Genomic DNA, 57,671 nt, shown 5'->3' with positions numbered 1-57,671 from the left:
GAGGTGCCGTTGCCGCCGACCGGCACATAGTTGAACCCGGTTGGCCGGCCGGTCGTCGGCGAGAAGGTCGGGCGACCGATGAGCGTGCCGGTATCGACGACGTCGCCCTTGGGCAGGATCGCGCTTGCGCTCAGCGTCGCGCTGCCGTCACGGATGCCGGCGATCGCGGCGGGATTCCACCACAGCGAGTCAGGGCCGGTATCGGCGCCTTCACCCGAGAATGCGCGACCGGCGCCACGCGCGGACTGCGCCTGGAGATAGAAGGCGTCGGCGTAGGCTGTGCTGGCGAAACCGAAGGCGGACACGAGCGCGGATACCGCGAGAAGCGGAGCTTTGGTGCGAAACGTCATGGATAAGATCCTGAAAGCTATACTGATAATAAGGAGGTGGAAGCCGCGCCTCAGCGCACGCGCGTCCAGGTCTGGGTCTTGCAAAGCGGGAAGAAGACGCAGCCGCGCAAGTTCAACTGGTTCGCACCGAGCGGCGTGATCTTGCCGCTATAGGTCTTGCCGTCCTCGGCATTGTAGACTTGGCCACTGCTCCAGACACCGTCCGAGTCCGACTTGAAGCCGCTGAGCATCTGCAGGCCCTGGATCGGGCGATTGCGCAGCGCGGTGTTGGAATTGTTCGCGTCCTTCATCGAAGGATTGGCGCGCAGCGCGTCGGAGGTGAGGATCTTGCCGCAGATCGAAGGGCCGCAATGAGCGATCTCGACGATGGCGTTGTGAGTCTCGGTCTTCCAGCGGCCGATGACGGTCTCGGGCGTGGCGGACGCGCCGGCGAGCAGGGCGGTGGCGATCAACAGGGACATCTTCTATCCTCTCCTAGTGTCGTTGGGCGCGCCGTATGCGTACGGTCGCTAAAATCTCGTAAAGTCGGCGACGTTACCGCGACCTTGTTGCCGTATACGGCAGTTATTGGTCCCGACTAGAATTGTACGAAGACAAGTCAAGTCTTCTTACTGATTTCCGGCGGTGAAAAAGTGTTCACATGCACGGTGTGCCCCCGCGCAGGCGGGGGCCCAGGATCACGAACGCAGCGCTGCTTGAGCCTGGGCCCCCGCTTGCGCGGGGGAACAGTCTTAGTTCCGCAGTGGCTTGCCGGTCTGCAGCATGTGCACGACTCGCGCTTGCGTCCGCTGATCCTTCACGCTCGCCATGAACGCCGCGCGCTCCAGGTCGAGCAACTGGTCCTCGGTCACGGTGTCGACCAGATCGGCCTCGCCACCGGTCAGCACCTCGGCGAGGCGATCCGCGACGACGAGGTCGTAGTCGGTCGCCATGCCCTTCTTGTGGAAGTCCGAGACCGCCATGTTGAGCCCCGTCCGCCCGCTCGCGCCTGCTAGGCGGAAGGTCGGCTTCTCAGGCGGCGCATAGCCCTCGACCAGCGACAGCGCCTTAGCCTTCGCATCCGCGAGCAATCGGTCGCGGTTCATCGTGATGCCGTCGGCCTTGCGCAGGATCATCATCTCCTTCGCCTCCGCCGCCGACTTGGCGACCTGCGCGGTGGAGACCGCCTGGAACACCTTGGTCAGCACCGGCATCGGTCCGTTCGGCAGCGTGCGCGACTTGGTCCAGCGATCGAGCATCTCGCCATTGCCGCCCCAGCCCGGAACCAGCCCAACGCCGCACTCGACGAGCCCTGCATAGGTCTCGGCATGCGCCTGCACCGCGTCCGAGTGGAGCAGTATCTCACACCCGCCACCTAGCGCGAGCCCGGCGGGTGCGCTGACGACCGGGAAGGGCGCGTATTTGAGCGCCTTGTACGCCTGCTGCCCGCCTGCGACGCTGGCCTCGACCATGTCCCACAGGCCCGCGCCGACCGCGAACATCGCCGCGCCGAGGTTCGCGCCCGCCGAGAAGTTCGACGCCTCATTATACACCACCAGCGCCTTGAAGCGCTCGCGGACGACTGGGATCGCCTCGTTGATCAGCGCCACGACCTGATCGTCGAGCGCGTTCATCTTGGTGTGGAATTCGAGTGCCGCGACGCCGTCGCCGACATCCCAGAGCGACGCCGACAGGTTCGTGAGGATCGGCTGCGAACGGAGCTTGATGTCCTCCAGCAGCTCGACACCGTCCGCGCGCGGCACGTCGGCATACTCACCGGTCGCGGTAAGATACTGACGCTGGCCGTTCTCGACGCGGTAGAATGGACGATCGCCCGCGGTCGTCAGGATAGCAGGAACGTCGCGACCTTCCTCGGCGAGGCGCGCGGCGAGCACGCCGGGACCCATCCGGTCGATCAGCTCGAACGGACCGTATTTCCAGTTGTAGCCGAGCTTCATCGCGTCATCGATCGCGACGACATCGTCCGCCGCCTCGCCGACGAGCATCGCCGCGTAGGACAGCACACTGCCGAGAATCGTCCACGCATAGGTACCGATCTTGCCCGGCTCCGCGATCAGCGCGGCGAGGTCCTTGCCGGTCTTGCCGGGCAACTCAGTCGGCTTGGCTTCCGCACGATATTCACCAGTTGCGAGGTCCAGCGACAGCTTGGTGCGTGTTGCCTTGTCGAAGCGGTAGAACCCGCCCTTGCCCTTGCGGCCGGTGAACCCTTCCGCAATCATCTTGTCGACCAGCGGCAGCGGGCGGACCGTATCGAAATACGGATCGCCAGCGGGCAGCGTGGACGACAGGCTCTTCGACAGCAGCGGCATCAGATCGACGCCGACGAGGTCGACCAGCCCGAAGATCCCGGTCTTCGGCACGCCCATCGGACGGCCACCGATCTGGTCGGCTTCCTCGACGGTCAGCCCCTGGTCCATCGCCGCGTTGATCGCGATCGCCAGCCAGTATGTGCCGATGCGGTTGGCGATAAAGCCCGGCGTGTCCTTCGCGCGGACGATCCGTTTGCCCATGAAGCGATCGACGAAATCTTCGACTTTCTCGGCGACCGCGACGTCGGTTGCCACGCCGCGGACGATCTCGACCAGCCGCATGTAGCGCGGCGGGTTGAAGAAGTGCGTGATCAGGAAGTCGGCCTTGAATTGGTCCGAGCGCCCCTCGACGAGGTTGCCGAGCGGGATCGTCGAGGTGTTCGACGACACCGCGGTGCCGGGACGCTTGAGCGCCTCGAGCTTGGCGTAGAGCGCCTGCTTGATGTCGAGCCGTTCGACGATCGCCTCGACGATCCAGTCGCACTCGGCGACGCGACCCAGATGATCGTCAATGTTGCCCGTCTCGACCAGCTTGGCCGCGCGCGTCGACATGAAGGGGGCAGGGTCGGTCTTGAGCATCTTGGCGACCGCGCCCTTGGCCACCGCATCGCGGTCGCCGCCCTCGGGCAGGTCGCGCGGCACGATGTCGAGCAGCAGCACCGGGATGCCGGCATTGGCGATCTGCGCGGCGATGCCCGCACCCATCACGCCCGCGCCGATGACGCAGACCTTATTCACAGCGTCGACCATCATGCGCGCTCCAGCACCGTAGCGATGCCCTGACCGCCGCCGATGCACTGGGTCGCCAGCGCATAGCGGCCGCCCTCGCGCGCCAGCAGCGCGGCCGCCTTGCCGACGATCCGCGCGCCGGTCGCGCCGAGCGGATGACCGATCGCGATCGCACCGCCATCGAGGTTGATCGTCTCGTCCTTCAGGCCGAGGTCGCGGATGCAGGCGATCGCCTGGCTCGCGAACGCCTCGTTGATCTCGACCACGTCGAGGTCCGCGACGGTGATTCCGGCCCGCTCCAGCGCCTTCTTCGACGCACCGATCGGGCCGAGCCCCATCGTCTCGGGCGCGCAACCCGACACGCCGATCGACTTGATCCGCGCGAGGATCGTCAGGCCGTGCTTCTTCGCGAATTCCTCGGAAGTCACCAGCACCGCAGACGCGCCATCGGTCAGCGGCGACGAGGTGCCCGCGGTCACCGAGCCATCCGCGCTGAACGCGGGCTTCAGGCCGGCGAGCGCTTCGGTGGTCGTGCCGGCGCGGATCGTGCCGTCCTGGCTGACCGGGCCTGCCTTGGTCTGGATCGTCACGATCTCGTCCGACAGCCGGCCATCGGCGCGCGCCGCGGCGGCCTTGTCCTGGCTCTTCACCGCGAACGCGTCCTGTTCGGCGCGCGTGATCTGATAGTTGCGCGCGACGTTCTCGGCGGTCTCGCCCATGCCCATGTACGCGCCGGCGCTCTTCTTCGCGAGCTCGGGGTTGGGGAGGGGGTTATAGCCGCCCATCGGCACGCGGCTCATCGATTCGAGGCCGGCGCAGATGAACGCCTCGCCTGCGCCCACCGCGATCTGGCCGTAGGCGATGTGGATCGCGCTCATCGACGAGCCGCAAAAGCGGTTGACCGTCATACCGCCGACCGAGATCGGCAGGTCGGCGATCTGTGCGATCAGCTTGGCGACGTTGAGACCCTGCTCGCCTTCGGGGAACGCGCATCCGAGGATGATGTCCTCGATCTCGGCCGGATCCACGCCGGTCTTGTCGAGCAACCCGCGAATCGTCTGCGCGGCGAGATCGTCCGGACGGACACGGGCGAGTTCGCCCTTGCCGGCGAGGTGGAACGGCGAACGGGCGTACCCGGCGATGACGACGTTGGTCACGATGATCCTCTCATATTGCGGTCGACCCGGTTAACGCTTGCGGGTTACCCTTAAGGTGCGATACCTCACCTTTACGTCAAGGTGAAGCGGCCGACAATATGGCTTACGCACACTGAGCAATGGAGAGCGAGATGCAGGACACTTTCGGGGGCAAGGCGATCGGCGTCCCGTTGCTGGGCGAGCCGCGGCTGCTGGGCGACATGCTCGACCTGTCGGTGCGGCGGTTCGGATCACGCAACGTGCTCGATTTCATGGGCCGGACGCTGACATATGCCGAGCTCGGCGAGTCGGTAGGTCGGGCGGCGCGGGGACTCCAGGACATGGGCGTCGTGAAGGGGACGCGCGTCGCGCTGTGCCTGCCGAACACGCCCTACTATCCGATCCTGTTCTTCGCGATCCTCAAGGCGGGCGGCGTCGTCGTCAACGTCAACCCGCTCTATGTCGAGCGCGAGCTTGCGCATCTGCTCGAGGATTCGGGCGCGACGATCATCGCCACCTGCGACATCACCGAGATCCACGCGCGCGTGCTGAAGGTCGCGGGGCAGATGGGCGTGAAGCACGTCATCACCTGCCCGATCGCCGGTGCCCTGCCGACGCTGAAGTCGATTGCTTACCGCATTTTCAAGCGCGCCGAGATCGGTCGGGCACCGACTGACGCACGCCATTCCACGTTCGACGCGCTGCTCAAGGCGAAGGGTGGGCCGTCCCCCGTTACCGTTTCCCCTGACGAGGTTGCGGTACTGCAGTATACCGGCGGGACGACCGGCGAGCCCAAGGCGGCGATGCTCAGCCACGCCAACCTCGTCGCGAACGCGGATGCGATGGTCGTGTTCGTCGGGGGCGAACAGCCGCACCAGGACCGCGTGCTCGGCGCGCTGCCGCTGTTCCACGTCTTCGCACTGACCACCGTGCTGACCTACTCGATCCGCACCGGCGCAGAAATGATCCTGCTGCCGCGCTTCGAATTGCAGCAACTGCTCAAGACGATCGACCGGACCAAGCCGAGTTATTTCCCCGCGGTGCCGACGATCTACGCGGCGATCACCACGGCGGCGGAGACGCAGAAGATCGACCTGTCCTCGATCCACGCCTGCATCTCGGGTGGCGCACCGCTGCCAGCGGAAGTGCGGATCGCGTTCGAGGCCGCTACGGGCTCCAAGCTGGTCGAAGGCTATGGCCTGTCAGAAGCCTCGCCAATCATCACCTGCAACCCGATCGACGGGCTGATCAAGCCGGGTTCGGCGGGCTTGCCGTTCCCAGGCACCACGATCGAGATCCGCGACCGCGAGGACCCGACCCGGCTGTTGCCGGTCGGTGAGAATGGCGAAATATGCGCGCGGGGGCCGCAGATCACACAGGGCTATTGGCACAAGCCTGCCGCCACCGCTGACCTGTTCGCGGATGGTGCGCTGCGCACCGGTGACGTCGGGCATCTCGACGCGGACGGCTATTTGTTCATCGTCGACCGGATCAAGGACCTGATCCTCGCCGGCGGCTACAACGTCTATCCGCGCGTGATCGAGGAGGCCTTGTACGAACACCCCTCCGTGCTCGAAGCCGTCGTCATCGGCGTACCCGACAAATACCGCGGCCAGGCGCCGAAAGCGTTCGTCGTGCTGGCCGAAGGTACGGTCGCTACCCCGCTCGAACTGCGCGATTTTCTCCGCGACAAGATCAGCAAAATCGAGCTTCCCCGCGAGGTCGAAATCCGCGACAGTCTCCCCAAGACGCTGATCGGCAAGCTATCCAAAAAGGAACTTGTCGCTGAAGAGACCGCAAAGGCGGCGGCGTTGGAGGCGAGGGGAGTGGACGCGTGAACGACCGACAGGACGATCTTACCGGCATACAGGAAGTCTCGCGCATGCTCGGCGTGAGCGCGCGAACGTTGCGGTTCTACGAGGACAAGGGGCTGATCGAGCCCTGCCGGATCGGTACGACACGGGTCTACACGCGGCGCGAAGTCGCCCGGATGCAGTTGATCTTGCGGGGGAAACGGTTGGGTTTCACGCTGCGCGACATCGAGGAGTTCCTCGACCTCTACGACGCCGACCCGCAGCATGTGGAACAGATGCGCGCGCTGGCCGAACGGTGCCGACAGCGGATCGACCTGCTCGACGCGCAACGCGAGGCGATTGTCCAGACCCGCGACGAGCTGGAGAAGATCGAGCAGGAGGCGCTGGCGCGCATCCCGGCTGGGACCGTCTAAGGCTCGCGACTGCTCGTTAGAGACACGTGGCATGCGTTTGAAGACGACGCCATTTGACGAGAATGCGCCACCCCGGCGAAGGCCGGGGCCCAATTGGGAAAGCCGAGGTAACGAAGCACAGCGCTAATGAGCGACGTTCCCCAACTGGACCCCGGCCTCCGCCGGGGCGGTGCACAAATACAGGCCGAAATCATTTACAATCCTCCCCCTTGCGGGGGAGGATCGGAAGTTCGCCTGGCTTAAAGCCCCACGACACCCCCATCGGTCTTGGTGATCACGATCGTCGCGGACCGCGGCCGTGACGGCGTCGTCACCGCACCAGTCTGGTTGGCTGGCCAGCTGCTCGTGATGTTCGTCGGCCCGCCATTCTCGCCCGGATGCTGGATATTCACGAACAGCGACCGGCCGTCCGGCGTCGTATGGATACCGGTGATCTCGCACTCCTTCGGCCCGACCAGGAAGCGGCGCAGTGCCGCGCCCGGTGCCTTGCCGACCCGCGTCGTTACCGAACCGGTTGCCGCACCGATCGTGTTGGTCACCGTCCGCGTGCCGCCGTCGTTGACGATCCCCGGTACCGAGGCGAGCAGCATGCAGTTGGTGACGTCCGTGAATGCGCCGTCATCCGTCTCGATCCACATCACCGGTGCGATCGTCCCCGAAGCATTGCTCGGCAGGCCGAACCACAGGCCGTCGGGCGACGAGAAGTCGTTGGTCGCATCGAGACCCGACAGGTTGATGTTGGTTGCATCCAGATCGGAGCCGGCCCCGAACGCATAGATGTCCCAAGCGAACGTCGTTGCCTCGGATGTGTCACCGGTCTCGCGCAGGCGGATGATGTGGCCGTTGGCGTTACCCGTGGTCTGGCCGCCCGTGGTCTTGGGATCGACATAGGCGCGCGGGTTGGAGGCGTCCGCGGTAGCCACCGTCCGCGACGAGTTGTTGGTGAGCGTGCAATACATCTCGCCGGTTGCCGGGTTCACCGCCGTCCACTCCGGCCGATCCATGCGCGTCGCACCCAGCGCATCCGCTGCCAGTCGCGTGTTGATCAGCACATCGACTTGGCTCGAGAACGGATAGGCTCCGTTTGCGGAGGTGAGGGGGCCCTGGCCGAACACCAGTGGGAGCCACTGACCGCTGCCATCCGCCGCGAGCTTCGCGACGTAAAGCGTTCCCGCATCGAGATACTTGTCGCCGATCGCGAGACGGTTCGCAGCCGTTGCATCCGCTGCCGACCACGGCGTGGCCGATACGAACTTGTAGATGTACTCGTTCTGCGCGTCGTCGCCCATGTAGAAGGCCGGCTTCACGCCCGCGATCGTACGGCCGATCTGGCAGCCTTCGTGGTTCATACGACCGAGTGCGGTTCGCTTGCGCGGCGTCGAGGCTGCGTCGAACGGGTCGATCTCGACAACCCAGCCGTACTGGAAGATCTCGTTGCGGAAATCGCCCGTGCCGTCGGCCGGCGCGCTGGCCTGTGCGGTTATGTTCCAGCGCGAATAGATCGTGCTGGTCGCGTCGGCTGGCGTGACCGTCGACCAGCCATAGTTACCGCCGGTGTTGCTCTCGCCCTTGCCGTAGCGCGTCAGCGAGGTGTTCGCCTTTACGCCCACGGGGCCAGTTGCCGCGCGCCGCGCCGCGTCGCCGACCTCACGCTTGAAATAGCCGACCCAGTTCTCTTCGTTCGTCAGGTACGTGTGCCAAGGCATTGTACCATTTGCGCAATTGTTGATCGTGCCGCGGCCCGTGGTGGCATCCGGCGAGTAGCGCGTCTTGAGGCTGTCGGCACCGCGCACAGGGCCCGAGAAGCTCATCGGCGTCAGCGGGGTAATACGGCGGTTGAAGGACGACGCGGTTGTGTAGCTCCAGGCGGCGGCGCGGTTGACCTCGATCACCGATACGCCGTGGCACTCCATCTCCTTCAGCACTTCGGCTTCGGGACGGGCGCCTGCGGTCGTGGTCGGGCCGTTCGGATGCAGATAGGCCTGGGTGATGTTCTCGTGGTTGAGCACGAGCAGGCCGCGCGTGTTGCCGTTCGCGTCGGGCGTTCCAGTGGCGGACATGCCGAAATAGCTCATGCCGTCATGATGATCGCCCGCGCGCTTCGAGAAGGTCGCGTCGGTACCGTCATTGGCATACGCGCCGACGCCGCTGCCGATCGGATCGCCGAGCCGGTACAAGACTGTCACCGCATAACCCGCAGGCACTGCAACGACATCCGCGAGGCTCTTCGCAACGGCCGTGAAGCCGAGCGATGCCGCGCCGACGGTCACGCTGGTCGTCGCGCTGACCGAACCGCTGGCCGAAACTGCGGTAAACTGGAAGCTGAGGACGGTCCCGGCAGCAGCACCCGGTACGACGAAGGTCGCGGTGGCGGTCGAGGCACCGGCGAGCGTGACGGCGGGGCCGGCGGTCTGGGTCCAGGTCACGCTGTCGACCTGGCCGATCGCTGCGCCGGTCAGCGTCGCGACGCGGCCCGCGGTCGAGCTCCCGCCGGCTGTCGCCGTCACCGTGACGGGGCTCGAGCCGTTGCCGTCATTGTCGTCGTCGCACCCGGTCAGCAACATGCCGCCGAACACCGCCGCGGCGGTCGCGGACATGCCGCCCATCAAGGTCTGGCGACGCGAGTACCGCGATTCGATCAGGTCGTTGATATGCGGGTTGGCGGTCGGATTGGTGTCGATATCGCCGTCGGTATAGATGGTCTCGAACGTCATGCTTGGTCCCCCCGGGGATGGTTGCGTGGTGTGTAACGATGCGTGAGAGTTAGAATTTTGCGCCCAGCTCGACGCCGTAGAAGCGCGGCTCGCCGGCGATGTAGGTCGGGATGCCGAAGCCGCCGCCGGTGTTGCCCGCGTCGATCAGGTAGCGCTTGTTGGTCGCGTTCCGGACGAACCCGCCGACGCTGTAGCGACCCTGTGCGAACTCGACCCCGGCGCGAGCGTTGACCAGCGTGTAGCCGGGCGTGCTGATGGCCGGGTTGTTCGGCAGTTCGAAAAACGCCTTGGTGCGGTAGGTGACGCTCGGCGTGGCGTAGACCGTCGCGCCGCCGACCGGCAGGCGGAGGATCACACCGCCCGACGCGGTCGTGTCCGGCTGAAGGCGGAAGCGGTTGCCGGCGAATACGCCGTTCGCCGCTTCGTCGCCGATGCCGCCGTCGATGTACGCAAACGTCCCGAACACCGAGAGATACGAGGCGAGCTTCAGATTACCTTCGAGCTCTACGCCAAGGTTCTTGGCCGATCCGGCGCTCTGTGTCGTCGTCACGCCGTTGTTCGTCACCGACACCTGGAAGCCGTCATAGGTCTGGTAGAAGACCGATGCCGCGCCGCTGAACGGGCCGACGCGACCCTTGATGCCGCCTTCGTAGTTCCAGACGTTCTCCTGCGGTACGACCTGCAGGTTGGGACCGACGCCGAACGCGGTGCGCTGAGCGGCTAGCTGGACCACCGGCGAACGGCGCCCCTTGCTGATCGTCGCGTAGAGATTGACCGCGTCGTTGAGCTTCAACAGCGCGTTGAAGCGCGGCAGGATCGCCGTGAAGCTCTTCTCCGCGACGAACTTGTTGCCGTTGGTGTTGGCCGTGCCGAGCAGACTCGACTGGATGCCGAGTGCCGCCAGGATCACCGAGTTCGGCTGGACCGACGAATAGCCCGACTGGCGATCCTCGATCAGGATCCGCGCACCCACGGTCAGTTCGAGTGCCGGCACCGGGATGTACGTCGCATCGGCGAACACCGAGTAGGTGTCGTTGTTGCCGTAGTTCGTGAATTCCGCGGCGTAAGGTATTGCCGTTGCACGACCACCTGTGAGCGCTGCGGTCGCGCGCGTCGCCGGAACCGTGCCGTTCGGTGCGACGCATCCGGTGCCCGTCGGGATGCCCGCGCCGTTCAGTGCCGCGCGGATCGGCGCATAGGCAGCGGCGACCGAGCAAGCGAGATACGTGCCCTCTTCGGTCGCGAACGGAACGCGCTGGAAGCCGTTCTCGAAGAACGCGTTCCAGCCCACCGAGGCGCGATACTTGGGCCCTTCGAAGGCAAAGCGGCTTTCATGGCTCCACTGGTCGCCCTTCGCGTCTTCGGCGAACTCGAGATACGCGGCGGGCCCACCATCGGCGTCGAACACTTCGAGCGCGTCGAACTTGCGATACCCGTTGACGGTGGTGAAAGTGATCCCCGGCGACAGGTCCGCGGTGATCGTCAGGTTCGCGTCGTAGACGTTGCGGTCGAGACCAAGCTTGCGCGCGCCGAGTGCAGTCGCGCTGTACGGCGAGCCCGAAAGTTCCGCGTAGCCATAGTCGCCGGTCTGGCCGCCGGTCGGGGCGTGCGCGCGGCTCTTGAACGCGGTGCCGGGGTTGCGCTGTCCGTCATAGGTCAGGACGAGATCGGCGGTGATGCTGTCGCTCGGGCGATAGCGGAGCGAGCCGCGGATGCCGCGCTGGTCCTGCCCGTTCAGATCGTCCTGGTCGACGCCGCCTTGGTTCTGGTTCGGCACGTTCGCGTCGCCGGCAATGTTGCGGACGTAGCCCTTGCGATATTTATACGCGAAGGCGATGCGACCGGCGAGCACGTCGTTGCCCGCATTCAGGAAGCCAGACACCTGCGTGCGGTCGAAATTGCCGTACGTGCCGTTGATCGCGCCCGATACGCCGGGCTCCGGCTTGGCAGAGACGAGGCTGATCGCGCCAACCGCGGCGGCGGTGCCGAACAAGGTCGCCTGCGGACCCTTCACGACTTCGATCCGTGAGAGGTCGAACAGGTCCTGATATGCGCCGCGCGAACGGCTGATGTCGATACCGTTGTAATAGAGCGTGACGCGCGCGCCCTGCTGCGACGAGCCGTTATCCGAGGTGATGCCGCGGATCACGAAGCCGGGGTTGTTGGCGCTCTGCTCCTGGATCTGGAGGCCGGGAATATAGGCGGCGACTTCGCTCAACGAGTTGACGCCGATCGACGCCATGCGGGCGCCGGTGAGCGCGGTGACGGTGATGGGGACGTCTTCGATCCGCTGTTCGCGCTTCTGCGCGGTGACGACGATCTCGTCGTCCGACGTTGCGGCCTCGGTTTCGGCTTGGGCAGTGGCTGGCGTGCCGGCTTGTGCGAGCGCCATGGTCGAGCAGGTCGTGGCGAGCGTCGCAACTGCGAGCCGCGTGAAGATACGTGTCATTAAGTCCCCCGTGTCGTTGCCGCCGCACTAGGGGGACGAGGTGACGTTTCGATGGCGTCTTCATGAAAGCAAAATGACTATTCCGTAACGGCGCTGTCACATCGTTGCCGCCGGGGTGTCTTCGATCGTGGCTAGCAGGCGGGCAACACCCGTTACGAAAGCCTGAGACGATGACGATCAACCGCCGCGATGCGCTTAAGAATGCCCTTAAACTCGCTGGCTCCGGCGCGACGCTCGCGCTTCCCGCGGTAGCGACACAAGCGGCAGGTACGGCGAAAGCGCGCTTCGATCACGGGGTGGCGAGTGGTGATCCTTCGGTCGACGGCGCCATTCTCTGGACACGGGCGACACCGGTCGATGCGACGCAGGCCGGCGACATCGCGCTGACCTGGCACGTCGCGGAGACCGAAGGCGGCAAGCCGATCCGCTCGGGCACGATCAAGGCCCGCGCCGCGCGTGACTTCACCGCCAAGGTGGAGGCGACCGGGCTCCAGCCGGGCCGCGAATATCGCTACTGGTTCGACGCCGCGGACGGCACGCGATCGCCGGTCGGCCGGCTCCGGACGCTGCCGAAGGGCAAGGTCGCCAATGTCGTGATGGCCGTCGTCTCGTGCCAGCTTTACGCGGGCGGGCTGTTCAATGCGTATGACGCGATCGCCAAGCTCGACCGGCTCGACGCCGTGCTTCACCTCGGCGACTATATCTACGAATACGGCGTCGACGGGTACGGCGCCGACATCGCCAAGAAGATCGGCCGGCTGGTCGAGCCGCGGCACGAGATCGTCAGCCTCGCCGACTACCGGATGCGCCACGCGCAGGTGAAGCGCGACGTCGACATGCAGGCCGCGCACGCCCGCGCCGCGTTCATCTGCGTGTGGGACGATCACGAGGTCGCCAATGACGACTGGATGCACGGTGCCGAAAACCACGATCCAAAGACCGAGGGCGACTGGGACGCGCGCAAGGCGGCGGCGATGCAGGCGTATTTCGAATGGATGCCGATCCGCGACCCCAAGCCCGGCCAGCCCTGGGCGGCAATCAACCGCAGCTTCGATTTCGGCGATCTCGCGACGCTGGTGATGGTCGAGACCCGGTTGCTCGCGCGCAGTCATCAGGTCGTGTCGAAGGGCGAGGCGATCACACCCGCAGAATACGCGCCGATGCTGGCGGAACGCGCGCGGCCTGACCGCGAACTGCTCGGGCCGGCACAGCTCGCCTGGGTCGAGAAGACGATGGCAACGTCCGTGTCGGCGGGGAAACCGTGGCAGGTGCTGGGCAACCAGATCGTGATGGCGAAGGTCACGGGGCCCGACATGGAGCGTCAACTCGGGCCGGTTAAATTCGGCGAGACGATGGCGAAACTGCCGGCGATGTGGCGCGAGCGACTGGCGGCGGGCATCGCTTCGTACCGAGCCGGCATGCCGTTCGGTCTCGACAGTTGGGATGGCTATCCGCCCGCCCGCGAGCGTCTGTACGCGGCGTTCCGGCGGGCGAAGTCGCGGCCGATCGTGCTGTCGGGTGACAGTCATGCCGCCTGGGCGAACGATCTGCACGACGACGCGGGCAAGCTGGTCGCAGTAGAATTCGGCTGCACCGCGATCACCAGTCCGTCCTACGGATCGCTGTTGCCGGGGATTGGAACGTTGATCGCAGACGCGAACAAGGGTGAGGTCCGGTTCTGCGACCAGGACGCCAAGGGCTTCACGCTGCTGACGCTCACGCCTGAGCAGGCGACCGCCGATTTCGTGACCGTGTCGACGGTGCTTGCCAAGCCGTACACCCAAGCGACCGTGAAGCGGTTTCGTGCACAGGCTGCTCGGCCCGAACTGCCGCTGGAAGAGATCGCCTAAAACGATCCTCCGTTCGAATAGGATTGGAAACCGGTCGCCGATCGCTCGGGCTAGCGCCTGACAATCAAAGTTTTTCCGCCGCAAAGTTCAATCGACTTTCAATTCCCATTCAGCGAGGGGATATTCATCTCATCGGACGGAGATGGGAATGCAGCGAGAGGCTTCGAGTTCGACGGTAGGATGGCCGACCGTCCTTCTGGCAGGTATTGTGTACGGCGGATGGATGGTCGCGACGGCGTGGCATACGGTCATTTCGACGCCGTTGCTGGTGCTGATCGGCGGGTGGTTGCTCGCCTGGCAGGGATCGCTGCAGCACGAGGTCATTCACGGGCATCCCACGCGGATCCGATGGATCAACGACGCGATCGGGTTTGCGCCGCTGTCGTTGTGGCTGCCCTATCGCCTTTATCGCCGCAGCCATGTCGCGCATCACCGCGCGGAGGTCATCACCGATCCTCGGCATGACCCAGAGTCCCGCTACCGCGTGCAGGCGCGTGGTTTCGCCGCAGTCCTCGGCCGGCTTCAATCCACGCTTCTCGGTCAGATGGTCTTCGGACCTGCGATCTCGGTCGGCCGGCTCTTCCTGCAAGAGTCCCGCCGACTGGCGCGCGAACCGGCGTGCGTAGCGCGCGACTGGGCGCCACACCTCGTCGCGGTCGCGCTGGTGCTCTGGTGGCTCGACCATGTCGGTCTTGGCGTCGTCCGTTACGTGCTCTGCTTCGTTTATCCGGGCATGGCGCTGACCATGGTGCGCTCCTACGCCGAGCACCGCGCCGATCTCGTGAGCCCCGGTCGTGCCGCCAGCGTCGAGCATGGCGGGCTGCTCGGGCTGCTGTATCTCAACAACAATTTGCATGCCGCACATCACGAGCGGCCGTCGCTCGCCTGGTACGACCTGCCAGCGTACCATCGCCGTAACCGAGCGCGGTTCGCGGAGGCGGGGGCGCCGATCTATCAGGGGTATGGCGAGATCGTCCGGCGGTTCGCATTCAGCGCGCATGACGACATGGTCCACCCCCTCCACCGCGAGCCCGTGTCTTGACGGGCCGGATCGCCTCGCTCGGGATGTACGATCACCCCGCGCAGCATGATGCGAACGACCGGCTGTGGTCGGCGATCGCTGCCGTCCTGCGTGAGCGCGGTGTCGCGGATGTACCCGATCGGCTCGATCGAACGCGCGACGTCCATGCGATCTGGTGCGATCCGGCGTTGCTGTTCGGCCAGGCCTGTGGCTATCCGTTGATAGCCGGTCCGACGCTGGATCTGCGCGTGATCGCGTTCCCGATCTATGCCGAGCAAGAAAGTGGCAGCGTGATCGTGGCGAGAGCGGACGATCCCCGCGGTTCGGTCGCGACGTTTCGCGGTAGCCGCGCGGCCATCAACGACCGCCAGTCGAACACGGGCATGAACCTGTTCCGCGCGACGGTAGCGCCGTTTGCGGGGCAGGGGGCGTTCTTTGCCGAGGTGATCGAAACCGGCGCGCATCGGGCCAGCATCGTCGCGGTCGCGGCGGGCAAGGCGGATCTCGCGGCGATCGACCGCGTGACCTATGCGGCGATCGCGCGGTTCGAGCCGGCTTTGGTTGCGGGCTTCAAGATCGTCGCACCGAGCCCCGCATCGCCGAGCCTGCCCTTCGTGACCGCGGCCGGGACCGACGCCGAGACGGTGGCGGCATTGCGAAGCGCGCTCGATCATGTCGCCGCCGATCCCGATCTGGCGGCGGTGCGCGAGACCCTGTTTCTTGCCGGGATCATACCCGCCGAGCCAGACGCGCTGACCCCAATATCGACGCTGGAAGCCGAGGCCGTCCGGGCCGGCTATCCCACGCTCCGCTGACATGAAGGACAACGCCGTGTCATCAGCATCCGACCCGATCGACCTCTCCACGACGATCGACGAACTGCGCAGCGCGCGTGGTGCTTGGCGGCAGGAACAGGACGGCCGGCATAGCGTCGCGCGCTTCCCGTCGCTGGACGAGACCGGCCGCGCGCTCGACGATCTCGTCGCGGCGCTGTTTCCCGGGCGGCTCGGCATGTTCGCCGGACCGGTCGATCGCGAGGATGCGTTCGTCGAGACGCGGCTGCGACAGGCGCTGGAACGGCTGCAACGGCAGGTCGAACGCGAGTTCGCCTATTGGCAGGAAGAGGCGGTGCTGTCGTTCGACGTCAGCCATGCGAGCATGATCATCGGCCTGTTCTGTGCGGAACTCGGACCGATCCGCGAACTGGTCGACGACGACGTCCGCGCCGCGTTTCTCGGCGATCCGGCGGCCCGAAGCGCGGACGAGATCCTGATCTGCTACCCCGGCATCGTCGCGATCCTGTTCCACCGGATCGCGCACGCACTCTACGGGCTCGGCGCGCCGATCGTCGCGCGGATCATCTCCGAACTCGCCAACAACCGAACCGGCATCGACATCCACCCCGGCGCGACGATCGGCCGCAGCTTTTTCATCGATCACGGCACCGGCGTCGTGATCGGCGAGACCGCGATCATCGGCGACCGCGTACAGATCTACCAGCACGTCACGCTCGGCGCGCGCAGTCCGCTCGGCGTGACCGACGTGTCAGCGCGCGAACGGCTCGCGCGGCATCCGATCGTCGAGGACGACGTGGTGATCTATGCCGGCGCGACGATCCTCGGCCGCGTGACGATCGGGCAGGGCGCGACGATCGGCGGCAATGTCTGGCTGCTGGAGGATGTGCCTGCGGGGAGTGTCGTCGCGCAACCGACCGCGGTGATCCTGGCAGGCGATGCCGCCGACCAGTTGCACGAGACGCTGCGGGGTCGAGCCGCATGATGCGCTTTGCCTGCTGTCGTCGGGAGGACGGGCCGCCCAAGCCCGTGATCGGGGTGTTGTGCTGCAACGAAGTGGTCGATCGGCCGATCCAGGCGGTCGCTACCCGCTTCGTCGAGCCGTTGGTGCGCTATGCCGGCGCGACCGTCCTGCTGGTGCCGGCGGTGGCGGATGCGATGGACACGCGCGCACTGGCATCGCGGCTCGACGGGTTGTTGTTGACCGGGTCGCGGTCGAACGTCGCGGGGGCACGCTACGGCAAGTCGGACGCGGCCGACGACGCTCTCGATCTGGACCGTGATGCGGTGGCGCTCGAACTTGCGGGCCGGATGATCGAGGCGGGGCGGCCGGTGTTCGGTATCTGCCGCGGGTTGCAGGAGCTGAACGTGCTGTTCGGCGGCACGCTGACCGATGCGCTGGACGATGGCCATCACCGGTCGACCGACGACGCGACCGCGTACGAGACGCTGTTCGACCATGTCCACGACGTTAGACTGCGATCGGGCGGGATGCTCGCGGCCGCGATCGCCGAGCGCAGCATCTCGGTCACGTCGGTCCACCGGCAGGGTATCGATCGGTTGGGGAAGGGCCTCAGCGTCGAGGCGCATGCGGTTTCGGACGGGCTGGTCGAGGCGTTCTCGGCGCGCCCGTGCGGCGGCGACGTGCTCGCGGTGCAATGGCATCCCGAATGGGACGTTGCAGCCAGCGCATCCAGCCGCGCATTCTTTTCACTTATCGGCCAGTCGCTTGGGACCTATCGGGACCGATGACTGCGACCGCTCGTTTGGTTCGCACGGAGATCGTCGCAGAGCGATCCACTAACAGGGACACTATCATGACTGCTTATCGTACCGCGTTGACGCTCGCCGCCTCGACCCTCGCCTTCGCCAGCGCGCAGGTAGCCCATGCGCAGGACGTGCCCGCGCAAACCGCGACCGCGCCTAGCGCCGACCCTGCTGCGGCGCCCGATATGGGAGACGATATCATCGTCACGGGCACACGCGCGGTCGGTCGGTCGCGTCTCGACAGCGCGTCGCCGGTCGACGTGCTGAGTTCGGCCGCGATCCAGCGCCAGGGGACGACCGAACTGGGCGCGGCGCTGTCGGCGATCGCCCCCTCGATCGATTTCCCACGGCCGTCGGCGGTCGATGGCACCGACGCGATCCGCCCGGCGACGTTGCGCGGCCTGTCGCCCGACCAGACGCTGGTGCTGGTCAACGGCGTGCGCGGCCATACCGCGGCACTGCTGAACGTCGGTGGGTCGGTCGGGCGCGGCTCGGCTGCGGTCGACCTGAACACGATCCCGACAGTGGCGCTCGACCGTATCGAAGTGCTGCGCGACGGGGCGTCCGCACAATATGGCTCTGATGCGATCGCCGGTGTCGTCAACCTGCGGCTGCGCGAAGCCCGGTCGGGCGGCGGCATGACCGTCAACTACGGCATCTACAACACCGATATCGACACCGCGCGCGGCAGCCGCAGCACGAATGGCGAGCATGCGCTGACCGTGTCCGGCTGGCAGGGCATCGGCTTTGGCGAGGACGGCTTCCTGACCGTTTCGGGCGAGTATCTGGATCGCCAGGCGACCAACCGCGCTGACTTCGACACGCGCGCGCTGGTCAAAATCCCTGGGACGCCGGGTCGTGTGACCGGCCTCTTCGGCGATCCGAAGGTCGAGCAATACAGCATCTTCGCCAACGCCGGCACGACGCTGACCGGCACGTGGAAGCTGTACGGCTGGCTCGGCTATCAGGACCGCGACACGCGCAGCGCGGCTTTCCCACGGTTGCCGCTCGCGTCGGACCAAGTCGCCGTCGACCGACTGACCTTGGCAGGACTTTCCGATGGTTTCTTGCCGCTGATCAATACCAAGTCGCGCGACATAAACTCGGCGATCGGCATCAAAGGCGTGGTCGCCGACTGGAACGTCGACCTGAACGCAAGCTATGGCCGCAACAAGATCGGGTTCCGCACGCTGGATTCCGCGAACTATGCCTATGGCCGCACCACGCAGCGCGACTTCTCCGACGGCGCGCTGATCTATGACCAGTACATCGTCGGGCTTGATGTTGATCGCAAGTTCGACGTGTTGCAGGGCGTCAACGTCGCGTTCGGGCTCGAAGGGCGCCGCGAAGGGTTCAAGATCCAGTCCGGCGAACTCGCATCCTATGGCTATCCCGCCGCTGGGACAGTGACCGGCGCACTGCCGACCGCACCCCCAGGCGCGCAGGGCTTTGGCGGTTTCTCGCCGGACAACGCGATCGAGCGGAGCCGTCGCAACGGCAGCGTCTATCTCGACGTAGAGGCGCAGGTGACGGACAAGTTGCTGCTCGGGCTCGCCGGACGCGGTGAGGATTATTCCGATTTCGGCTCGACCGGCACCGGTAAGGTCTCCGCGCGCTATGACTTCGCGCGCTGGTTTGCATTGCGTGGAACGGCATCGACAGGCTTCCGCGCGCCGGCTCTGCAGCAACAGTATTTCACGTCGGTCGCAACCGTCATTCAAAACGGAAACCCAGTTCAGACCGGAACCTACCCATCGGTAAGCCCCATTGCGGCTAGGCTCGGAGGCCTTCCTCTCGAGCCTGAGAAGTCGACCAATTTTTCGGTCGGTACCGTCATTCGCTTCGGCGGGTTCGACCTGACCGTCGATGCGTACCACATCCGCATCCGCAATCAGATCGGTCTTTCGGAGAACATCACCACGTCGTCGACCCAATCTGCCGCGGTCAATGCGCAGATCCTCAACTTGCTCGCAGGATCAGGGGCAACGGCAGCGCGGTTCTTCGTCAACGGCATCGCCTCGACCACAAAGGGCATCGACGCCGTGGCGCATTACCGGCTGCCGACCGATGCTGCCGGGACGTTCGACCTGACGATCGCCGGCAACGTCAACGACGTGAACGTCACCCGCGTGCCGACATCGACCTCGACGCTCAACCCCGCACCGACGCTGTTCGCCCGCAACCGCATCGAATCGTTGGAGAACGGTACGCCGGGCGAGAAGGTCACCGGCTCGATCGACTGGTCGCTCGACCAGCTCGGGGCGCTCGCCCGCGTCACCTATTATGGCGACGTGACTCAACCCGGCACGACCCCGGCCGGCGACGTGCACAGCGGCAAGCACCTGATCACCGATCTCGAACTCCGCTACCAGGCGAAGAAGGGCGCACAGATCGGGCTCGGCGTCAGCAACCTGTTCGACGTCTATCCCGACGCGACGAGCATCGCGAACAACCCGACCGGTGTGATCGGCTATCCGTATTACTCGCCGTTCGGGTTCAACGGCCGCTACGTCTACGCACGCGCCGGCCTGAGCTGGTGATTAAATCATAGTGGTACGATAGGGTATTGCGTTCGACCGCATCGCTGGGTAGCTTTCGGTTCCAGGATCGATTTTGCGCATTGCGATCGTAATTCTGCACTAGTCATCACGGAGACCATTCGATGAAGAAGATCACGATCGTGCCAATCATTGTAGTCCTGGCACTTGGCCTCGCCGCCTGCACGAAGCCCGCAGCGACCGAGAACGTTACCGACATTCAGTCGAACACGGTCGTCGAAGAGTCGGACGCGAATCTTTCCGCTGTCGATGGTATCGAGACGAGCAACTCGGCCGATCTCGAGAACTCGGTCGATTCGAATTCGAGCGGCAACGCGCTCTGATCAACGACCTGAAATTGTAACAGGTGGCTTGGTTCGGCAATCGACCCATCTGTTCGAAGACTCGAAAGGCGACGTACTTTCCGTTCTGGGGAAGTCGTCGCCTTTTGTATTTCTGATCGATCGAAGTACGTTTTAAAGCCGATGCATTTCGGCGCACTTTATACTCTACTCACCGAGGATAGTGAATAACTCTATTCCTATTTGATAAGTGGGTATTACAACGGGGTAACGTCAAGGCGAAGTGAAGCTCCCTAGACGGAACCTAGTGGTCCAGTGGAGCCCTTCTGCTGGGCCACCATTTTTGAGCGCGAGCTCTGGAAAAGTTCGCGGCCTGCCGGCATCTGACAGGGGCCGTATTCTCGAGTATTCGCTATTAGTCAGCTGGTCTTCGGTACCGCGTTGGATCGACGTCCGCGCCAATAACGGATCGCGGTCATCACCACCGCAACAACGACGGCGAGGATCGCAACGCCGGCCAACTTGTGCTTCGGCATGATACTGTGGACCGCGTCGAGCAGCGTATCCCCGAACAGATAGCCGATGCCGGTGAACATCACGCCCCAGACCACCGCGGAGATCGCGTTGAGCAACATGAACGTGCGTGCGGGGACATGCGACGTGCCGATCGCAATGGGACTGATCGTCCGCAGGCCGTAGAGAAAGCGAAAGCCGAGGATGAAGACCGTCGGGTGACGTTCCAGCGTATCGAGTGCCTTGGCGAAGGCCGGCTTGGCGGCGATCTTTCGGACGCGGGCGGTGTCGCGGTAGCGGCGCCCGGTGAGGAAGAAGAGCTGGTCCGCGGCGAACGATCCCGCGACTGCCGCAGCGGCGCTGCCCCAGAGCGGCAGCAAATGCTGGTGCGCCAGCACGCCGCCGGTCACAACCGCGGTTTCGCCTTCGAGCCCCGCACCCAGGAATATCGCGGCGAGGCCGTATTGGGCGATGAGCGTTTCGATCGACATCGCTTGCCCTTGCCGCAGCGCGAAGTTCTCCGCCAGCATCATTTACCCGCCTCGCTACAGGCGGTTATCGACCAATTGGCGGGCTGCTACCGGCCGAGATAGTCCATCTTGCCGATCGGTACGCCGCGCATCCGCAACAGCGCGTAGGCGGTCGTGATGTGGAAATAGAAGTTGGGCAGCACGAACCCGAGCACATAGCTCTGTCCCGTAAAGTCCAACGTCCGGCTGGGCGTGACGATCGTGACGACAGCATCTTCCTTGCCGTCGATCGCGTCGCGCGGCACGCCATCAAGGAACGCGAGCGTTGCGACGATGCGCTGCTGGAGCGCTGCGAAACTCGTCTCGTCGTCGGCCATCGCGATCGTCGGGACGCCGCCAAGCCGGACCATCGCGCCCTTCGCCGTATCGCTGGCGCGCTGGATCTGCGCGGTCAGTGGCGCCATGTCGGCGATCAGTCGCGTGCCGAGCATGTCCGCCTCGGCGATGCCGTGCTCCTGTGCATAGGCTTCGCCCGATTTCAGGATCGCCGAAAGACTGGCGAAACCGCGGCGAAAGGCGGGGACGGTGAGGTCATAGAGCTGGGTCATGGACGCAGGCGTAGGCGCGCGATCACGTCCGGTCGAGGAGGAACGCGGCGAGCTGGTTCCAGGCGGGCTGCTTTGCCGCGACGCCGATCGTGTGCAGCGGGCTGCTGGAGGGAAGCGCGACGACGCTCGGTCCAGCATAGTTTGATCCGAGCAGCTTCAGGCCCTGCTTGAGCGCGGTACCGCCGTTGAAGGCGACGGCGCGAAGCTTCGGTAGTTGGCCGATGAGCGCGACGATGTCGTTGCCTTCGGCGTCGAGGATCGCCGCGTCGTTGCTTCCACTCCGCCGCGCCGACCCGATCACGTCCCACAGCGCCACGCCGCTCGCCCGCAACGCCGCCAGCCGATCCTCATAGTCGAGCGTAACGAGATCGCAGCCGACGACCGGCGACATCAGCTGCCAGAACTGGTTCTGCGGATGCGCATAATAGCGCTGCGCGGCAAGCGACCGGTCGCCCGGCAGGCTGCCCAGAACCAGAACACGCGCTTCAAAATCGAAAATTGGCGGAAACGAGTGCTTGAGCGACATTAAGTTCCTCGGACTGTCACGACCGTAAGACTATGCGATACGCCGGTTATAACCTAGGGTCGGCACATATGGTCGCACCACGCGCGGTACGATCACAGGAAGGACTGCCACTTGGCACTGAACGGACAACTACCGGCGCTCGCACGAACCGGTATCGACGGGCTCGACGACATTCTCAATGGGGGGCTGACACCGGACCGGATGTACCTCGTCGAGGGTACGCCCGGCACGGGCAAGACGACGCTCGGACTCGGCTTCCTGCTCGCCGGCGCTTCGGTCGGCGAGGCGGGTCTGTATATCACGCTGGCCGAGACCGAAGTCGAGTTGCGCGCGGTGGCGCAGACGCATGGCTGGTCGCTGGACCCGCTGACGCTGTTCGAGATGGTGCCGGCCGATGGCCTCGGCGAAGACCATGAACAGACGTTGCTGCATCCGAGCGAAGTCGAACTCGGCGAGACGATCCGCGACGTGATGGCGAAGGTCGACGAGCTTCGGCCGAAGCGCGTGGTGATCGACAGCCTGTCCGAACTGCGCCTGCTCGCGCAAAGCCCGATCCGCTATCGTCGCCAGATTCTCGCGCTCAAGCACTTCTTCTCGACGCGCGCCTGTACCGTGCTGTTCCTCGACGACAAGAGCGGCTCGGGCAGTGATCTCCAGTTGCACAGCATCGCGCACGGTGTGATTTCGCTCGAACAAACCTTGTCGGGATTCGGTGCGCAACGTCGTCGCATGCATGTCGTGAAGATGCGCGGCGTGCGGTATCGCGGTGGCTATCACGACTTCGAGATCGAACGTGGCGGGCTTTGCGTGTATCCACGCCTGATCGCGTCCGAACACGTCATGAAATATTCGGACGATGCCGTGTCGACCGGGTCGACCGAGCTCGACACGCTGCTGGGCGGTGGCCTCATTCCCGGCACCGCGACGTTGCTGACTGGGCCGGCCGGTGTCGGGAAGACGACGGCATCGGTGCAGTCGATGATCGCAGCGTTGAAACGTGGCGAGCGGGCTGCGTATTTCCTGTTCGACGAGCGATTGCCGACGTTGCTGAAGCGTAGTGCGTCGCTCGGCATGGACCTGATGCCGTTCGTCGAGAACGGGCAGCTCGAGTTGCGGGCGATCGATCCCGCCGAAATGTCGCCGGGCGAGTTCTCTGGGGCGGTGCGGGCTGCGGTCGAACAACACGGCGCGAAGATCGTCGTGATTGACAGCCTAAACGCCTACCTCCAGGCGATGCCGAACGAACAGTTCCTGATCCTGCAGATGCACGAGATGCTGACGTATCTCGGCCAGAAGGGGATCGTCAGCCTGCTGATCCTCGGCCTGCACGGGATTACCGGCGACGTTCGATCCGACGTCGACCTCAGCTATCTGTCCGATACGATCGTCCAGCTCCGCTATTTCGAGGCGCATGGCGAGGTGCGGCAGGCGATTTCGGTGATCAAGACGCGCACCGCACGGCACGAACGCACGATCCGGGAGTTTCAGATCGGTAGCAACGGATTGCTGGTCGGCGAGCCCCTTCGCGAATTCCAGGGCGTGCTGACGGGTGTTCCGACATTCTCGGGCGAAGGAAAGACGTTGATGGCCAGCCGAATGGGGATGCAGGACTCGCGCGTCTGACATGGACGATCGCGTCCTGATCCTGGCGCCCCGTGGGCGCGATGCGGCAATCGCGTCGGACCTGCTCGGGCGGAATGACATCGTCGCTTACGTGTGCCGCGACCAGATGGACCTGATCGCCGAACTCGCCAAGGGCGCGGGCGCGGTGATGCTGACCGAGGAAGCACTCGCGACCGAAGAAGTCGTCCCGCTGGCGGAATGGGTCGCGGCGCAACCCAATTGGGCGGATATCCAGTTCGTCGTGCTGGCAAACGGTACGCGGACGCCGCGGACGGCGCGCGCGACGCAGCGGCTTACCGATCTCGGCAACGTCCTGCTGCTGGAACGGCCTCTGCATGCGGAGGCGATGCTAGGCGCGATCCGGTCGGCGCTGACGGCGCGGCGGCGGCAATATGAGTTGCGCGACGTCGCAGTGACGCTCGAACGCGCGGTGCTCGACCGCACCAGCGAGTTGCGAACCGCGCGCGAAAGCTTGGAGATCGCGCTCGAAGCCGCCGGCATGGGAAGCTGGGACATCGACCTGACGACCGGCGAATCCCGGCGTACGCTGCGGCACGACGCGATCTATGGCTATCCGGAGGGTCGGCCCGACTGGACGATGGAAACCTTCCTTAGCCATATCGACGTGAAGCAACGCGGTATCGTCACGCGCGCGATGACCGAGGCGACGCGAACCGGCGTGATCGACGTCGAATATCGCATCGATGCGGCCGACGGCGCTTCGCGGTGGCTCGTCGCCAAGGGGCGCGTCCAGTATGACGATGCCGGCAAGGCGGCGCGAATGACCGGCGTGGTCTCCGACGTCACCGATCGCAAGGAGGCCGACGCGCAACTCGCGCAGGCGCAGAAGATGGACGCGATCGGCCAGCTGACTGGCGGCGTCGCGCACGATTTCAACAATCTGCTGACGCCGATCGTCGGCAGCCTCGACCTGCTCCGCCGGCGGCACAAGGACGACGAGCGTACGCAGCGGATGATCGGCGGCGCGTTGCAGGCGGCGGAGCGGGCGGCAACGTTGACCCAGCGGCTGTTGGCGTTCGCCCGGCGGCAGGCTCTCCAGCCGCGCGCCGTCGATATCGGCGCGCTGATCGACGGATTGGTCGACCTGATGCGGCGCTCGCTCGGGCCGTCGATCGCAGTGACGCTTGAGATTCCGGGGCATTTGTCCTCGGCGCGCGTCGATCCCAACCAGCTCGAACTCGCATTGCTCAATCTGGCGATCAACGCGCGCGACGCCATGCCTGGCGGTGGCAAACTGACGCTGACCGTCAGTGAGGTCGTCGTCGACGATCGCAACATGGTCGGCCTTGCCCCGGATCGCTACGTACGGATCGCTGCGATCGATACCGGCGTTGGCATGGACCGCGCCACGCTCGCCCGCGCGACCGAGCCGTTCTTCTCTACCAAGGGGGTCGGCAAGGGCACCGGGCTGGGGCTCTCGATGGTCCACGGGCTCGCCGCGCAGTCGGGCGGCACGCTCCGCCTGACGAGCGAACCGGGTTCCGGCACGACCGTCGAGCTCTGGCTGCCGGCAACCGAGGAAGCGGCGACCGAGACGGTCGAGAACACCGCGGAGCCGGTCATCGCGCGGCGTGCGGCCAAGGTGTTGCTGGTCGACGACGAGGACCTTGTACGCGCCGCGACCGCCGACATGCTGCGCGACATCGGCTATGTCGTAGTCGAGGTCCCCTCCGCCAGCCAGGCGCTGTCGGCCATCCGATCCGGCGTGGATGCGGACATACTCGTCAGCGATTATCTTATGCCGGGCATGACAGGTGGGCAGCTCATCACCGAACTCTGGTCGTCGGGCAACCGCATCCCGGCGTTGCTGGTGACTGGCTATGCTGCGGCGGGCGAGGACGTGCCCGAGGGGGTCACCCGTTTGTCGAAGCCGTTCCGCCAGACCGATCTCGCCGCGCGGGTCGACGAACTGCTGCGTCAGTCGCCGCCGGGCCGCCCGAAGCTGCGCGCGGTAGAGTGAGATCGGACCGGGCGGATACCGCCCGGCCCGATTTCCTTCCGGGTTTTAGAAGCCCTTCTTCAACGACACGAAGAACTGCCGTGGCGCGCCGGCGAGCAACGTCTGGTTGTCACCGCTGGCGGCGAAACCATTCGACCCGATCGTCGAAATATACTTCTTGTTGGTAAGGTTGGTGACGTTGCCTTCGATCGCGACGCCGTGCAGCGCGCCATCGCCTTCGAAGCGGTAGCCGATGCTGGCGTCGACCAGCACGCGGCTCGGCACCGACTGGTCGTTGAGATAGGTGAAGTAGCGCTTGCTCATGTAATCCGCGCCGACCCGGCCGGTGAAGCCCGACTGTTCGAGGACGATCTCGCCCTTGACCATGTGCTTGGGGGTATCGACGACGGTGTCGCCCTTGCGGACCTGGACCGAACCGGACGCGTCGGTGACCGTGTCCTGATATTCCGCGTTGGTGTAGGAATAGCTGGCGAACAGCGAGAGCGGCCGGAACACGCGGTAGTTGGCGGAGACTTCGGCGCCGTAAGTGCGCACGCTGCCCGCGTTGTTGAGCGTCGGTGCGTTGCCGAGAATGCCGACGCCGTTCGCAAAGGCGAGCAGGCGGTTCGAGAAGTCGACATAATAGCCGACTGCCGAAGCCTGGAACGGCCCGCTGTGCAAACGGACGCCGCCCTCAGCGGTCTTCGAGCGCTCGGGCTTGAGGCGCCCGCGGACGGCGTTGAAGCCGGCCTGCGTCGCCGCGAACGGCCCGGTGGTCGCCGACGAGACGAACGCACGCATGTTCTCGGTATAGTCCGCGAACACTTCCGCCGCCGGGGTCAGCTTGAACAATATGCCGGCCTGAGGCTGGAACCAGTCCTTGGCGGAGATACGGCCGACCGAGAGCGGCGAGCTCGTATCGGGCAGCATCGTCGCGCTGTTGACGACATACGCGCCCTTCCACCCGGCGTTGACGATCAAGCGGTCGTTGATGAGTTTCAGCGTGTCCTCGACATGATACTGCATCGTGTCGGTGCCGTATTTGCCGTCCCACTGCGTCGCGTAGGAATTCTTCTGGAATTTCAGCACGTCGCGGTTGGGCTCTGCGCTGTCGGTCATGCCGTAGAAGCGCCGCGCCTGGGTGAAGGTGTTGGTCTCGAGCCAGCCACCGATCTCGAAGGTGTTCGCGCCGGTCTCATAGGCGATGTTGCTGAGCGCTCCGCCGCGCTTGATGCTGTATTCCGTCGTGCGGAAGCCGAGTGGGCTCGGCGCGGTGATCGCGCTGCCGTCCTGGTTCAGTGCGCCGGCCGGGGTCGGCGAATAGGGCGTGATCCACGACCCCTGACCCTTGTTGTTGTGATAGTAACCGGTCGTGGTCATCGTCAGCTCGGGCGTCAGGTTAGCGTCGAGCGTGACGCCGCCGAGGTAATCCCGCCGGACGCCACCTGCATCGAAATACGCATCGTCGACCGTGCCGAACCCGGTCGGGAAGGTCGTGCCGGTGCCGGCCCATGGCGCGACGAAGCCGACCGACGACCCGTTGTTCGCCTTCGTATACGTCGCGAGCGAACCCTGGTTCTGGTAGGTCTTCGCGATCTGGAGCGCGAGCGGATAGTTGTCGGCAATGTTGTCGTTGCGCAGGCCGCGACGACGGATGATGTCGTAGCTGAGATCCTGGTAATCCTGCTCGCGACGATCGGAGAAGTTCACGAACGCGGACAGGCTGCCGAACGCGCCGAGGTCCTTGACGATCTTGCCGTTCGCCTGATGCTGGCGCTGGACGCCGTCGCCTTTCCACTTGTCGGTGGTGAGGTAGCCATAGCTCAGATAGCCCTTCAGCCCGCCACCAAGATCGCCGCTGTCGATACGCGCATAGCCGCGGTACGTGTTGTCCGAGCCATAGGTGCCGCCGCCGGTGACGTTGGCGGTATCGCGGGGCTTGTCGCTGAAGAACTGGATCGTGCCGCCGAGGTTGCTAGTCGAGGCGGTGCCGAGCGCGCCCGCGCCCTGTGCGACTTCGGTGCGGGCGACGTTCTCGGAGATGATCGCGCGGCTGATGTGCAGGCCGTTGACGTTGCCGTAGCTCATGTCGCCGAGCGGCACGCCGTCGAGCGTGAAGCCGAGCTGGTTCTGGTTGAACCCGCGCAGCGAGATGCGGACCGCCCATTCATACGCGCCGAACGGGTCGGACGCCTGGAAATTGACGCCAGGAAGCTTCTCGATCGCCTTCAGTGGGCTCGAACCGGGGGTGAGGCGTGCGAGGTCGACGGCGCTGACGCTCTGCACCTGGCGGCTCTGCCCGAAGCCGAGCACGACGATGTCGGACGACGTCTCGGATGCCGGATCGGCTTGGACTTCTGCCGGCGCAGCTACCGGGGTTTCCGGTGCGGCCTGGGCAAACGCGGCAGGCGTGGCGAGCGCCGCGAGTGCGACACCGGCGAAAAGCGACGATATGGTCTGCATGATGTCCCCTGAAGCGCGACGGCGCTCAGCGGCCCTTTGCCGATCGACGTGACGCGTCGGCGACAGATCGAAGACGAATTCGAGACGGTCGGCGATATTGTTACGGTAGTGACCCGAATGCCTCGCTCAACGGGACGACCGACCTCCCTCTCTCAACGGGGAGAGGGAAGGGGCCCGCGGCTACTTTGCCGTGGGAAGGGTGAGGGCACGTGTGCCAGTCACGATAGCCATCACCCCCGCATCATACGCGCGATCGTCTTCGCCGCCGCCGCACCATAAGGCGCCTTGAGCCCGGCAATCTTGGCGACGTCCAACTTCGACTGCTTGTAGACCGCCCGCGCATGGCTGAACGTACGGAAGCCGTCGATCCCGTGATACGCGCCCATCCCCGACGGTCCGCTGCCGCCGAACGGGAGGTCCTCCATCGAGACGTGGAAGATCACGTCGTCGAGCGTCACGCCGCCCGAGATCGTCCGGTCCATCACCCGACGGCGCTCGGTGTCGTCGGTGCCGAAATAATAGAGCGCGAGCGGCCGATCGCGGCGGTTCACCTGCGCGATCGCGTCGTCGATGCCGTCGTAGCGGCGGATCGGCAGCACCGGGCCGAAGATCTCTTCCTGCATGACGATCATGTCGTCGGTCGCGTCGCGGACGATGTGGAGCGGCATTTTCCGCGAGTTGGCAGCGCCGAAATCCTCATTGGCGGGGTTCACGACCTCGACCGTTGCGCCCTTTGCACGGGCGTCGGCGATCCAGTCGGTGAGGCGCTGGTGGTGGCGATCGTTCACGACCGACGTGTAGTCTGCGTTGGCGAGCAGGGTGGGGTACATCGCGCTGGCTGCCGCCTTGATGCCGTCGACGACCTGCGCCTCGTTTGCGGAGGGCACGAGCAGGTAATCGGGTGCGAGGCAGATCTGTCCCGCGTTCATCATCTTGCCGAGCGCCACGCGTTCGGTCGCCCGCGCGATATCCGCCGAGGCGCCAAGAATGACGGGCGACTTGCCGCCGAGTTCGAGCGTGACCGGCGTCAGGTTATCGGCGGCGGCGTGAAGGATGTGGCGACCGATCGCAGTCGCGCCGGTGAAGATCAGATGGTCGAACGGCAATGCGGCAAACGCCTTCCCGACATCCGCACCGCCCGAGATGACGGCGAATTCGTCCTGCGCGAAATATTTCGGCACGACGTCCTCGAACAGCGCGGCCGTCGCGGGCGTGTACTCACTGGTCTTCGCCATCGCGCGATTGCCCGCGGCGAGCACGCCTGCGAGCGGCGCCATCAGGAGGTTAACCGGGAAATTCCACGGAGCGATGATGCCGATGACACCCTTTGGCTGGTATTCGACCCACGCCCTCGCCCCGAGCAGTCCGAGTGGAAACTGGACCGCGCGCCGCTCCCGCCGCATCCACCGATCGAGATGCTTGGCGGCATGCGCGATCGGCGCGAGCGAGGCGCCGATATCGGTGATCATCGTCTGCTCGCGGCTACGGTGCCCGAAATCCTCCGATACCGCGTCGCAGAACGCCGCAGCATTATCCCGCACCATCGCCGCCGCGCGCTTGAGCCGGTCGAGGCGGACCGTCTTGGTGACGGGAAGCTCGGCCATGAACGCATCACGCTGGGCTGTGAGGATGGTTTGCAGGTCAGTCATCAGAGCGTTCCTGTGGATAGTGGTCGGCGATCAATACGATGTTGAATTGTAGTAAAATCTCGGGCCTCTATCGATGTTTAGGATAATGCTTTTATTCTCATAAAAATACGAAAATTGGCGATATACTATTGAACGGGCCATACTGGTCGTTGTAATTCCTTACCCGTAATCAGATCCTCAATTAGTTTGAGCTGACCAAAAACTAAGGCTCTAATATGTTCTCGTTCTTCTGGCGTTCCCTCTCGGCCGACCAAATCTATGGCTATCGATTCGAGAAAAAGGTTCAGTAATTTGAGAGAGCTTCCCGAAGCGACCAAATTGCGGGCAGCCGAGCGGGGTCCCTGGTTTCTAAGTTCAAATATAGGAAATCGGTCTATTTCGCTTGCGACCGAGATCATGCTCAATCCCGCAGCGCGCACTGATAGGGCGGTAGGCAAGAAGTTGGCTGATGTCCGATGGTAGCTCTCGATAACCTCGTAACTGTTTTGTAAAAGGCGACCTGCTGCATTTTTCAACTGCTTACGCCTTTGCCAATGTGGCGCGAAGGCGGTGAAGTAGGTTATCGCTAAGGCAATTATGGCGCCAGCAAACTGTGCCCATCCTGACAAGGCTTGGTGAGTTTCTAACCATGTAATGAGATTAGCCACCCCACCTCCGTCATCGGCTGAAATTAGCCCTAATAGTAAGTGCTAAGCACATTTACCCCGTAAACGCGTATCATATACGTAACCGATCAAATGTTTACGCCCCCACCGGCAAATCCCGGAACGGCTGGTCCTTGTCGACGCGAATTTCACCAGGCAGGCCGAGCACGCGTTCGGCGATGATGTTCTTGAGGATCTCGTCGGTGCCGCCGGCGATGCGCAGGCCCGGCGCCCACATCGTCGCGGCGTGGAACGCGCCCTTCAACGGCGTCAGCGCGGGGTCGGATATGATGCCGTATTGATCGCCGGCCTCGACCGCGGTGTTGCCGATCGCCTGCAACTGGTTGGCGGCGACGATCTTGCCGATCGAGCTTTCGGGGCCGGGCACCTGTCCCTTCGACAGCGCGGTGATCGTCCGCATGCGAGTGTTGCGCAGGCCTTCGGATTGCACCCACCAGTCGGCGAGCGTCTGGCGGAACGCGGCGTCCTTCAGCAGCGGCCCGTCTGCGCCGTTGGCCTGGGCGGCGAAGGCGAGGATGTCTTCGGGCCCGACACCGCCACTCGTGCCGATCGCGAGGCGCTCGTTCATCAGCGTGAACAGCGCGACCTTCCAGCCGCCGTCTACGGGACCAAGACGCTGCGCGTCGGAAATCCGGACGTCCTCGAACCACACTTCGTTGAAGCTCGACCCGCCGGACATCTGGTGGATCGGACGGATTTCGATGCCCGGCGCCTTCAGGTCGAGCCAGAACATCGTCAGGCCCTGGTGCTTGGGCACGTCGGGGTTGGTACGGACCAGGACGATGCCATAGTCGCTGTAATGCGCGCCCGAGGTCCAGACCTTCTGGCCGTTGATCACCCAGTCGTCGCCGTCCCTGACCGCGCGCGTGCGGATTGCGGCGACGTCGGAGCCGCCGGCGGGTTCGGAGAAGAGCTGCGACCAGATCTCGTCGCCGCGCACTGCGGAACCGACGAAGCGGTGCTTGGTCGCGTCATCGGCATAGGCCATCACGGTCGGCACGCACATGCCGAGGCCGATCGTGAAATAGCTGCCGTCGACCGCGTGTTTTGCCTCTTCCTGTCCGAAGATGACGCTTTCGATCGGGGTGCCGCCGCCGCCGCCCCATTCCTGCGGCCAGGTGATGCACGCATAGCCGCCGGCCGCTTTCCTTGCCTGCCATGCCTTCGCCTTGGCCATGTCGTCGGGGTAGTGGCTGGAGTCATGTTCGGCGATGTTCGCGTCGAGCCAGTCGCGTGCGGCGGCGCGATACGTGGCTTCGGCGTCGCTGTCCTTGAAGTCCATGATCGTCCTTTCGAGCGGCCCGGCTAGGCGGCGTTGCGCATTTCGAGTTGGCCGACGAGGCGTTCGCGCCACGCGGCGGGGCTGCCGGCGACGAGTGCGAGCTGGCGCGAGCGGCGGTAATAAAGGTGGCAGTCGGACTCCCAGGTGAAGCCCATCCCGCCATGCGTCTGGATGTTCTCCTTCGACGCGAACCAGTACGCGTCGGACGCGGCAACGCGCGCCGTGGCGGCGGCGAGCGGCAGTTCGGCGGCGCCCACGTTCAGCGCCCATGCGCCGTAATAGGCGTTCGAGCGCGCGAGTTCGTTCTTCACGTACATGTCAGCGAGCTTGTGCTTGATCGCCTGATACCCACCGATCTGCCGCCCGAACGCGTAGCGATCGAGCGCGTAGCCCTTCGCCATCTCGAGGCACCGATCCGCGCCACCCAGTTGTTCGAACGCGAGGAGGACGGCGGCGCGGTCGAATACGGCCTGCATCGCGGCGATGCCGTCGTCGCTGCCAAGCCTTTCACATGGTGCATCGGCGAAGGTGAGGCGGGCGGCGCTGCGGGTTGGGTCGAGTGTTTCGAGGACTTCTGTGGAAACGCCTGCGCCCTTCTCGACGAGATAGAGGCCGTCGCGGGCTAGGACGACGATCAGGTCGGCGACGTCGCCATCCGTGACGGGAATCTTCTCACCGGTAAGTTTCCCACCGGAGACGGTGGTGCGGATCGAGCGTGCGGTGACGGGGCCGGCGCCTTCGGACGTTGCGAATGCGCCGATGACGTCGCCCGCTGCGATCCTCGGAAGCCATCGGAGCTTTTGGGTATTGCTGCCGTACAGCATCAGCGCTTCGGCGACGAAGTAGACGGTCGAGGCGAACGGGATCGGCGCGCAGGCTCGCCCCAGTTCCTCTGCGATCGCGCAGAGTTCGATATGGCCGAGCCCCAGTCCGCCGAATTCCTCGGGGATCGCTGCGCCGAGCCAGCCTTGTTCGCCGACCGCCTTCCAGAGATCAGCGTCATAGGCTTTGGCGGCATCGTCGAGGACCGTACGGACCCGGTCGCTGCCGCAATGCGCGCCGAGAAACTTGCGCACTTCGTCCTTGAGGAATTTCTGGTCGTCGGAATAGTCGAAGTTCATGCGGACTCCTTGGCTTGCGCCCAATATTCGTCGCGCAGCAGGCGCTTGTAGAGTTTGCCCGTCTCGTGCCGCGGCAGCGTCTCGCGGAAATCGATCCGGCGCGGCGCTTTCACATGGCTAAGGTTCGCACGGGCGAACGCGCTGAGTTCGGCGGCGAGTTGCGCGCGATCCTCGGTCGGGTCGGCGGGGCAGACGATCGCCACTACCTGTTCGCCCATCTCGTCGTCGGGTGCACCGATTACCGCGACGTCGGCGACCTTCGGGTGCGTGACGAGGAGGTTCTCGATCTCGGCGGGATAGATGTTCACGCCGCCCGAGATGATCATGAAGCTCTTGCGGTCGGTGAGGTAGAGATAGCCCTCCTCGTCGAGCCAGCCGACGTCTCCGAGCGTCGTCCAGCCATGTGCGTTGGCGGCCTCCGCGGTCTTGGCGGGGTCGTTGTGATATTCGAATGCCCCACCGCCCGCGAAATACACGTCGCCTTCAGCGCGCGGGGGCAGCGCGTTGCCCTCCTCGTCGCAGATCATCGTCTGCGCGGTCAGGTTGCGGCCGACCGAGCCTTGGTGCGTCAGCCACTCCGCGCTGGAGATCGCGCAGAACCCGTTGCCCTCGGTGCCGGCGTAATATTCGCCGATGATCGGGCCCCACCAGTCGATCATCGCCTGCTTGACCGGCAGCGGGCAGGGGGCGGCGGCGTGCCAGACGGCCTTCAGCGACGACACGTCGTAGCGCGCGCGGACCTCGGGCGGGAGTTTCAACAGGCGGATGAAGTGCGTCGGCACCCATTGCGCGTGCGTGACGTGGAGCCGCTCGATCGCGGCGAGCGCGGCCTCGGGATCGAAATGCTCCATCACCACCACGGTGCCGCCGACCTGGTGCACGGCCATCGACCAGCGCAACGGCGCGGCGTGATAGAGCGGCGCGGGCGAGAGATAGACCATCTCGGGCGTGAACCGGTACAGTCCCCTGCCGAGCATCACGAGCGGAGAGACGTTGGTGCCGAACGGCTCGTCCGACAGGGCGTGCTTGACCCCCTTGGGCTTGCCCGTGGTGCCCGACGAATAGAGCAGGATACCGCCGGGCGAGGGATCAGCGATCGGCGTGGGCCGCTTCGTGTCGCGCGCGGCTTCGTAAGACGCGTACCCGTCGATCGCACCGTCTACGACGTAGCGCCGTACGTCATCGAGCATCGGAACCAAGGCGGCGGCAACCTCTGCGCAACCTTTGCTCGCGATCAGCGCGCGGCAATCGCCGTCGCGAATGATGTAGGCCGCCTCGCTCGCGGTCAGTTTCGACGAGAGGCACGTGCAATAGACGCCGGTGCGCTCCGCCGCCCACATCACCTCCAGATAGCGCGGCGAATTGTCCATCAGCACCGCAATCCCGTCGCCGCGCTTCACCCCGAGCGACCGGAGCAGATGCGCACCCTGGTTCGCCCGTACGTCCAAGTCGCGATACGTCACCGTCTCGCCCGTCGCCGCCATGATGTAGGCGGGTTTGTCGGGTGTCGTCAGCGCGTGCGCGACGGGGTGCATCAGACGCGCTCGATGATGATTGCCGGCGCCATCCCGCCGCCCGCGCACATCGTCACGAGCCCGCGTTTCAAGTCGCGGCGTTCGAGTTCGTCCAAGATCGTCCCGATCAGGATCGCGCCGGTCGCGCCGATCGGATGGCCGAGCGCGATCGAACCGCCATTGACGTTCACCTTGTCGCGGTCGAGCTTCAGGTCGCGGATGAACTTCTCGGCGACCACCGCGAACGCCTCGTTGATCTCCCACAGGTCGATGTCGTCGACCGTAAGCCCAGCCTTCGCCAGCACCTTCCGCGCCGCAGGGACGGGCGCGTTGAGCATCAGCGTCGGGTCGTCGCCCATGTTCGCCATCGCGACGATCCGCGCGCGGGGTTTGAGCCCGTGCTTGGCGGCATAGTCGGCGCTCGCGAGCAGCACGGCGGCGGCGCCGTCGACGACGCCCGACGAATTGCCGGCGTGATGGACGTGCGCGATCTCCAGGTCGGGATAGCGGCGGTTGATCTGCTTGCGGTAGGTCGTGCCCTTGTCGTCGAGCGGTATGTCCGCGATCCCTGCGAACGACGGACGCAGCGCGGCGAGGCCCTCGGCAGTCGTATCGGGCCGCGGGTATTCGTCCTTCTCGAGGACAAGCGCACCGGTGTCGTCGGTGACGGGAACGATACTGCGATCGAACCGCCCTTCGGCGATCGCCACCGCCGCGCGGCGCTGGCTTTCCAGCCCGAGCGCTTCGAGCGTTTCGCGGTCGATCCCCTCGATGCTGGCGATCGCGTCGGCGCAGATCCCCTGGTTCGATTGCGGGTGCGCCGCGTCGAGCCTGGCGTTGCCCGAGCCGATCCCGAGCGGCCGCTTCCCCGCCGCCATGTCGTCCTGCATCATCGTCGTGGTGAGCGACATCATCTCGGTGCCGCCGGCGATGACGAGGTCTTCCATCCCGCTCATGATCTGCGCCGCGGCGAAGTTCACGGCCGTAATTCCCCCGCCGCAGAACCGGTCGAGCGTCGTCCCGCTCGCCTTGACGTCATACCCAGCATCGAGCGCCGCCATCCGCCCGAGGTCGCCGCTCTGCTCGCTGCGCTGAGTCGAGGTCGACCAGATGATGTCGTCGACATCGGCGGTATCTAGCTTGTTTCGCTCGGCAATCGCCTTCAGGACGGTCGCGGCGAGATGTTGGGGGTGCATGTGCGCAAGCGCGCCCTTGCCGGTCTTGCCGATACCGCGCGGGGTACGGACGGCGTCGATGATCAGTGCCTCGGCCACATCGCTCTCCTGTTGCACCCGCCGGTTCGGTCGTGGTGCCTGATGCCGGATTGCGTCCGGCTTCGGTACGACGTAACATTCGTTATGGGGAATGGCTTGTCAAGCAGGGTATTGTTGGAAGACGGGGCGGCACCACGCGCAGATCTGGCGCCGCGCGACTGGTTGGAAATCGGCTTGCAGTTGCTGAAGAATGGCGGGCTCCGCGCGCTGAAGCTTCGCGGCCTGGCGCAGGCGCTTGGTGCATCGACGGGAAGCTTCTATCATCATTTCAAAGACTTCGATGGGTATCATGCGGCGCTCGCGGGGTATTTCGTCGAGGCGCATATCGATCCGTTGATCGTCACGCTGTCCGCGTCGGGGCTTCCACCGGTCGAGCGGATTCGCGCATTCGCGGATCATGTTCGCGACCACGACATGGCGCAGTTGGCCTTGGCGATGCGGGCCTGGGCGAAAAGCGACGCGCGGGTGGCCGCGGCGATCCGCGAGCATGACGACACGGTGATGGCGTTCCTCGTCGAGCAACTCGTGGCGCATGGGTTCGCGCCTGCAGAGGCGGGGATTCGCAGCTATGCGCTGTTGGCGATCGGCCTCAGCCAGGTCCATGCCGCCGAAGGGATTGAGCGCAGCGTCGTTCGCGAGGGATTGCTGACACTGCTGTGCGAGCGCTAGCGTAGTGGACTGACGCGACTCCGTAAAAAAGCGGAGCGCGAACAAGAGGATGCGGGCATGCAGACGTATGACTACGTGATTATCGGCGCGGGCTCGGCCGGCTGTGTGCTCGCCGCGCGATTGACCGAGGACCCCGACGTGTCGGTGCTCTTGCTCGAGGCGGGCGGCCGCAACGACGGCGTACTGGTGCGAATGCCCGCAGGCGTCGGCGAGCTCATCAAGAGCAAGAATGCGAGCAACTGGGGCTTTTCGACCGAACCCGAGCCGCATCTCGACAACCGTCGCCTGTGGTGGCCGCGCGGCAAGGGGCTTGGCGGGAGTTCGTCGATCAACGGCATGATCTACACGCGGGGCCATCCGCAGGACTATGACGAGTGGCGCCAGATGGGACTGCCGGGCTGGTCGTTCGACGACGTGCTGCCGTATTTCAAGCGGCTCGAAGGCCATCATCGCGGTGAGTGCCCCTTGCATGGCGGCGGCGGGCCGCTGACGATCTCGGGCGGCGAGTCCGACAGCCCGTTCTACGACGCGCTGGTCGAGGCGGGGCGGCAGGCTGGCTATCCGGTAACCGAGGATTTCAACGGCGCGAGCCAGGAGGGCTTCGGGCGCTACGACCTGACGGTCGCGGACGGGAAGCGCTGGAGCACGGCAGCGGCGTATCTGCGGCCGGTACTGTCGCGGCGCAACCTGACCTGCGTCACGGGCGCACGGACGACGCGGATCCGGATCGACAAGGGGCGTGCGACCGGCGTCGATTACGTGCTCGACAAGGGCGCGCGCGCAGAGAGCGTGACCGCCACGCGCGAGGTCCTGCTGTGCGCGGGGGCGGTGCAGTCGCCGCATATCCTCCAGCTGTCGGGGATCGGCGATCCGGATCGGCTGACCGCGGCGGGGGTCGGCGTGGTGCATGCGCTGCCCGGTGTCGGAGAAAATTTGCAGGATCATCTCGACGTCGTGATGAACTGGAAATCGCGCGGGCTGCGGACCGGGTACGCGATGACCAAGGGCGTCGGGATGATCGGCGTCGGGCTGAATTACCTGTTGCGCGGCAAGGGCGCGGGGCGGCAGCAGTTCCTTGAGGCAGGCGCGTTCGTGTCGTCGCGCGAGGGGCTGTCGCGGCCCGACGTGCAGATCCATGCGGTGCTCGCGATCATGCAGGATCACGGCAAGGTGAAGGCGACCGAGGACGGCTTCACGCTGCATCTATGCCAGTTGCGCCCCGAAAGCCGGGGGCGGATCGGGCTGCGCTCGGCCGATCCGTTCGCGGATCCGACGATCGTCGCGAACTATCTCGCGACCGCAGAAGATCGGCGAGTAATGCGCGCGTGCGTCGGGATCGGGCGCGACGTGGCACGCCAAGCGGCGCTCGATCCGTACCGGGCGGGGGAATTGTCGCCGGGCGAGGACGTGCGGACCGACGACGAGATAGACGCCTGGGTGCGGCGGACGGCGGAGACGATCTACCATCCGGTCGGGACGTGCAAGATGGGCGCGGCCGACGACACGATGGCGGTGGTCGATGCGACCTTGGCTGTGCGCGGGTTGCAGGGGCTCCGGGTGGTAGACGCCTCGGTCATGCCGACGCTGATCGGATCGAACACCAACGCGCCGACGATCATGATCGCGGAAAAGGCGGCGGACATGATCAAGGGCCGGCAACTGGCGCGGGCTGCCTGAGCGCGATCGGTATTTGCATCCTCCCCCGCCAGGGGGAGGTGGCACCGCAGGTGACGGAGGGGGAGGACACGGAGCCGGCGTTTCGCTTTCGTCCCCCTCCGTCTGGCAAGCGCCAGCCACCTCCCCCTGGCGGGGGAGGATTAGCAGGTCGCGTTCACCTGGACGGAACGACTTGGCCCCTTGCCGCCTTCTCCGTGGGAACGGTGAGGACGATCTTACCGTGGCGCCATCCGGATAGCGCCATCCAGCCGCACGTCTTCCCCATTGAAATACCCACATTCGATCATCGTCAGCGCCAGCGCTGCAAACTCCTCCGGCCGCCCCAGCCTCTTCGGAAACGGCACAGAAGCCGCCAGCGCATCGCGAACCTGCTGCGGCGCGGCGGCCAGCAACGGCGTGTCGAAGATCCCCGGCAGGATCGTATTCACCCGGATCCCCTCGCTCATCAGGTCGCGCGCGATCGGCAGCGTCATCCCGACCACGCCCGCCTTCGACGCTGAGTACGCGGCTTGCCCCATCTGGCCGTCCTCCGCCGCAGCACTCGCGGTGTTGACGATCGCCCCACGCTCGCCGTCTTCACCCGGCTCCAGCGTCAGCATCCCCGCCGCCGACTTCGCGAGACAACGGAACGTGCCGACGAGGTTGATCTGGATGATCCGATCAAACGCATCGAGCGGAAAATGCTTGATCGAGCCATCCTGCTTCGACCGCCCCGCCGTCTTCGCCGCGTTGCCGGTGCCTGCACAATTGACCAGGATCCGTTCCTGGCCATGCGCCGCGCGCGCCGCCGCGAACCCCGCATCGACACTGTCGTCAGACGTGACATCGACCTTGCAGAACACCCCGCCGATCTCGTCCGCGAGCGCTTCGCCCTTGTCCGCCTGGAGGTCGAAGATCGCCACCTTCACCCCCTTGGCGGCCAGTGCACGCGCCGTGGCGGCGCCCAGGCCCGACGCGCCTCCGGTCACGACGGCAGTAGTGTTTGCGAGGTCCATGCATCTCTCCTGTCAAAGCCCCGAGGTCCGCGCCCCGGTTGCAGAACAATAGTTATGCCGGTATTCGAGGCTTGCCAAGCCGGCATGTCGCTGAGGATCCGACGATGAGCCACGCCATGTTGCAGAACGCGAGTCCGCACTGGCTCCCGCGCCAGCCCAAGGGCGCGCTCGATCATATTCCGGGCAGCAATGGCCTGCCGTTTGTCGGCAACACCTTCAAATTGCTGGCCGATCCGATCGCGTTTAGCGAGGGTATGGCCGCACGATACGGCCCGATCTATCGCAATCGCGCACTCGGCGGCACCGGCGTGAACCTGCTCGGACCCGACGCGAACGAACTGGTTCTGTTCGATCGCGACAAGATATTCTCGTCCGAGCAGGGCTGGGGCCCGCTGCTCAACATGCTGTTCCCGCGCGGCCTGATGCTGATGGATTTCGACAAGCACCGCGCCGATCGCAAGGCGTTGTCGGTTGCGTTCAAGCCGGAACCGATGCGGCATTATGCGACCGAACTCGATGCTGGGATCGAGGCCGCGATCGGCGGCTGGGCCGGACAGACCTTGCGCTTCTACGACGTGGTGAAGAAGCTCACGCTCGATCTCGCCGCGACCAGCTTCCTCGGCGTGCCGCTCGGCGCGGAGGCGGACCGGATCAACCAGGCGTTCGTCGACGAGGTGCAGGCGAGCGTCTCGCCGATCCGCAAGCCCTGGCCCGGCACGCAGATGCGCAAGGGCGTGAAGGCGCGCGCGTATCTGGTCGACTTCTTCGAGCGCGAGATTCCCGCGCGCCGGACCGGAAACGGCCAGGATTTCTTCTCGCAATTCTGCCGCGCGACCGATGACGACGGTGCGCCGCTGACCGCGCTGGCGATCGCCGACCACATGAACTTCCTGATGATGGCGGCGCACGACACGATCACCTCGTCCGCGACCAGCCTGGTCATGCTGCTCGCGCGCAACCCGGATTGGCAGGAGCGGCTACGCGAAGAGGTTGCGGCGCTCGACCCGGATGTCCCGCTGACCGAGCAACTCGATCGCCTGATTCTCACCGAATACGCATTCAAGGAATCGCTGCGGATGATGCCGCCCGTCCCGTCGATCCCACGGCGCGCGCTCAAGGATTTCAGCTTCGGCGGGTATGATATTCCGGCAGGCACGAACGTCAGCACGGGCATTACCTATACGCACCGGATGGCCGAGCACTGGCCCGATCCCGACAAGTTCGACCCGCTCCGCTTCACGCCCGAGGCGTCGAAGGGCCGCCATCGGTTCGCTTGGGTGCCGTTCGGCGGCGGTGCGCATATGTGCATCGGGCTGCACTTCGCGACGATGCAGATGCGGCTGCTGATCGCGCATCTGCTGACGCGCTACCGGATCGAGGCGGCGTCGGGCAGCGGCGACGCGTGGCAGGTCTTCCCGATCCCGCGCCCGAGGGATGGTTTGCCGGTGACGTTCGTACCGCTTGCCACCCCGTAATAGTGTGTCATCCTCGCGCGGTTCATTCGAAGGAGCCGTTCGTTGCGCTTGACCCTTGCTCTCCTCCTGCTCGCGGCGACGCCGGCCTTTGCCCAGCAACAGCCCCCCGCGCCGGCGCCCGATGGCCCGACGCGCAGCTTCACCGGGAGCGACCTGTTCGGCCTGACGATCGCGGCGGACCCGCAGATCAGTCCGGACGGCAAGACGATCGTCTACGTCCGCCGCACCGGCGACGTGATGACCGACAAGATGCAATCCTCGCTCTGGCTGATCGACGTCGCGAGCGGTCGCCAGACGCCGTTCGCCACCGACGGCAGCAGCCCGCGCTGGTCGCCCGATGGTATGCGCATCGCCTATGCCGCGCGCGACGGCGAGGGATCGCAGTTGTTTGTCCGCTGGATCGGTGCTGCCCAGAGCGCGCGCGTGACAAGCTTCCCGGGCGATCCGCAGGCGCTCGCGTGGTCGCCCGACGGGACGAAGCTCGCGTATATCGCGACGGTAGCGGGCGAGGGGACCAAGCTCGGTACGCAGCCGCCCAAGCCCGAGGGCGCGAAATGGGCCGAGCCGCTGACGATCATCGACCGCGTCAACTACCGCAACGACGGACCGGGCTATGTAAAGCCAGGCTACGACCACCTCTTCGTGGTCGGCGCGGACGGCGGCGCGGCTCGGCAGCTTACATACGGCAAGTTCGACGACGGCGGCCCGCTGTCATGGACGCCCGATGGCCGCAGCATCGTCTTCGCGGCGATCCGTGGCCCCGCCGCCGACCACCAGGTGATGAACTCCGACGTGATCGCGGTCGATGCGGCCAGCGGTACGATGCGGACGCTGACCACGCGCGACGGCCCCGATGCGCAGCCGCGCGTGTCGCCCGACGGCTCGAAGATCGCGTGGCTCGGCTTCGACGACAAGCGCCGCAGCTACGAGAACACGCAGCTCTATATCGGCGACCGCGACGCCGCCTCGCCGCGCTCGCTGACCGCAACGCTCGACCGCGCGATCGAGGACGCGGTGTGGTCCGCCGACGGCCGCAGCCTGTATGCGAGCTACGACGACCACGGCCAGCGCCGCGTCGCACGCGTCGAGGTCGATGGCCGCATCACGCCACTGATCGACAACGTCGCGGGCGGCGGGCTTGACCGGCCCTATACCGGCGGCGAGTTCTCGGTCTCGAAGGGCGGCACGATCGCCTATACCGGCGGCGATGCGAGCGCCCCCGCCGACGTCTGGGTGCTGGCCGGCGGGAAGCCGCGCCGCCTGACGACGCTCAACGCAGTGCTGACCGGATCGAAGGCGCTCGCGCAGGTCCGGAAGATCGCGGTGACCGCGCCCGACGGTCGCCCGATCGACGCATGGCTCGCGACCCCGCCGGGCCGTGTCGCGGGCCAGCGCGTGCCGCTGATCCTCGAAATCCACGGAGGGCCTAACGCCGCCTACGGCCCCGGCTTCGCAACCGACATGCAGCTCTACGCTGCGGCCGGCTATGCCGTGCTCTGGACCAACCCGCGCGGCTCGACCTCCTACGGCGCCGAGTTCGCCAACCTGATCGACAAGACCTATCCCGCCGCCGATTACGACGACCTGATCGCCTCGGTCGACGCGGCGATCAAGGACGGGACCGCCGATCCCGACAACCTGTTCGTGACCGGCGGTTCTGGTGGCGGGCTGCTGACCGCGTGGATCGTCGGCAAGACCGACCGGTTCAAGGCCGCCGCGACGCAGAAGCCGGTGATCAACTGGATCAGCGAGGCGCTGACGATGGACAACACGCTGTTCACCTCGCGCTACTGGTTCACCAAGCTGCCGTGGGAGGATCCGATGAGCTATTGGAACCGCTCGCCGCTGAGCCTGGTCGGCAACGTCAAGACGCCGACCCTGGTAGTGGTCGGCGGCGACGATTACCGGACGCCGGTCAGCGAGTCCGAGCAATATTACGCGGCGCTCCAGATCCGCGGCGTGCCGACCGCGCTCGTGAAGGTGCCGGGCGCGAGCCACGGTGGCCTTGCCGCTCGCCCGTCGCAATCCGCAGCGAAGGCGTCGGCGATCATCGCCTGGTTCGATCGATACCGGAAGCCGGCAGGCGCAACGACGCCGGCACAGGGAGCAGCACAGTGACGGCGCGGTACATGATGCTGGCCGGCGTCGCGCTGGTCTCGACGGCGGCGGTGGCGCAGGTCCAGCCGCCGCGCGTCGCGAAGAAGCCGTTCCAAGTGACCTCGCCCAACGGCGCGCGCGAGGACGATTACTACTGGCTGCGCGACGACACGCGGAAAAACCCCGAGATGCTCGCCTATCTCGCCGCCGAGAACGCCTATGCCGATGCCCAGCTCGCGGCGCTGAAGCCGCTCCAGGCCAAGCTGTACGAAGAGACCGTCTCGCACATCAAGCAGGACGACAGCTCGGTCCCGTATGCGAAGAACGGCTATTACTACGGATCGCGGTTCCAGACCGGGGCCGATTACCCGATCCTGGAGCGCCGCAAGGGAAGCCGCACCGCGCCCGCCGAGACGCTGTTCGACGAGCCGGCGATGGCGAAGGGCCACAGCTTCTTCGCGCTGAGCGACTGGGCGGTGAGCCCCGACAACCGCCGCGTCGCCTGGGCGGAGGATACCGTCGGCCGTCGCCAGTATGTCCTCAAGGTGAAGGACCTCGCGACCGGCGCGACGATCGCCGACACGCTCTCGAACATCGAGCCGAACGTCGTCTGGGCGGACGATAACAAGACCCTTCTCTACGTCGAGAAAGACCCCGTCACGCTACGCGGCTACCGCGTGAAGGCGCATGTCCTCGGCACGCCCGTCGCCAGCGACCGGTTGCTGTACGAGGAGAAGGACGACACCTATTCGATGGGCGTCTCGCGCACCGCCGACGACAAGTTCGTCTGCATCGGCGTGAGCAGCACGGTCAGCGACGAGCAACGCTGCGCGCCGGCCGCGGCCCCGAGTAACTTCACGATCGTCGCACCGCGTGCGCGGGAGTTTCGCTACAGCGCGGATCATATCGGCAACCGCTGGATCATCCGCACCAACAAGGACGCGAAGAACTACAAGCTCGTCACCGTCGTCGACTCCGATCTGGCCAAGGGCACAGCCGCATGGCGCGACCTGACGCCAGCCAGCGACACCGTCTTCATCGAAGGCTTCAAGCCGTTCGACGGGTTCGTCGCGATCGACCAGCGCGAGGGCGGCAACCGCATGATCCGCGTCCTCAACGACGCCGGCAAGTCGACCGCGGTGACCGCCGACGAGCCCGCCTATCGCATGTCGCTCGACGTCAACGAGGAAACGGCGACGGCGTGGGTCCGCTACACCTACGGCTCGCTAGTCACGCCGACGACGACCTACGAGGTCAACGCCAAGACCGGCGAGCGCCGCTTGCTGAAGGTCGCACCGGTGCCAGGCTATGATCCCGCGAAATACGTTACCGAACGCGTCTGGGCGCCCGCACGAGACGGTACGCGGATCCCGGTGTCGCTCGTCTACGCCAAGGGCACCAAGCGCGACGGCACCGCGCCGCTCTTCCAATACGCCTATGGCAGCTACGGGATATCCAGCGATCCGGGCGTCGACCCCGGTCGCATCGGCCTGCTCGATCGCGGCGTGATCTATGCGATCGCGCATATCCGCGGCGGCCAGGAGATGGGGCGCGGCTGGTATGACGACGGGCATCTGCTCAACAAGAAGAACAGCTTCACCGACTTCATCGACGTCACCCGCTATCTCGTCGCGCAGAAATACGCGGCGAAGGACCGCGTCGCGGCGATGGGCGGCAGTGCTGGCGGGTTGCTGATGGGCGGCGTCGCGAACATGGCGCCGGCCGACTACAAGCTCATTATCGCGCAGGTGCCGTTCGTCGACGTGGTGACGACGATGCTCGACGCGTCGATCCCGCTGACGACCTTCGAATACGACGAATGGGGCAACCCCGCGCAAAAGGCATCCTACGACTACATGCTGAGCTATTCGCCGTACGACAACGTCAAGGCGAAGGCGTATCCAGCGCTCTATGTCGGCACCGGGCTGTGGGACAGCCAGGTGCAATATTACGAGCCGACCAAATGGGTAGCGAAACTCCGCGAATTGAAGACCGACAAGAACCCGCTGCTGTTCCGCGTCAATATGGAGGCAGGGCATGGCGGCAAGTCCGGCCGGTTCGAACGCTACCGCCAGAACTCCGAATGGCAGGCGTTCATGCTGCAACAACTCGGCTTGGCGAAATAGCGCGACCGTTGGCACGCGACCCAAAGCAGGGTACCGATCGTGCGGGACGCGGCTTGCAGCCGTTTCCCGTGATCGCGTCGGTGCCCGTAAGGGCTTGATTGGGAATGCGGTGCGGACGGTTCGCCGTCCCATGCCGCGGCTGTCCCTGCAACTGTAAGCGGTGAGCGAGACGCACGAGCCCTTTTCGCGAGGGCAGCCACTGGGTCGACGACCTGGGAAGGCGTGGCGAGGAGCTTTGACCCGCGAGCCAGGAGACCTGCCGGCGTCTGGTCGCTCTTGTCCCGGTCCAGGGGGTGACCGAGGCACGGTGAACGCCGCCTGCGTGACACTGGCTGAGCGACGACCATGTGGCGGGGGCCGCATCGGCGTCGTGCGTCGGTCGCTCATGGCGTCCGGTCGTCGCATGGCCCGGCCGTTCGCGGCAGGCCCCGGTCCTCGTCGGACGCTGCGGGGTTTGTGCATGACGACTTTGACGATGGAACGACCGACGCGGGGTTCGACACGAAAGCGCATCGGCTGGATGTTCGCAGGCCTGGTCGCGGCCAACATCGCCGCATGGTGTTGGGCGTTCTCGCTGTTCCACGCGCAACCGCTGATGCTGGGCACCGCGCTGCTCGCCTGGGGGCTGGGACTGCGCCATGCTGTCGACGCCGATCACATCGCGGCAATCGACAATGTGACGCGCAAGCTGATGCAGGACGGCCAGCGCCCGATCGCGGTCGGCTTCTGGTTCGCGATCGGGCATTCCGGCATCGTGCTCATCGCGGCCGTCGCGATCGCACTGACCGCCAATGCGCTGTCGCAGTTCGAAGCGTTCAAGGAGGTGGGCGGCGTGGTCGCGACCGTCATCTCCGCCGTGTTCCTGTTCACGATCGCCGCGATGAACCTGATCATCCTGCGCTCGGTCTGGCGCACCTTCGGCCATGTCCGGGGCGGCGGCACCTATGTCGAGGAGGACCTCGACCTCCTCCTCGGCAACCGCGGCCTGCTCGCACGTCTGTTCCGCCCGATGTTCCGGCTGGTCACGCGGAGCTGGCACATGGCGCCGCTCGGCTTCCTGTTCGGCCTCGGTTTCGACACGGCGACGGAGGTCGCGATCCTCGGCCTCTCAGCAAGCCAGGCCGCCGACGGTCTCTCGATCGGTGTCGTCCTCGTCCTCCCCGTACTGTTCGCGACCGGCATGGCGCTGGTCGACACCGCCGACGGCGTCGTCATGCTCGGCGCCTATGAATGGGCGTTCGTGAAGCCGATCCGCAAGCTCTACTACAACATCACCATCACCTTGATCTCCGCGATCGTCGCGATCGCGATCGGCGGGATCGAGACGCTCGCGCTGCTCGGATCGAAGCTCGGATTCACCGGCGGCATATGGGACGTCGCAGCGGCGCTCGGCGAGAACTTCAACGGGCTCGGCTTCGCGATCGTCGGCCTGTTCGTGCTCTGCTGGGTGCTGAGCTTCGCGATCTACCGCTGGAAACGCTTCGACGAGATCGAAGTCGTTCACGGATAGCTGGCGCCATCACCGAATTGGACGCGCCCTCGATCCTCCCCCGCCAGGGGGAGGTGGCGCGAAGCGACGGAGGGGGAGGACGGCGATCACGTTTGTTCCGTGTCCGCCCCCTCCGTCACCTCCGGTGCCACCTCCCCCTGGCGGGGGAGGATTCGAAACTAGCGATATGCGAATTGGCACGCCCCCGGAATTCCTCTAACCCACCCCCGAGGCTCGGTTTCACCGAACCTCACAGATCGCGCCGGTGCCTTTCGGGGCTTGAATGGGAATGCGGTGCGGGAGTTCCTCCCAATGCCGCGGCTGTCCCTGCAACTGTAAGCGGTGAGCGAGACGCACACGCCCTTCACGAGAAGGGCAGCCACTGGGGAAACCTGGGAAGGCGTACGTCGAGCCTCGACCCGCGAGCCAGGAGACCTGCCAGCGCAACGGTCGCTCTTGCTACGATCCAGGGGATGGTCGCGGCACGGTACTCCGTCTGAGCGACGAACGCGTGCGGCCCTATGGTCGTGCGTGCGTGTGCTCGCAGGAGAATACCAATGCCCGATCTTTCAAAGGTCCCCGTCACGATCGTCACCGGCTTTCTCGGAGCCGGCAAGACCACGCTCATCAGCCACCTGATCCGCAACGCGAACGGCCGCCGTCTCGCCGTCGTCGTCAACGAATTCGGCACGCTCGGCATCGACGGCGACATCCTCAAGGGCTGTGCGATCCCCGATTGCCCGGCGGAGAATGTGATCGAGCTGGCGAACGGCTGCATCTGCTGCACGGTGGCGGATGATTTCATCCCGACCGTCGAGGCGCTCCTCGCGCTCGCCCCGCGCCCCGACCACATTCTTATCGAGACGTCTGGCCTCGCGCTGCCCAAGCCGCTGCTGAAGGCGTTCGACTGGCCCGCGATCCGCTCGCGCATCACTGTCGACGGCGTCATCGCGCTCGCCGATGCGGAAGCCGTCGCCGCGGGCCGCTTCGCCCCCGACGTGGCCGCGCTCGACGCCCAGCGCGCCGCCGACCCAAGCGTCGATCATGAGACGCCGCTCTCGGAAGTGTTCGAGGATCAGCTCGCCTGCGCCGATCTGGTGCTCTTGACCAAGGTCGATCTCGCCGGCCCCGAGGGCGTCGCCAAGGCACGCGCCGTCATCGCCGCGGAGTCCGCAAGACCACTCCCGGTGATCGACCTGACCGACGGCATCATCGATCCTCGCGTGATCCTCGGCCTCAACGCCGCGGCCGAGGACGATATCGCCAGCCGCCCGTCGCATCACGACGGCGAGGACGATCACGAGCATGACGATTTCGACAGCGTCGTCGTCGAGCTTGGCGAGATCGCCGACCCGACGGACCTCACCGCAAAGATCGAGGCGCTCGCCCGCAGCGCCGACATCCTCCGCGTGAAGGGCTACGCCGCCGTCACCGGCAAGCCGATGCGCCTGCTCGTTCAGGCGGTCGGCGCGCGGGTCCGTACGCAGTACGACCGCCCTTGGCGCGCGGACGAACCGCGCCGCACGCAACTCGTGGTCATCGCAGAGCACGACCGGATCGACGAGGCCCGCATCAAGGCCGCGCTGGACGGCTGAGGCCTACGATGCACGTCGTCTTCCGCGAGACCCACGGGCTGGAGGAAAGCGCGGTCCCGCAGGACCTGGCCCAATCCCCCGCGGACCTCGTCGTCCTCTCGTTCTCCGACGGTGACCTCGGCGCGTTCGCCGCGGGCTGGAGACGTGCGGACGCGGCCGGTAGCCGATTGCCATCGCTACGCCTCGCGAACCTGAGCGCACTCCAGCACCCGCTTTCGGTCGACACCTATGTCGAACAGACGCTGGCAGGCGCGAAGGGCATCCTGATCCGACTGATCGGCGGGCGGTCTTACTGGAGCTATGGCCTGCAACAGGTCGAAAACCTCGCGAGGGAGAACGGCATCGCGCTAGCCGTCCTCGCCGCAGACGGCCGCATCGACACGCGCCTCGATGCCGCCTCGACGATCCCGCTCTCGACGCTCCGCCGCCTGGCCCATCTCTGCGACACCGGCGCCGCAGTCGCAGCGCAGGCAGCGCTGGCCCAGTTCGCGCTCGCGGCCGGCATCTACGCCGGCCCCGTCACCGGCGTCCGCGCGATCGCCGACGTCGGCGGCTGGCAGCCACATGACGGCGTGACCTGCCCGGCTGCCTTCCACGTGAACGCGACACGCCCCCGCATCCTGATCGTCTTCTACCGCTCGTACGTGACCGCCGCCGACCTCCACCCAATCGAAGCGCTCCACGCCGAGCTTTCCGCGCGAGGGTTCGACGTCCTCGGCCTGTTCGCGCCTTCGCTCAAGACCCCGGACGCCGGCGGCTGGCTGACCCGCTGGGTTAAGGCATTAAAGCCCGCTGCGATCGTCAACGCCACCGCCTTCTCCGCACGCGGCGCTACCGACACCACGCCATTGGATGGCGCCAACGTCCCCGTATTCCAGATCGCGCTAGCGACCTCCGACCGCGCGGCTTGGATCGGCGCGACCCGAGGCCTATCGCCCGCCGACCTCGCCATGCACGTCGTCCTTCCGGAAGTGGACGGTCGCCTCTTCGCCGGCGTCGCCAGCTTCAAGGAAGCCGCCGCGCGAGACGGCGACCTCGAATACACCCGCCGCGAACACCGCGCCGACCCAGCCCGCATCACCGCCATCGCCGCGCGGATCGAAGCCTGGACCAGCCTTGCCAGCAAGCCCGTCGGCGACCACCGCCTCGCGATCATCCTCTCGACCTACCCGGGCAAGACGTACCAGATGGCGCACGCCGTCGGTCTCGACGCGCTCGCCTCCACGCAGGCGATCCTCGCCGACCTCACCAAAGCGGGCTACGCGATCACCCCTGACGCGACCGATCTCGCTACCTCCCGCATCCACTGGCCGCTCGCCGAGTATCGCAAATCCCTCGCGCAGCTCCCCGAAACCCTGCGGAAAGACCTCCAGGAAAGCTGGAGCGATCCAACAGAAGACTTCACGTTCACCGCGATCGACCAGGGCGGGGCCCTCGTCGCGCTCCAACCCGAACGCGGCCGCACCGAGCAACGCGCGGAGGAGTATCACGACCTCTCCCGCTGCCCCTGCCACGCCTATGTCGCGTTCTACCTCTGGCTCCGCACGCGCGGCACCGATGCGCTGGTCCATGTCGGCGCGCACGGTACGCTCGAATGGCTCCCCGGCAAGTCGGTCGCGCTGTCCGACGCCTGCTGGCCCGAGGCACTGACCGGCGCGATGCCCGTCATCTACCCGTTCATCGTCAACGACCCCGGCGAAGCGGCGCAAGCCAAACGTCGCATCGGTGCGGTCACGCTCGGCCATGTCCCGCCCCCGCTCGAACGCACGCGCATCGGTGCCGGCCTCGGCCGCCTCGAAGCGCTGCTAGACGAATTCTCCAACGCCGACGGCCTCGATCCCGCGCGCCGTGACCGCCTGCAACGCGACATCCGCGATGAAGCCACCGCCACCGGCCTCGCCGCAACGCTGGGCCTCGACGACGCGCAGTCCCAAGCCGACGCGATCACCCGCATCGATACGTTCGTCTGCGACGTGAAGGAAAGCCAGTACGGCGACGGCCTCCACATCTACGGCCGCGGCGAACACGGCGCAGCGGAACGCCTCGGCCTCCTGTCGGCGCTCCAAGGCAAGCGCGTCGCGTCCGGCCCGTCCGGCTCCCCGTGGCGAGGCCGCGCCGACGTCCTCCCGACCGGCCGCAACGTCTACACCACCGATCCCCGCGCGGTCCCGTCGCGCGCCGCCCACACCCAAGGCGTCAAACTCGCCGATGAACTCGTCCGCCGCCACCTCCAGGATCACGGCGACTACCCCCGCAACCTCGTCGTCGACCTCTGGGCCTCCGCCACGATGCGAACGGCCGGCGAAGAGTTCGCGATGGCACTCCACCTGCTCGGCGCTGAACCTGTCTGGGACATGCAATCCGACCGCGTGACGGGCGTCGAGATCCTCCCGCTGGCCAACTTCGACCGCCCCCGCATCGACGTCACCCTGCGCGTATCCGGCCTGTTCCGCGACGCCTTCCCGGCGCTCTGCACGATGTTCGGCCAAGCCGTCCGCGCCCTGGGCGCACGCGACGAGCCGGCCGACTGGAACCCGTTCGTCGGCAAGCCAGCCACCGCGCGCGTCTACGGCCCCGAACCCGGCCGCTACGGCCTGAGCATGGGCGACGCCGCCGAGACCTACACGCCGGAAGCGCGCCTGACCGCCGGCCAAGCGTGGCTGTCCGCCTCCAGCCACGCGCTCGACGCCGATGGGGAAGGGGGCCAGAACGCGTTCGACCCCGCCGGCATCCGCGACCGCGTCGCCGCCGCAGATGCCTTCGTCCACGTCCAGGACCTGCCCGAAACCGACCTCCTCCTCGCCGCGGACTACGCCGCGCACGAGGCCGGCTTCGCCGCCGCGCAATCGGTCGCGGGGGGCAGCGCCACGCTCTACCATCTCGACGCACGCGATCCGAACCACGCCAGGGCCCGCCCGCTCAACGAGGAGATCGCCCGCGTCGTCCACGCCCGCGCGGCACATCCCGCCTGGGTCGACGGCATGATGCGCCACGGCTTCCGGGGCGGTGCGGAGATAGCCGCGACGCTCGATCATCTCGGCGCCTTCGCGCACCTCGCCAGTGCAGTCCGTCCCGAACTGATCGACCTCTATTACGACGCCACGCTAGGCCGCGACGACGTCCACGCCTTCCTCGCCGAGGCCAACCCCGGCGCACTCGCGGCAATGCAGGCGCGTTTCGCAGCACTCCACGCCGCCGACCTCTGGCCGACCCGCCGCAACTCGATCCTCGCAGCGCTGGACCTGCCGGCATGAGCGCATTTGTCGTGAAAGGCTGGTGTCCAGACGCATGGCGCCCGATGATGGCCGGCGACGGTCTGTTGGTCCGCGTCCGCCCACCGCTCGGTCACGTGACGCGCGAGCAAACGCTCGGCCTGTGCGAGGCGGCGACGACGCACGGCAACGGCCTGATCGACCTGACCAGCCGTGCGAACCTCCAGATCCGCGGCGTCCGCGAGGAAAGCTGGCGTCCATTGATCGACACGCTGCTCGACCTCGGCCTCATCGATCCCGATCCGATCCGGGAGGCGCGCGCGAACATCCTCGTCGCGCCGGAATGGCGGACAGGCGACGACACCCACCGCATCGCCGAACTCTTGCGCGCACGTCTGGCGGACTTGCCCGAACTTCCCGGCAAAATGGGCTTCGCGATCGACGCTGGCGTAGAGCCGGTGTTGCAAGACGCTCCCGCCGACTTCCGCATCGAGCGCGCTGCATCAGGAACGCTCATCCTCCGCGCCGACGGCCGGACCTTTGGCACGCCAGTATCGCCCGGCACCGAAGTCGACCGGTTGATCGCACTCGCGCACTGGTTCGTCGACAGCGGCGGCACCGCCAGCGGCCGCATGGTACGCCACAGCGCCACACTGCCGGATTGGGCAGCCCCGACAACCCCTCCAGCCGCAAGCGCGCCACCACTTCGCATCGGAAAGCATTCCCTCGGACTCGCGCTAGGCCTGCCATTCGGTCGGATCGCAGCACGCGCGCTGGCACATTACGTCGGCACCGAGCGAGCAATTGAAGCGATCCGCATTACCCCTTGGCACATCGCGATCTGCGAAGCCGACGCGGCGCTTCTAATTGAACTCGACCCAGTCGATTTCATCACCGACCCCGCCTCGCCAACGCTTCATGTCGATGCCTGCGTCGGCGCGCCAGCCTGTCCGCAGGGCAGTGTCGAGACGCGCGCGCTCGCCCTACGCCTGGCGCCGCACATCACCGGCCGCCTCCACGTCTCCGGCTGCGCCAAGGGATGCGCCCGCGCTGCCCCCGCCGACGTGACGCTCACCGGTCGCGAAGGGCGCTACGACCTCGCTTTCGACGCGCGTGCCGGCGCACCACCCTCCCGCGCAGGCCTCGACGTCGCGCAGATCCTCGCCCAGTTCGGAGCCGCCTGAATGCCGTACGCCTACGAAACCGACGGCGCGGCGATCTACCGCCAGTCCTTCGCGATGATCCGCGCCGAAGCCGATCTCGCCCGTTTCTCGCCCGAGGAGGAGCCCGTCGCGGTCCGGATGATCCACGCCGCCGGGCTCGTCGGCCTAGCCCAGCACATCCGCTTCACGCGCACTTTCGCAGTCGAGGCTCGTCGCGCTCTACAGGCCGGTGCCCCGATCCTGTGCGACGCCCGCATGGTCACCGAAGGCATCACGAAGGCCAGATTGCCCGCCGACAACCGCATCGTCTGCACGCTTCATGCCGCCGAAACGCCCGAACTCGCGCGGACGATGGGCAATACCAGATCCGCCGCCGCGCTCGAACTTTGGCGCCCACATCTCGCCGGCGCCGTCGTCGCGATCGGCAATGCGCCCACCGCCTTGTTCCACCTGCTCAACATGCTCGAGGACCCCGATTGCCCGCGCCCGGCGGCGATCATCGGCTGCCCGGTCGGCTTCGTCGGTGCGGTGGAATCGAAGGCGGCACTCTGGACCGACCAGCCCGTGCCGTGCGTCGTCGTCGAAGGCCGGATGGGCGGCAGCGCGATCACCGTCGCCGCGATCAACGCGCTAGCGAGCGGCACCGAATGACACTCGTACGAACTGGGGGCACGATCCACGGCGTAGGCTTGGGTCCCGGCGCGCAGGACTTGATGAGCGTCCGCTCGGACCGCCTCGTCCGCGGCGCGCGCCACATCGCCTATTTCCGCAAGGCCGGTCGCCCCGGCCAGGCGCGAAAGATCGTCGACGGCATGCTCCGCGACGACGTGATCGAGTTCCCGATGGAATACCCCGTCACCACCGAGATCCCGGTCTCGGACCCGCGCTACAACGACTGCCTGTCCGCCTTCTACGCCACCTGCATCGACCGCCTCGCAACGCTCGCAAACGCAGGCGAGGACGTTGTCGTACTCTGCGAAGGCGACCCGTTCTTCTACGGTTCGTTCATGCACCTCTACACCCGCCTCCAGACGATCGCGCCGGTGAAGGTCGTACCCGGCATCACGGGCATGTCCGGCGCGTGGACGGCCAGCGGCGCGCCGATCACCTGGGGCGACGACGTCCTGACGGTGCTGATGGGCACGCTCCCCGAAGACGACCTCGTCCGCCGCATCCGCGATACCGACGCGCTGGTGGTGATGAAGATCGGCCGCCACCTCGCCAAGCTCCGCCGCGCGGTCGCCGCTGCGGGGCGCGAGGCCGAGGCATGGCTCGTGGAATACGCAGCCATGGCCGACCAGCGCGTGACGCGGCTGTGCGATGCGGAGGCGATCACGCCCTATTTCTCGATCCTGCTGATCCACGGGCAGGGGCGGCGGCCATGACCGGCTGGCTCGCCATCGCCGGCCTAGGCCCCGGCGACGAAGCGCTCGTGACGCCCGAAGTCACCGCGGCGCTTGCCGAAGCGACCGACGTTATCGGCTACATTCCCTATGTCGCGCGCGTCGCCCCGCGCGAGGGGCTTACGCTCCATCCCACCGACAACCGCGTCGAACTCGATCGCGCCACGCACGCGCTCCAACTCGCGGCCCAAGGCCACCGCGTCGTGGTCGTCTCGTCGGGTGACCCCGGCGTGTTCGCAATGGCGGCCGCGGTGTTCGAGGCGCTCGAAGCCGGTCCGACGGAATGGCGCGACATCGATATCCGCGTCCTCCCCGGCATCACCGCGATGCTCGCCGCCAGTGCACGTGCGGGCGCACCGCTCGGGCATGATTTCTGCGCGATCAACCTGTCGGACAATCTGAAGCCGTGGGGCGTGATCGAACGCCGCGTGCGTCTCGCCGCCGAAGCCGACTTCGCGATCGCCTTCTACAATCCGCGATCGAAGGCGCGCCCCGACGGCCTGATCCGCATCTTCGAACTCCTCCGCGAAACCTGCGCCGACGACCGCCCCGTCCTGTTCGCCCGCGCGGTCTCAACACCCGAGGAAACGCTCCGCATCGTGCCCCTGACCGAAGCCCGCGCGGACATGGCGGACATGCGGACGATGATCATCATCGGCTCCAGCCTGACGCGCGTTATCGATCGCCCGGCGGGACCGATCCTCTACACCCCCCGGTCGGCGCCATGATCGAGCCAGCGCATCACATCCGCCACCGCGTGCACCTCGCGCCGAGCGGGCAGGGCAGGCCGATCGATCATGATCACCGGGAGCCCAAGCGCGCGCGCCGCATGCAGTTTGGCCGACGCCCCCGTGCCACCAGCGTTCTTGCAGACCACGACTTCGATGCCGTGTGCCTCCATCAACCGTCGATCGCCCTCGACATCGAACGGCCCACGGTCGACCACGAGATGATGACGCGGCAACCCCGGCGGCTGGTCGGGCACATCGACGAACCGCAGCAGATAGTCATGCTGCGGTTGCTCCGCGAACGCATCGACGTGCATCCGCCCCAGCGCCAGCATCACGCGCCGCTGCGGCCCTTCCAGCGCCGCAACCGCAGCGTCGATATCGGCCACGCGCGTCCACCGATCGCCAGCGACCGGCAACCAAGCAGGCCGCGTCAGTGCAATAACTGCGACACCGGCGCGCTCCGCCGCGACGACCGCGTTCGCGCTCATCCGAGCCGCGAAGGGGTGCGTCGCGTCGACCAGATGCGTCACGCGATGTTCGCTCAGATAGCGGACAAGCCCCTCGACGCCGCCAAAACCGCCGATGCGCACCGGGATCGGTTGAGTTTTCGGTTCGGCGACGCGTCCGGCATAGCTCAGCACCGCATCGTTGCCCCGCGCAGCCAGCGCCGAGGCAAGCGCGCTGGCCTCGGTCGTGCCGCCCAGCACCAGGATGTTCGACATGGCTGACACTCCCTGGCTGACGATCATCGGTATCGGCGAAGACGGTGTGAATGGCCTGTCCGCGTCGGCAAAGGCCGCATTGGCGCAAGCCGAGCTCGTGACCGGCGCCACCCGCCACCTCGCGTTGCTCCCGGACCTTAAGTGCGCGGTCGAACCCTGGCCAGTCCCGTTCGGCGACGGTGTCACTCGGCTGCTCGCACACCGTGGCAAGCGCGTCGCGATGCTCGTGTCCGGCGATCCGTTCTGGTTCGGTGCGGGTACGTCGATCACGCGCCACCTCGATCCCGGCGAATGGGTAGCGAACCCCGCGCCCTCGACATTTGGTCTCGCCGCCTCGCGCCTCGGCTGGCCGATCGAGGAAACCAGTTGCGTGGGTCTCCATGCCGCACCTTTTACCCGCCTCCGTCAGCATATCGTACCCGGTCGTCGCGCGATCGTGCTGGTCCGCGACGGCGCGGCGGTTGTCGGATTGGCACGGTATCTCTCCGACCTCGGCTTTGGGCAATCGCGCCTGCATATTCTCGAAGCGCTCGGCGGGCCCCGCGAGCGTGTTCGCGACATCGCAGCAGCCGATCTCGATGATGACGGCATCGTCCATCCCGTCGCGGTCGGGATCGTCTACGCGGGGCAGGGCAAGGTTGTGCCTCGCACAGCCGGCCTGCCGGACACTTGGTTCGATCATGACGGCCAGCTTACCAAACGCCCGGTTCGCGCGCTGACGCTGTCCGCGCTCGCACCGAAGCCCGGCGAGACGCTGTGGGACATTGGCGCGGGGTCCGGCTCGATCGGCATCGAGTGGTTGCTCGCTCATCCGTCGACGCATGCTACTGCCTTCGAAGCCGACCCCATCCGTGCCAGCCGAGCCGAGAGCAACGCGGCAGCCCTCGGCGTCGATCGACTTCGTGTGATCCGGGGCCGTGCACCGGAGGCACTCGAAGGTCACGCCGCTCCAGATGCGGTCTTCGTCGGCGGTGGGGTCTCCGAAGCCGTGCTCGAAACATTGTGGGCGAGGCTGCCAGCTGGCGCACGCCTGGTCGCCAACGCAGTGACGCTTGAATCCGAGGCGTTATTGGCGCGGTGGCACGGACTGAAGGGCGGCACGCTGCTGCGCCTCGATCTGTCGGAAGCCTCCCCGCTCGGCACACGACGCGGCTGGCGCGCGAGCTATCCGGTCGTCCAATGGAGCGTCACGCTGTGATCGTCGCTGGTTTCGGGTTCCGCGCGGAGGCTACGTTGGCATCGCTTCAAGATGCGCTCGCCAGCGCGCGGCAGGGCCAGCCGCAGATCACGCGGCTTGCCACCCCCCGCGACAAGGCTCCGCTGGTCGAACGGCTCGCCGAGGCGATGGATCTGCTCCTGGTCGCTATCGACCCAGATGCGCTACGCGCTGCACAAACGGCCACGAAGTCGGCTTTTAGCCTGAAGATACGCCAGACTGGCAGCGTCGCCGAAGCTTGCGCACTCGCTGCGGCAGGACCCGGCGCGCGGTTGCTGACACCGCGCCACATTTCCCACGACCGCATGGCGACGTGCGCCATCGCAGAAGGATCCGCATGACCGTCCACTTCATCGGCGCAGGCCCAGGCGCGCCCGACCTGCTTACACTCCGCGGGCGCGACCGGATCGCCGGATCGCCCGTATGTCTCTATGCGGGCTCGCTGATTCCTGAGGCGATGCTCGATCATTGTCCGCCGGGCGCCCGCATCGTCAACACCGCGCCCTTGTCGCTCGACGAGATCATCGCCGAGATCCAGACCGCGCACGACGCCGGCCAGGACGTCGCCCGGCTCCACTCCGGCGACCTGTCGATCTGGTCGGCGATGGGCGAGCAACTCCGCCGTCTCCGCGCGCTCAACATCACGTTCACGATCACGCCCGGCGTACCAGCCTTCGCCGCCGCCGCCGCTGCGCTGGAGGTCGAACTGACGCTGCCCGAACTCGCGCAGTCGGTAGTGCTGACCCGCACGCCTGGCCGCGCCAGCACGATGCCGCCTGCCGAAACCTTGACCGCGTTCGCCGCGACCGGCGCGACGCTCGCGATCCATCTTTCGGTCCACAACCTCGCACAGGTGATCGCGGACCTAACGCCGTCCTACGGCTCGGAATGCCCCGTCGCGATCGTCTGGCGCGCGAGTTGGCCCGACCAGCAGATCGCACGCGCCACGCTGGCGACGATCGCCGACGCCGTGGCGGGCAAACCCGATCGCACAGCCCTGATCCTCGTCAGCCAGGCCCTCGCGGCACACGATTTTGCTGAGAGCAGCCTCTACGCACAGGGATACGACCGCCGCTTCCGGCCACAATCGGCGGACTCGAAGTTCGCTGGAGGGGAGGCGTGACGCCCGGCCTGATGGTCGCCGCACCCGCATCGGGCACCGGCAAGACCACCGTCATGCTCGGCCTCCTCCGCGCACTCCGTGACGACGGCGTTGCGGTGCAGCCGTTCAAGAGTGGCCCCGACTAT

45 protein-coding genes and 2 riboswitches (2 of these 47 only partly in view) are annotated in these 57,671 nt (G+C 66.1%); of the genes, 27 read left to right on the top strand and 18 right to left on the bottom strand.

Going from position 1 to position 57,671, the window contains the following annotated elements; genetic code table 11:
• The 4 genes from C8J39_RS10130 to C8J39_RS10115 form a co-directional block, all read right to left on the bottom strand.
• Positions 1–350: the 5' portion of an OmpP1/FadL family transporter gene (locus tag C8J39_RS10130; RefSeq protein WP_120300304.1), read on the bottom strand. Its footprint begins 985 nt before the window's first position; 350 of the gene's 1,335 nt are visible here — the first part of the coding sequence; the start codon lies at positions 348–350; its stop codon lies off the left edge, out of view.
• Between the two features lie 50 nt (positions 351–400).
• Complete coding sequence (locus C8J39_RS10125) at positions 401–811, bottom strand: DUF2147 domain-containing protein (protein WP_120300303.1); 411 nt, start codon at positions 809–811, stop codon at positions 401–403.
• A 270-nt stretch (positions 812–1,081) separates the two neighbouring features.
• Positions 1,082–3,409, bottom strand: coding sequence for a 3-hydroxyacyl-CoA dehydrogenase/enoyl-CoA hydratase family protein (locus C8J39_RS10120; RefSeq protein WP_120300530.1), 2,328 nt, complete (start codon positions 3,407–3,409; stop codon positions 1,082–1,084).
• Complete coding sequence (locus tag C8J39_RS10115; RefSeq protein ID WP_120300302.1) at positions 3,409–4,545, bottom strand: thiolase family protein; 1,137 nt, start codon at positions 4,543–4,545, stop codon at positions 3,409–3,411. The genes C8J39_RS10120 and C8J39_RS10115 overlap by 1 nt, the downstream gene beginning before the upstream one ends.
• Before the next feature lie 131 nt (positions 4,546–4,676).
• Here C8J39_RS10115 and C8J39_RS10110 point away from each other — a divergent pair, with 131 nt between their 5' ends.
• Together C8J39_RS10110 and C8J39_RS10105 are read left to right on the top strand one after the other, a co-directional pair.
• On the top strand, positions 4,677–6,362 hold the full coding sequence (locus tag C8J39_RS10110) for a long-chain fatty acid--CoA ligase (protein WP_243649859.1): 1,686 nt from the start codon (positions 4,677–4,679) through the stop codon (positions 6,360–6,362).
• The gene (locus C8J39_RS10105) at positions 6,359–6,751 is read left to right on the top strand and encodes a MerR family DNA-binding transcriptional regulator (protein WP_120300301.1); all 393 of its coding nucleotides are present in this window, start codon (positions 6,359–6,361) and stop codon (positions 6,749–6,751) included. Before C8J39_RS10110 ends, C8J39_RS10105 begins: the two co-directional genes overlap by 4 nt.
• Before the next feature lie 239 nt (positions 6,752–6,990).
• Here C8J39_RS10105 and C8J39_RS10100 read toward each other — a convergent pair whose 3' ends face one another.
• Together C8J39_RS10100 and C8J39_RS10095 are read right to left on the bottom strand one after the other, a co-directional pair.
• Positions 6,991–9,465 (bottom strand): PhoX family phosphatase, encoded by a 2,475-nt coding sequence (locus tag C8J39_RS10100; RefSeq protein WP_120300300.1) that lies wholly within the window; start codon positions 9,463–9,465, stop codon positions 6,991–6,993.
• A 49-nt stretch (positions 9,466–9,514) separates the two neighbouring features.
• A complete protein-coding gene (locus tag C8J39_RS10095; RefSeq protein ID WP_243649857.1) occupies positions 9,515–11,914 on the bottom strand; it encodes a TonB-dependent receptor in 2,400 nt (799 codons plus the stop codon).
• 170 nt (positions 11,915–12,084) lie between these two features.
• Between C8J39_RS10095 and C8J39_RS10090 the strand changes: the two genes are divergently transcribed.
• From C8J39_RS10090 to C8J39_RS10060, 7 genes are all read left to right on the top strand, one after another.
• On the top strand, positions 12,085–13,764 hold the full coding sequence (locus tag C8J39_RS10090) for an alkaline phosphatase (RefSeq protein WP_120300299.1): 1,680 nt from the start codon (positions 12,085–12,087) through the stop codon (positions 13,762–13,764).
• 148 nt (positions 13,765–13,912) lie between these two features.
• Positions 13,913–14,806 carry a fatty acid desaturase gene (locus tag C8J39_RS10085; protein ID WP_120300298.1) on the top strand — a complete coding sequence of 298 codons (894 nt, stop codon included), beginning with the start codon at positions 13,913–13,915 and terminating at the stop codon, positions 14,804–14,806.
• On the top strand, positions 14,803–15,600 hold the full coding sequence (locus tag C8J39_RS10080; protein WP_120300297.1) for a phosphate/phosphite/phosphonate ABC transporter substrate-binding protein: 798 nt from the start codon (positions 14,803–14,805) through the stop codon (positions 15,598–15,600). Before C8J39_RS10085 ends, C8J39_RS10080 begins: the two co-directional genes overlap by 4 nt.
• A gap of 1 nt (position 15,601) precedes the next feature.
• A complete protein-coding gene (epsC, locus tag C8J39_RS10075; RefSeq protein WP_120300296.1) occupies positions 15,602–16,564 on the top strand; it encodes a serine O-acetyltransferase EpsC in 963 nt (320 codons plus the stop codon).
• Positions 16,561–17,331 (top strand): gamma-glutamyl-gamma-aminobutyrate hydrolase family protein, encoded by a 771-nt coding sequence (locus C8J39_RS10070; protein WP_183037971.1) that lies wholly within the window; start codon positions 16,561–16,563, stop codon positions 17,329–17,331. The genes epsC and C8J39_RS10070 overlap by 4 nt, the downstream gene beginning before the upstream one ends.
• A gap of 65 nt (positions 17,332–17,396) precedes the next feature.
• Entirely contained in the window at positions 17,397–19,886 is a 2,490-nt protein-coding gene (locus C8J39_RS10065; RefSeq protein ID WP_165895174.1) for a TonB-dependent siderophore receptor, read from the top strand.
• Between the two features lie 122 nt (positions 19,887–20,008).
• Positions 20,009–20,227, top strand: a complete 219-nt coding sequence (locus tag C8J39_RS10060) for a hypothetical protein (RefSeq protein WP_120300295.1) — start codon at positions 20,009–20,011, stop codon at positions 20,225–20,227.
• A gap of 377 nt (positions 20,228–20,604) precedes the next feature.
• Here the strand turns inward: C8J39_RS10060 and C8J39_RS10055 are convergent, their stop codons facing one another.
• The 3 genes from C8J39_RS10055 to C8J39_RS10045 are packed head-to-tail and all read right to left on the bottom strand — an operon-like array spanning position 20,605 to position 22,302.
• Entirely contained in the window at positions 20,605–21,231 is a 627-nt protein-coding gene (locus tag C8J39_RS10055) for a DedA family protein (RefSeq protein WP_243649855.1), read from the bottom strand.
• A 44-nt stretch (positions 21,232–21,275) separates the two neighbouring features.
• Positions 21,276–21,776, bottom strand: coding sequence for a DUF1993 family protein (locus tag C8J39_RS10050; RefSeq protein WP_120300294.1), 501 nt, complete (start codon positions 21,774–21,776; stop codon positions 21,276–21,278).
• A 22-nt stretch (positions 21,777–21,798) separates the two neighbouring features.
• The gene (locus tag C8J39_RS10045; protein ID WP_120300293.1) at positions 21,799–22,302 is read right to left on the bottom strand and encodes a DNA-deoxyinosine glycosylase; all 504 of its coding nucleotides are present in this window, start codon (positions 22,300–22,302) and stop codon (positions 21,799–21,801) included.
• A 111-nt stretch (positions 22,303–22,413) separates the two neighbouring features.
• Between C8J39_RS10045 and C8J39_RS10040 the strand changes: the two genes are divergently transcribed.
• Together C8J39_RS10040 and C8J39_RS10035 are read left to right on the top strand one after the other, a co-directional pair.
• Positions 22,414–23,925, top strand: a complete 1,512-nt coding sequence (locus C8J39_RS10040; protein ID WP_120300292.1) for an ATPase domain-containing protein — start codon at positions 22,414–22,416, stop codon at positions 23,923–23,925.
• Between the two features lies 1 nt (position 23,926).
• Positions 23,927–25,906 carry a hybrid sensor histidine kinase/response regulator gene (locus tag C8J39_RS10035; RefSeq protein WP_120300291.1) on the top strand — a complete coding sequence of 660 codons (1,980 nt, stop codon included), beginning with the start codon at positions 23,927–23,929 and terminating at the stop codon, positions 25,904–25,906.
• Positions 25,907–25,951: 45 nt separating this feature from the next.
• Here the strand turns inward: C8J39_RS10035 and C8J39_RS10030 are convergent, their stop codons facing one another.
• From C8J39_RS10030 to C8J39_RS10000, 7 genes are all read right to left on the bottom strand, one after another.
• On the bottom strand, positions 25,952–28,348 hold the full coding sequence (locus tag C8J39_RS10030; protein ID WP_120300290.1) for a TonB-dependent receptor: 2,397 nt from the start codon (positions 28,346–28,348) through the stop codon (positions 25,952–25,954).
• Between the two features lie 230 nt (positions 28,349–28,578).
• A complete protein-coding gene (locus tag C8J39_RS10025; protein ID WP_120300289.1) occupies positions 28,579–29,997 on the bottom strand; it encodes a coniferyl aldehyde dehydrogenase in 1,419 nt (472 codons plus the stop codon).
• A gap of 125 nt (positions 29,998–30,122) precedes the next feature.
• Positions 30,123–30,644, bottom strand: a complete 522-nt coding sequence (locus tag C8J39_RS10020; RefSeq protein ID WP_120300288.1) for a hypothetical protein — start codon at positions 30,642–30,644, stop codon at positions 30,123–30,125.
• Positions 30,645–30,738: 94 nt separating this feature from the next.
• Positions 30,739–31,944, bottom strand: a complete 1,206-nt coding sequence (locus C8J39_RS10015) for an acyl-CoA dehydrogenase family protein (RefSeq protein WP_120300287.1) — start codon at positions 31,942–31,944, stop codon at positions 30,739–30,741.
• Between the two features lie 23 nt (positions 31,945–31,967).
• Positions 31,968–33,065 (bottom strand): acyl-CoA dehydrogenase family protein, encoded by a 1,098-nt coding sequence (locus tag C8J39_RS10010; protein ID WP_120300286.1) that lies wholly within the window; start codon positions 33,063–33,065, stop codon positions 31,968–31,970.
• A complete protein-coding gene (locus C8J39_RS10005) occupies positions 33,062–34,600 on the bottom strand; it encodes an acyl-CoA synthetase (RefSeq protein WP_120300285.1) in 1,539 nt (512 codons plus the stop codon). Before C8J39_RS10005 ends, C8J39_RS10010 begins: the two co-directional genes overlap by 4 nt.
• Positions 34,600–35,853, bottom strand: coding sequence for an acetyl-CoA C-acetyltransferase (locus C8J39_RS10000; protein ID WP_120300524.1), 1,254 nt, complete (start codon positions 35,851–35,853; stop codon positions 34,600–34,602). Before C8J39_RS10000 ends, C8J39_RS10005 begins: the two co-directional genes overlap by 1 nt.
• Positions 35,854–35,949: 96 nt before the next feature.
• Between C8J39_RS10000 and C8J39_RS09995 the strand changes: the two genes are divergently transcribed.
• A complete protein-coding gene (locus C8J39_RS09995; protein WP_165895173.1) occupies positions 35,950–36,522 on the top strand; it encodes a TetR/AcrR family transcriptional regulator in 573 nt (190 codons plus the stop codon).
• 57 nt (positions 36,523–36,579) lie between these two features.
• Positions 36,580–38,199 (top strand): choline dehydrogenase, encoded by a 1,620-nt coding sequence (locus C8J39_RS09990; RefSeq protein WP_120300284.1) that lies wholly within the window; start codon positions 36,580–36,582, stop codon positions 38,197–38,199.
• Positions 38,200–38,414: 215 nt separating this feature from the next.
• On the opposite strand, the gene C8J39_RS09985 is transcribed toward C8J39_RS09990, so the two are convergent.
• Complete coding sequence (locus C8J39_RS09985; RefSeq protein WP_120300283.1) at positions 38,415–39,194, bottom strand: SDR family NAD(P)-dependent oxidoreductase; 780 nt, start codon at positions 39,192–39,194, stop codon at positions 38,415–38,417.
• A 104-nt stretch (positions 39,195–39,298) separates the two neighbouring features.
• Between C8J39_RS09985 and C8J39_RS09980 the strand changes: the two genes are divergently transcribed.
• From C8J39_RS09980 to cobJ, 10 genes are all read left to right on the top strand, one after another.
• A complete protein-coding gene (locus tag C8J39_RS09980; RefSeq protein WP_120300282.1) occupies positions 39,299–40,669 on the top strand; it encodes a cytochrome P450 in 1,371 nt (456 codons plus the stop codon).
• A gap of 42 nt (positions 40,670–40,711) precedes the next feature.
• Positions 40,712–42,787, top strand: coding sequence for a S9 family peptidase (locus C8J39_RS09975; protein WP_120300281.1), 2,076 nt, complete (start codon positions 40,712–40,714; stop codon positions 42,785–42,787).
• Positions 42,784–44,892, top strand: a complete 2,109-nt coding sequence (locus tag C8J39_RS09970) for a S9 family peptidase (protein WP_243649852.1) — start codon at positions 42,784–42,786, stop codon at positions 44,890–44,892. The genes C8J39_RS09975 and C8J39_RS09970 overlap by 4 nt, the downstream gene beginning before the upstream one ends.
• Before the next feature lie 61 nt (positions 44,893–44,953).
• Positions 44,954–45,171: riboswitch (cobalamin riboswitch) on the top strand.
• A gap of 181 nt (positions 45,172–45,352) precedes the next feature.
• A complete protein-coding gene (locus C8J39_RS09965; protein ID WP_120300280.1) occupies positions 45,353–46,402 on the top strand; it encodes a HoxN/HupN/NixA family nickel/cobalt transporter in 1,050 nt (349 codons plus the stop codon).
• 225 nt (positions 46,403–46,627) lie between these two features.
• A riboswitch (cobalamin riboswitch) is annotated at positions 46,628–46,839 on the top strand.
• A gap of 99 nt (positions 46,840–46,938) precedes the next feature.
• Positions 46,939–47,976, top strand: a complete 1,038-nt coding sequence (gene cobW, locus C8J39_RS09960; RefSeq protein WP_120300279.1) for a cobalamin biosynthesis protein CobW — start codon at positions 46,939–46,941, stop codon at positions 47,974–47,976.
• 8 nt (positions 47,977–47,984) lie between these two features.
• Positions 47,985–51,230, top strand: a complete 3,246-nt coding sequence (gene cobN, locus C8J39_RS09955) for a cobaltochelatase subunit CobN (protein WP_120300278.1) — start codon at positions 47,985–47,987, stop codon at positions 51,228–51,230.
• On the top strand, positions 51,227–52,372 hold the full coding sequence (gene cobG / locus C8J39_RS09950) for a precorrin-3B synthase (RefSeq protein WP_120300277.1): 1,146 nt from the start codon (positions 51,227–51,229) through the stop codon (positions 52,370–52,372). The genes cobN and cobG overlap by 4 nt, the downstream gene beginning before the upstream one ends.
• On the top strand, positions 52,373–53,002 hold the full coding sequence (locus C8J39_RS09945; protein WP_120300276.1) for a precorrin-8X methylmutase: 630 nt from the start codon (positions 52,373–52,375) through the stop codon (positions 53,000–53,002).
• Complete coding sequence (cobI, locus tag C8J39_RS09940; RefSeq protein WP_120300275.1) at positions 52,999–53,736, top strand: precorrin-2 C(20)-methyltransferase; 738 nt, start codon at positions 52,999–53,001, stop codon at positions 53,734–53,736. Before C8J39_RS09945 ends, cobI begins: the two co-directional genes overlap by 4 nt.
• A complete protein-coding gene (cobJ, locus tag C8J39_RS09935) occupies positions 53,733–54,482 on the top strand; it encodes a precorrin-3B C(17)-methyltransferase (protein ID WP_120300274.1) in 750 nt (249 codons plus the stop codon). The genes cobI and cobJ overlap by 4 nt, the downstream gene beginning before the upstream one ends.
• On the opposite strand, the gene C8J39_RS09930 is transcribed toward cobJ, so the two are convergent.
• Positions 54,458–55,207, bottom strand: coding sequence for a cobalt-precorrin-6A reductase (locus tag C8J39_RS09930; RefSeq protein WP_120300273.1), 750 nt, complete (start codon positions 55,205–55,207; stop codon positions 54,458–54,460). The genes cobJ and C8J39_RS09930 overlap by 25 nt on opposite strands.
• Between C8J39_RS09930 and cbiE the strand changes: the two genes are divergently transcribed.
• The 4 genes in view from cbiE to C8J39_RS09910 are tightly spaced (at most 11 nt apart) and all read left to right on the top strand, a layout consistent with a single transcriptional unit that may run on beyond the window.
• Positions 55,206–56,405 carry a precorrin-6y C5,15-methyltransferase (decarboxylating) subunit CbiE gene (gene cbiE / locus C8J39_RS09925; protein ID WP_404969328.1) on the top strand — a complete coding sequence of 400 codons (1,200 nt, stop codon included), beginning with the start codon at positions 55,206–55,208 and terminating at the stop codon, positions 56,403–56,405. The two genes, C8J39_RS09930 and cbiE, sit on opposite strands and share 2 nt — an antisense overlap.
• Positions 56,387–56,764 (top strand): cobalamin biosynthesis protein, encoded by a 378-nt coding sequence (locus C8J39_RS09920; protein ID WP_243649850.1) that lies wholly within the window; start codon positions 56,387–56,389, stop codon positions 56,762–56,764. The genes cbiE and C8J39_RS09920 overlap by 19 nt, the downstream gene beginning before the upstream one ends.
• A complete protein-coding gene (gene cobM / locus C8J39_RS09915) occupies positions 56,761–57,546 on the top strand; it encodes a precorrin-4 C(11)-methyltransferase (RefSeq protein WP_120300270.1) in 786 nt (261 codons plus the stop codon). The genes C8J39_RS09920 and cobM overlap by 4 nt, the downstream gene beginning before the upstream one ends.
• Before the next feature lie 11 nt (positions 57,547–57,557).
• Positions 57,558–57,671, top strand: the 5' portion of a protein-coding gene (locus tag C8J39_RS09910; RefSeq protein WP_056059610.1) for a cobyrinate a,c-diamide synthase. Its footprint extends 1,179 nt past the window's final position; the window shows 114 of its 1,293 coding nt (coding positions 1–114); it begins with the start codon at positions 57,558–57,560; its stop codon lies off the right edge, out of view.

The organism is Sphingomonas sp. PP-CC-1A-547 (assembly GCF_003610375.1).
Lineage (GTDB): Bacteria > Pseudomonadota > Alphaproteobacteria > Sphingomonadales > Sphingomonadaceae > Sphingomonas.
The sequence above is the reverse complement of the archived record's forward strand: the minus strand, read 5'-3'. Positions and strand labels throughout refer to the sequence as shown.

Excerpts from the sequence above, each read along its gene's own strand:
- cobJ (WP_120300274.1), top strand. The coding sequence starts at position 53,733 with ATGACCGGCTGGCTCGCCATCGCCGGCCTAGGCCCCGGCGACGAAGCG.
- C8J39_RS09965 (WP_120300280.1), top strand. The coding sequence starts at position 45,353 with ATGACGACTTTGACGATGGAACGACCGACGCGGGGTTCGACACGAAAG.
- C8J39_RS10030 (WP_120300290.1), bottom strand. The coding sequence starts at position 28,348 with ATGCAGACCATATCGTCGCTTTTCGCCGGTGTCGCACTCGCGGCGCTC.
- C8J39_RS09920 (WP_243649850.1), top strand. The coding sequence starts at position 56,387 with ATGGAGCGTCACGCTGTGATCGTCGCTGGTTTCGGGTTCCGCGCGGAG.
- cbiE (WP_404969328.1), top strand. The coding sequence starts at position 55,206 with ATGGCTGACACTCCCTGGCTGACGATCATCGGTATCGGCGAAGACGGT.
- C8J39_RS10110 (WP_243649859.1), top strand. The coding sequence starts at position 4,677 with ATGCAGGACACTTTCGGGGGCAAGGCGATCGGCGTCCCGTTGCTGGGC.
- cobM (WP_120300270.1), top strand. The coding sequence starts at position 56,761 with ATGACCGTCCACTTCATCGGCGCAGGCCCAGGCGCGCCCGACCTGCTT.
- C8J39_RS10050 (WP_120300294.1), bottom strand. The coding sequence starts at position 21,776 with ATGACCCAGCTCTATGACCTCACCGTCCCCGCCTTTCGCCGCGGTTTC.
- C8J39_RS10085 (WP_120300298.1), top strand. The coding sequence starts at position 13,913 with ATGCAGCGAGAGGCTTCGAGTTCGACGGTAGGATGGCCGACCGTCCTT.
- C8J39_RS09985 (WP_120300283.1), bottom strand. The coding sequence starts at position 39,194 with ATGGACCTCGCAAACACTACTGCCGTCGTGACCGGAGGCGCGTCGGGC.
- cobG (WP_120300277.1), top strand. The coding sequence starts at position 51,227 with ATGAGCGCATTTGTCGTGAAAGGCTGGTGTCCAGACGCATGGCGCCCG.
- C8J39_RS09930 (WP_120300273.1), bottom strand. The coding sequence starts at position 55,207 with ATGTCGAACATCCTGGTGCTGGGCGGCACGACCGAGGCCAGCGCGCTT.
- cobI (WP_120300275.1), top strand. The coding sequence starts at position 52,999 with ATGACACTCGTACGAACTGGGGGCACGATCCACGGCGTAGGCTTGGGT.
- C8J39_RS09945 (WP_120300276.1), top strand. The coding sequence starts at position 52,373 with ATGCCGTACGCCTACGAAACCGACGGCGCGGCGATCTACCGCCAGTCC.
- C8J39_RS09980 (WP_120300282.1), top strand. The coding sequence starts at position 39,299 with ATGAGCCACGCCATGTTGCAGAACGCGAGTCCGCACTGGCTCCCGCGC.
- C8J39_RS09990 (WP_120300284.1), top strand. The coding sequence starts at position 36,580 with ATGCAGACGTATGACTACGTGATTATCGGCGCGGGCTCGGCCGGCTGT.
- C8J39_RS10095 (WP_243649857.1), bottom strand. The coding sequence starts at position 11,914 with ATGACACGTATCTTCACGCGGCTCGCAGTTGCGACGCTCGCCACGACC.
- C8J39_RS10070 (WP_183037971.1), top strand. The coding sequence starts at position 16,561 with ATGATGCGCTTTGCCTGCTGTCGTCGGGAGGACGGGCCGCCCAAGCCC.
- epsC (WP_120300296.1), top strand. The coding sequence starts at position 15,602 with ATGAAGGACAACGCCGTGTCATCAGCATCCGACCCGATCGACCTCTCC.
- C8J39_RS10100 (WP_120300300.1), bottom strand. The coding sequence starts at position 9,465 with ATGACGTTCGAGACCATCTATACCGACGGCGATATCGACACCAATCCG.
- C8J39_RS10055 (WP_243649855.1), bottom strand. The coding sequence starts at position 21,231 with ATGATGCTGGCGGAGAACTTCGCGCTGCGGCAAGGGCAAGCGATGTCG.
- C8J39_RS10035 (WP_120300291.1), top strand. The coding sequence starts at position 23,927 with ATGGACGATCGCGTCCTGATCCTGGCGCCCCGTGGGCGCGATGCGGCA.
- cobN (WP_120300278.1), top strand. The coding sequence starts at position 47,985 with ATGCACGTCGTCTTCCGCGAGACCCACGGGCTGGAGGAAAGCGCGGTC.
- C8J39_RS10045 (WP_120300293.1), bottom strand. The coding sequence starts at position 22,302 with ATGTCGCTCAAGCACTCGTTTCCGCCAATTTTCGATTTTGAAGCGCGT.
- C8J39_RS10090 (WP_120300299.1), top strand. The coding sequence starts at position 12,085 with ATGACGATCAACCGCCGCGATGCGCTTAAGAATGCCCTTAAACTCGCT.
- C8J39_RS10120 (WP_120300530.1), bottom strand. The coding sequence starts at position 3,409 with ATGGTCGACGCTGTGAATAAGGTCTGCGTCATCGGCGCGGGCGTGATG.
- C8J39_RS10060 (WP_120300295.1), top strand. The coding sequence starts at position 20,009 with ATGAAGAAGATCACGATCGTGCCAATCATTGTAGTCCTGGCACTTGGC.
- C8J39_RS10010 (WP_120300286.1), bottom strand. The coding sequence starts at position 33,065 with ATGAACTTCGACTATTCCGACGACCAGAAATTCCTCAAGGACGAAGTG.
- C8J39_RS10025 (WP_120300289.1), bottom strand. The coding sequence starts at position 29,997 with ATGACTGACCTGCAAACCATCCTCACAGCCCAGCGTGATGCGTTCATG.
- cobW (WP_120300279.1), top strand. The coding sequence starts at position 46,939 with ATGCCCGATCTTTCAAAGGTCCCCGTCACGATCGTCACCGGCTTTCTC.
- C8J39_RS10125 (WP_120300303.1), bottom strand. The coding sequence starts at position 811 with ATGTCCCTGTTGATCGCCACCGCCCTGCTCGCCGGCGCGTCCGCCACG.
- C8J39_RS10015 (WP_120300287.1), bottom strand. The coding sequence starts at position 31,944 with ATGGACTTCAAGGACAGCGACGCCGAAGCCACGTATCGCGCCGCCGCA.
- C8J39_RS10065 (WP_165895174.1), top strand. The coding sequence starts at position 17,397 with ATGACTGCTTATCGTACCGCGTTGACGCTCGCCGCCTCGACCCTCGCC.
- C8J39_RS10005 (WP_120300285.1), bottom strand. The coding sequence starts at position 34,600 with ATGCACCCCGTCGCGCACGCGCTGACGACACCCGACAAACCCGCCTAC.